The sequence below is a fragment of the Pseudoalteromonas sp. BMB genome, from assembly GCF_001709235.1.
GTDB lineage: Bacteria > Pseudomonadota > Gammaproteobacteria > Enterobacterales > Alteromonadaceae > Pseudoalteromonas > Pseudoalteromonas maricaloris.
The window spans coordinates 1-43,086 of the sequence record NZ_MBQA01000209.1 but is presented as its reverse complement, the minus strand read 5'-3'; the positions used below and the strand labels follow the sequence as shown (position 1 = coordinate 43,086).

Annotated in this window: 35 protein-coding genes; 24 read left to right on the top strand and 11 right to left on the bottom strand. The window is 42.5% G+C overall.

Annotation, left to right across the window (positions count from 1 at the left end; genetic code table 11):
* Positions 1 to 644: 644 nt before the first annotated feature.
* The 3 genes from BB427_RS21925 to BB427_RS21915 all read right to left on the bottom strand — a co-directional run bounded on the left by BB427_RS21925 (position 645) and on the right by BB427_RS21915 (position 2,349).
* Positions 645 to 1,388, bottom strand: coding sequence for an HNH endonuclease (locus BB427_RS21925; RefSeq protein ID WP_069023288.1), 744 nt, complete (start codon positions 1,386 to 1,388; stop codon positions 645 to 647).
* 83 nt (positions 1,389 to 1,471) lie between these two features.
* The gene (locus tag BB427_RS21920) at positions 1,472 to 1,933 is read right to left on the bottom strand and encodes a hypothetical protein (RefSeq protein ID WP_069023287.1); all 462 of its coding nucleotides are present in this window, start codon (positions 1,931 to 1,933) and stop codon (positions 1,472 to 1,474) included.
* 2 nt (positions 1,934 to 1,935) lie between these two features.
* On the bottom strand, positions 1,936 to 2,349 hold the full coding sequence (locus BB427_RS21915; protein WP_069023281.1) for a hypothetical protein: 414 nt from the start codon (positions 2,347 to 2,349) through the stop codon (positions 1,936 to 1,938).
* Between the two features lie 254 nt (positions 2,350 to 2,603).
* On the opposite strand from BB427_RS21915, the gene BB427_RS21910 reads away from it, so the two are divergent.
* Together BB427_RS21910 and BB427_RS21905 are read left to right on the top strand one after the other, a co-directional pair.
* Positions 2,604 to 2,894 carry a phage integrase N-terminal SAM-like domain-containing protein gene (locus BB427_RS21910; protein WP_069023280.1) on the top strand — a complete coding sequence of 97 codons (291 nt, stop codon included), beginning with the start codon at positions 2,604 to 2,606 and terminating at the stop codon, positions 2,892 to 2,894.
* 283 nt (positions 2,895 to 3,177) lie between these two features.
* Positions 3,178 to 3,756: a hypothetical protein gene (locus BB427_RS21905; protein WP_069023279.1), complete on the top strand. Its 579-nt coding sequence runs from the start codon at positions 3,178 to 3,180 to the stop codon at positions 3,754 to 3,756.
* A 5-nt stretch (positions 3,757 to 3,761) separates the two neighbouring features.
* Here BB427_RS21905 and BB427_RS21900 read toward each other — a convergent pair whose 3' ends face one another.
* A complete protein-coding gene (locus BB427_RS21900; protein WP_069023278.1) occupies positions 3,762 to 4,361 on the bottom strand; it encodes a DUF2057 family protein in 600 nt (199 codons plus the stop codon).
* Positions 4,362 to 4,696: 335 nt separating this feature from the next.
* Here BB427_RS21900 and BB427_RS21895 point away from each other — a divergent pair, with 335 nt between their 5' ends.
* From BB427_RS21895 to BB427_RS21875, 5 genes are all read left to right on the top strand, one after another.
* Positions 4,697 to 5,068, top strand: coding sequence for a histidine triad nucleotide-binding protein (locus BB427_RS21895; protein ID WP_010376435.1), 372 nt, complete (start codon positions 4,697 to 4,699; stop codon positions 5,066 to 5,068).
* A 228-nt stretch (positions 5,069 to 5,296) separates the two neighbouring features.
* Entirely contained in the window at positions 5,297 to 5,953 is a 657-nt protein-coding gene (locus tag BB427_RS21890) for a helix-turn-helix transcriptional regulator (RefSeq protein ID WP_069023277.1), read from the top strand.
* A gap of 152 nt (positions 5,954 to 6,105) precedes the next feature.
* The gene (locus BB427_RS21885; protein ID WP_039493436.1) at positions 6,106 to 8,265 is read left to right on the top strand and encodes an ATP-binding protein; all 2,160 of its coding nucleotides are present in this window, start codon (positions 6,106 to 6,108) and stop codon (positions 8,263 to 8,265) included.
* A gap of 132 nt (positions 8,266 to 8,397) precedes the next feature.
* The gene (locus BB427_RS21880; protein WP_069023275.1) at positions 8,398 to 11,736 is read left to right on the top strand and encodes an amidohydrolase family protein; all 3,339 of its coding nucleotides are present in this window, start codon (positions 8,398 to 8,400) and stop codon (positions 11,734 to 11,736) included.
* A gap of 142 nt (positions 11,737 to 11,878) precedes the next feature.
* Positions 11,879 to 15,181: a methyl-accepting chemotaxis protein gene (locus tag BB427_RS21875; protein ID WP_069023273.1), complete on the top strand. Its 3,303-nt coding sequence runs from the start codon at positions 11,879 to 11,881 to the stop codon at positions 15,179 to 15,181.
* A 76-nt stretch (positions 15,182 to 15,257) separates the two neighbouring features.
* Here BB427_RS21875 and BB427_RS21870 read toward each other — a convergent pair whose 3' ends face one another.
* Entirely contained in the window at positions 15,258 to 16,028 is a 771-nt protein-coding gene (locus tag BB427_RS21870; protein ID WP_069023272.1) for an amidohydrolase, read from the bottom strand.
* Positions 16,016 to 17,155, bottom strand: a complete 1,140-nt coding sequence (locus BB427_RS21865; protein WP_083229921.1) for a methionine aminotransferase — start codon at positions 17,153 to 17,155, stop codon at positions 16,016 to 16,018. The genes BB427_RS21870 and BB427_RS21865 overlap by 13 nt, the downstream gene beginning before the upstream one ends.
* A 102-nt stretch (positions 17,156 to 17,257) precedes the next feature.
* Between BB427_RS21865 and BB427_RS21860 the strand changes: the two genes are divergently transcribed.
* From BB427_RS21860 to BB427_RS21850, 3 genes are read left to right on the top strand one after another with little or no spacing between them, the layout of a single operon-like run.
* Positions 17,258 to 17,872, top strand: coding sequence for a methylthioribulose 1-phosphate dehydratase (locus tag BB427_RS21860; protein WP_069023271.1), 615 nt, complete (start codon positions 17,258 to 17,260; stop codon positions 17,870 to 17,872).
* On the top strand, positions 17,869 to 18,555 hold the full coding sequence (gene mtnC / locus BB427_RS21855; protein WP_069023268.1) for an acireductone synthase: 687 nt from the start codon (positions 17,869 to 17,871) through the stop codon (positions 18,553 to 18,555). The genes BB427_RS21860 and mtnC overlap by 4 nt, the downstream gene beginning before the upstream one ends.
* Entirely contained in the window at positions 18,552 to 19,094 is a 543-nt protein-coding gene (locus tag BB427_RS21850; RefSeq protein ID WP_069023266.1) for a 1,2-dihydroxy-3-keto-5-methylthiopentene dioxygenase, read from the top strand. The genes mtnC and BB427_RS21850 overlap by 4 nt, the downstream gene beginning before the upstream one ends.
* Positions 19,095 to 19,117: 23 nt before the next feature.
* Here the strand turns inward: BB427_RS21850 and BB427_RS21845 are convergent, their stop codons facing one another.
* The gene (locus BB427_RS21845; RefSeq protein WP_069023262.1) at positions 19,118 to 19,513 is read right to left on the bottom strand and encodes a hypothetical protein; all 396 of its coding nucleotides are present in this window, start codon (positions 19,511 to 19,513) and stop codon (positions 19,118 to 19,120) included.
* 199 nt (positions 19,514 to 19,712) lie between these two features.
* Here BB427_RS21845 and BB427_RS21840 point away from each other — a divergent pair, with 199 nt between their 5' ends.
* Complete coding sequence (locus BB427_RS21840) at positions 19,713 to 21,854, top strand: winged helix-turn-helix domain-containing protein (RefSeq protein ID WP_069023260.1); 2,142 nt, start codon at positions 19,713 to 19,715, stop codon at positions 21,852 to 21,854.
* A 153-nt stretch (positions 21,855 to 22,007) separates the two neighbouring features.
* Here BB427_RS21840 and BB427_RS21835 read toward each other — a convergent pair whose 3' ends face one another.
* The 3 genes from BB427_RS21835 to mtnA all read right to left on the bottom strand — a co-directional run bounded on the left by BB427_RS21835 (position 22,008) and on the right by mtnA (position 28,344).
* Entirely contained in the window at positions 22,008 to 24,857 is a 2,850-nt protein-coding gene (locus BB427_RS21835; RefSeq protein WP_069023258.1) for a M16 family metallopeptidase, read from the bottom strand.
* Positions 24,858 to 25,284: 427 nt separating this feature from the next.
* On the bottom strand, positions 25,285 to 27,228 hold the full coding sequence (locus BB427_RS21830) for an alpha/beta hydrolase family protein (protein ID WP_069023256.1): 1,944 nt from the start codon (positions 27,226 to 27,228) through the stop codon (positions 25,285 to 25,287).
* A gap of 93 nt (positions 27,229 to 27,321) precedes the next feature.
* On the bottom strand, positions 27,322 to 28,344 hold the full coding sequence (gene mtnA / locus BB427_RS21825; RefSeq protein ID WP_069023255.1) for an S-methyl-5-thioribose-1-phosphate isomerase: 1,023 nt from the start codon (positions 28,342 to 28,344) through the stop codon (positions 27,322 to 27,324).
* 120 nt (positions 28,345 to 28,464) lie between these two features.
* Here mtnA and mtnK point away from each other — a divergent pair, with 120 nt between their 5' ends.
* A complete protein-coding gene (mtnK, locus tag BB427_RS21820; RefSeq protein WP_069023253.1) occupies positions 28,465 to 29,667 on the top strand; it encodes an S-methyl-5-thioribose kinase in 1,203 nt (400 codons plus the stop codon).
* Positions 29,668 to 29,742: 75 nt separating this feature from the next.
* Here mtnK and BB427_RS21815 read toward each other — a convergent pair whose 3' ends face one another.
* Positions 29,743 to 31,524 carry a DUF885 domain-containing protein gene (locus BB427_RS21815; protein ID WP_069023252.1) on the bottom strand — a complete coding sequence of 594 codons (1,782 nt, stop codon included), beginning with the start codon at positions 31,522 to 31,524 and terminating at the stop codon, positions 29,743 to 29,745.
* Between the two features lie 384 nt (positions 31,525 to 31,908).
* On the opposite strand from BB427_RS21815, the gene BB427_RS21810 reads away from it, so the two are divergent.
* From BB427_RS21810 to BB427_RS21755, 12 genes are all read left to right on the top strand, one after another.
* Positions 31,909 to 32,910, top strand: a complete 1,002-nt coding sequence (locus tag BB427_RS21810) for a GGDEF domain-containing protein (RefSeq protein ID WP_069023250.1) — start codon at positions 31,909 to 31,911, stop codon at positions 32,908 to 32,910.
* 118 nt (positions 32,911 to 33,028) lie between these two features.
* Complete coding sequence (ubiE, locus tag BB427_RS21805) at positions 33,029 to 33,784, top strand: bifunctional demethylmenaquinone methyltransferase/2-methoxy-6-polyprenyl-1,4-benzoquinol methylase UbiE (RefSeq protein ID WP_010376465.1); 756 nt, start codon at positions 33,029 to 33,031, stop codon at positions 33,782 to 33,784.
* Between the two features lie 8 nt (positions 33,785 to 33,792).
* Positions 33,793 to 34,407 (top strand): ubiquinone biosynthesis accessory factor UbiJ, encoded by a 615-nt coding sequence (locus tag BB427_RS21800; RefSeq protein WP_069023248.1) that lies wholly within the window; start codon positions 33,793 to 33,795, stop codon positions 34,405 to 34,407.
* Position 34,408: 1 nt separating this feature from the next.
* Positions 34,409 to 36,013 carry a ubiquinone biosynthesis regulatory protein kinase UbiB gene (ubiB, locus tag BB427_RS21795; RefSeq protein ID WP_010376468.1) on the top strand — a complete coding sequence of 535 codons (1,605 nt, stop codon included), beginning with the start codon at positions 34,409 to 34,411 and terminating at the stop codon, positions 36,011 to 36,013.
* A gap of 60 nt (positions 36,014 to 36,073) precedes the next feature.
* On the top strand, positions 36,074 to 36,310 hold the full coding sequence (gene tatA, locus BB427_RS21790; RefSeq protein WP_069023245.1) for a Sec-independent protein translocase subunit TatA: 237 nt from the start codon (positions 36,074 to 36,076) through the stop codon (positions 36,308 to 36,310).
* 6 nt (positions 36,311 to 36,316) lie between these two features.
* A complete protein-coding gene (tatB, locus tag BB427_RS21785) occupies positions 36,317 to 36,628 on the top strand; it encodes a Sec-independent protein translocase protein TatB (RefSeq protein ID WP_010376473.1) in 312 nt (103 codons plus the stop codon).
* A gap of 110 nt (positions 36,629 to 36,738) precedes the next feature.
* Entirely contained in the window at positions 36,739 to 37,482 is a 744-nt protein-coding gene (gene tatC, locus BB427_RS21780; RefSeq protein WP_010376474.1) for a twin-arginine translocase subunit TatC, read from the top strand.
* A complete protein-coding gene (locus BB427_RS21775; protein WP_045987829.1) occupies positions 37,479 to 37,979 on the top strand; it encodes a hypothetical protein in 501 nt (166 codons plus the stop codon). Before tatC ends, BB427_RS21775 begins: the two co-directional genes overlap by 4 nt.
* On the top strand, positions 37,979 to 38,755 hold the full coding sequence (locus tag BB427_RS21770) for a TatD family hydrolase (RefSeq protein WP_069023244.1): 777 nt from the start codon (positions 37,979 to 37,981) through the stop codon (positions 38,753 to 38,755). Before BB427_RS21775 ends, BB427_RS21770 begins: the two co-directional genes overlap by 1 nt.
* A gap of 8 nt (positions 38,756 to 38,763) precedes the next feature.
* On the top strand, positions 38,764 to 40,602 hold the full coding sequence (locus BB427_RS21765) for a sensor domain-containing diguanylate cyclase (RefSeq protein ID WP_069023242.1): 1,839 nt from the start codon (positions 38,764 to 38,766) through the stop codon (positions 40,600 to 40,602).
* A gap of 1 nt (position 40,603) precedes the next feature.
* The gene (gene hemB, locus BB427_RS21760; RefSeq protein WP_026001016.1) at positions 40,604 to 41,614 is read left to right on the top strand and encodes a porphobilinogen synthase; all 1,011 of its coding nucleotides are present in this window, start codon (positions 40,604 to 40,606) and stop codon (positions 41,612 to 41,614) included.
* Positions 41,615 to 41,825: 211 nt separating this feature from the next.
* Positions 41,826 to 42,911, top strand: coding sequence for a hypothetical protein (locus BB427_RS21755; protein ID WP_069023240.1), 1,086 nt, complete (start codon positions 41,826 to 41,828; stop codon positions 42,909 to 42,911).
* Positions 42,912 to 43,086 lie beyond the last annotated feature (175 nt).

The window sequence follows — 43,086 nt, the reverse complement described above, 5'->3', positions numbered from 1 at the left end:
TTTCATTTAAATAGAAATGCGTATCTTCTTCTCGAACTCTAAACTTCATAGGCTTCTAACGCCGCCATAAGGGGCGGCCAATACGTAGTTTGCCTTGTGTTATGGTGGAGCGCAGCGACAACACAAGGCAAACGGAGTGTTGGGCGTCCTAGCCGGTGTGTTTTTACCGGCTATTCCTTCATGGCTTTGTTATGCAGATGCATGTCTCGCGGAAGATTTAGCTCCTAGGACAAAGAGCACTGCGGCCGCAAAACTTAGAATATAGCTTGGACCACTTAAGACCAAATCGTGTAGATCATATACAGAGTCATCAATAACCAAGGCCAATATTGTGATGAGAGAATAATTCAAGATATCTGCAAGGAAATAACATAAGAAAGCAAATGCAAAATATTTTAAGTGTTTAATATTCGAAAGCATGTATGACTTCTTAAGTGAAATATAACAATACAGAAAAGCAAATGTAGAGATTATTCCTATCGAAAATGATACTGCCAAATCTGAGCTAATTAGCCCAGAATAATCAAATTCTTGTTCCAAAGTTCAATTCCTTATTTATGCATAACGCCGCAAATAAACGGCTAAAAATAGTGGGCTATAATTTGTGAGGTACGAACAAAGCCCACTGTTTTTTGTCCGCACTTTTAATTTGCTTTGTTAGGCGCTTGCACGCCAAAGTGAAGCTTTCTATGGCAATTTGGACATAATGCTAATGTGTTTTCCAAGGAATCTTCACCGCCGTCAGCTAATCTGACTTTGTGATGTACTTCCAGATATGGTGTATTATCTTTAGCTCTTAGAAACGGTGCATCCATATTGCATTCTTCACATTTTCCATTAGCCCTTTCTAGGGTTTCAGCAACAACATATGGGTTTCTTGAGAATATAAATGTTTTTACTTCAACTCTAGATGGGAGTTTTTCACTTTGATCTATTAGTTTTTTTCTTTCAGAAGATGACAACTTTAGAGCATTTTTTATTTCTATATTGAATTGCTCGATGTATTCAGGCTCTGTTTTAGGGGGGGAGCAAAACTTCTCAAAATGAGAAGAAACTTTTCTCATTTTATGTGCTTTAACATCGTAATGATTTTCCCAATAATCTATGTGAAGATTTAAAGCATTTACAGCTTGTTTTAGCGCTTGTGCCCCTTCATCCTTATATATATTTTCTATGAAGTATTGCATAGCCGCAGCACTCATAGCCCTGTGAAATACTTTTCCATTTACAAGGTGTTTATAAGCATTGATGAAATCTGTGGCGCTGTTCTTATTTAGAGCATGCTCCTCAGCAAGGAATAAAGAGCCATTTTTTGCTACAAGTTCTCCTAGATAAACTTTCCTTGCGATAATATAAGCTGCTTCTACCTGTTGTTCTGATATTTTCATGATGAACTCAACCTTGCGCCTAACGCCTTGCTCACCGGTAAATTAGGAGCGCAGCGAGTAATTTATCCGAGTGCAGCAATTTGTTATGCCTTGACTGCCCGGTGCAGCCTTTTTAGCTCTGAGATTACGCTAGGCATACTTATCGGGGAAATAAAGTTACCGCCGTGAGCAATTGAATTACGCTCTTTATAATAATTGACAACTAAATTGTAGTCGCTCCCACCTTTTTCTAAGAGCAGAGCTAGGCGCTTCTTGAACGGCATTTCGCCTCTTGCTCCGCTTGGCAGAATATCCCATGCAGCTCTTTGCTTCCATGATGTTATAGAGGTTTGCTTCCTTGTTATTAGTTGAGAACTTTCATCCCTTATTCTATCTTCAAGTCGAGAGAACATGAAAAGAAAATATGCTTGATCGTTAAGCTCTCGCTTCCGTTTATACTTTTGCTCTTTTTTGCTCCAACCTCTACTGGTGGCTTCGAACTCAATTGATGCATATTCATTGTCAATGTCATTGTATTGAGCTTCCAGTTCGTCAAAAACCCCCATGACTAAACCAGCCCTAGAATAAATTCTTTATCGAAAGGTATGCTTTTTTTCCTGTTTTTAGGTGTGTAAACACGCCAATCCGATGGTTTATCTTTACCTTCTAGGTCAACCAATATATACGAACCTTCTTTAGTTAATATATCGATCCGTCCATTAGCACCGATTACCCATAATCCTATCGGCTTAAAAGATGCAACCAGAACACCTTTCCGCTTGACGTCTAGAACAGGCAGAGAAACAGGAGAGACACCAAACTTCTGCATCAACTCCTCATTCATCTGTACTGTTTTGTGTTCAGAAAACTCAATTTCCGAGTTGCCCGACAACGAATTCCTTACAAGAGAAAAGACGGATTCTATACGTTGCCCCCAATCTTCCACTCTATTTTCGATATATTCTTTGTTTATTTCACTCATCTATAGAACTCATGTTTCATTTGAAAGGCATAACAATTTAATATCGACCCAATGGGTCGTTTTTCTAACGAGTCATGGGTCATTATTCTCATTGTACCAGCTTTATCACAATAACTAACTTGTTGCTACAGATATATTTTTAATCATTATAGAAACTATGAAAAGGATAAAAACGACCCAGTGAGTCGTTTTCTTGACTATAGGAGAAACACAACAATACTGTATATAAATACAGCCAAGTTAGGACTAGCTAAATGAGAACTCGTTCACCATTTTTAAACCACATCGCAGAGTTTATGCTGACTAAGCAATATTCGCTCAGAACCGTTGATACATATCTTAAGTGGATTTCTTCCTATATTCGTTTTCATGATAAGCGTCACCCAGCTTCAATGGGCGATAACGAGGTTGTCGAATATCTCAACTACCTTGTACTTAAATATAATGTGTCGCCTAAAACACAAGCGACAGCGTTAAATGCATTATCTTTTCTGTATAAGCAAATAATTAAACAGGATTTGTGTCCTAATCTTGTAAATCGCTGACACCCACTACTAATTTGCAATGGAAGTGCTTTCATGCATTTTTACTTCACCTCCTCAGCTGTGGTGTTAATAATGATAGGTGTCACTTGTTTTTCTTGCTGTTTCTCTTGTTTTCATCACTACAACACAGGTATTCATAAGGGGGCATGAGCGACACCTAACTTTATGAAGCGTGCTTTCGAAAAGTAACGCACTGCCGAGGAGCATATTTTGCTCCTCAGTAATTTTATTTCCTTGCTCCGCAAAGCTATATTTATCTTCTAATTTAAAAAGGAGATTTAATATGCAGATAGGACTAAGAACATTCATATTTTCGTTTGCCTTAATCACGTCAGCCGCTCACGGCAAACCTCAAATGGAAAACCCAGCGCCAATCAAAGAAGAGCGCATATTCAATTCAGGCCACATAACTTCAGTGGATCAGATGACCCCTAATCACGCCAAAATCACATATAAATTAGCAAAGCAACTCATCACCAATCCAAACATTTCTAAAACAGAGGAACTGATTAGGCTCTCTGAAAAAGTCTCATTGACTGAGAAAAAGATAGCAGAAGAATCCATCAAGATATGTAAAGACCTCATCGACTATGACATTTCCGATACGCGCGCTGCTGTTTATGCGTTTTTCTCCAAATTCGAACGCTTAGAAACGTTTAAAAGTCGTATGTACATCGAAGCACTGCGAGATGAGAGCGCAGCCGTTCTTAACATGGTAGAAAGCTCACACCACAAAGAGTTTGTTATATTAACTCCCGAAATAATCTTAGATGATTCACCCACGTCATGGTTGCTTGACCATAAGAACCTTTGCCGCAGTAAAATTATAACGATGAAACAAAACCTAACAACGCATAGATAAAGGGCTTAGTTGCCCTTTATTTTTTCCAAAAACAACTGCTTTTGTTCAGGGGTTGCTTGTTGCCACCAATAGTCCAACATGCCAACCACATCTGGGTGTGCTGATTTAGGCGCTGCTCGCGTAACGGTAGTACTTGGCGTTGAATAACGTGGTGCAGTGGGTGTTGAAGGCTCACTTGCTATCGTTGTCGTTACTCTTGGTCTTTCTTGCGTCACCACCAATGTTGTCGCTAACGATTCATTGGGTGCTTGCAACATAATCAACGGCTGATCTGCAAATGCCTTTGCCGCAACCACATTGTCAGGTCGGTTAAATTCAACCTGATACTCGCCGTCTTGATCGATACTTACTTTTGCCCAAAATGGCTTCGACTCTATGGTTTCGTGGTCGTCATAGCCCACTTCATACAAGTCGGTGTAACGCATTTTGACCGCATACTCACCTTTTGCTAAGTCTAGCTCTCGCACTTTGGAGAAGAATGAGTGTTCAATGGTTTTATCATCAACTTGCAAGGGAATAATTTCTTCAGGAAAACTTAGCAACGCAGCCTGTGAAAGCGGTGATAACAGTAAAACAGCGGTCGCAAGCGTATATTTTAAGCGCATCTATTCACTCCTTCGTGAGTACCAAATCATTTTATACCAATTGTATTAAGTAAATGAGCTATTTTGAAGCGGGGAAATAGCTTTAGTAGCAAGGCAAAAATTTTGCTATTTAGTTGTTCTAAATGAGAAATTTTTAACGAAGCTAATATGCTATTTCACCCTTCAAATTGATTGAAGAATTAATTCAATTGGTATTACTTTCATGAGATTACTGCATACCTGCTTATATCTCTACCCTTTTAATTGATGCGCAGCGGGATAACGCATCAAATCTATTGAGTCTCCTTGAGAGTTAGCTATGCTAGAGCAATTCAATATGCAGATAAGGAAGGACCATGAGTTCAGAAACTATTTTTACCAAAATTATTAATCGAGAGATCCCAGCAGACATCGTTTACGAAGATGAACAAGCACTCGCGTTTAGAGACATTAATCCACAAGCGCCATTTCACGTCTTAGTTATTCCTAAAACAGCAATTGCGACCATCAACGACGTGACGGAAGAAAATGCTCATCTTGTTGGTCATTTGTATGTTGTTGCAGCCAAATTAGCGAAAGAGCACGGCTTTGCAGAAGATGGTTATCGTGTAGTGATGAACTGTAATGATCACGGTGGTCAAACCGTATATCACCTTCATCTACATGTATTAGCTGGAAAAGAAATGGGCTGGCCGCCTTATCAAAATACGAAAAAAGTACCAGTTTAGATTATTCTCTGTTAAGCAATGTAAATAAGTAAGTTATTAACAGAAAATGCTAAAAGCTTACTTATTTCAACAAATTACATTTCAATACATATTCTGTACATAATTTCGATTTATTATTTCACTTTGTTATATAGCGGATTTCTCTATCTTGTACTAAAAATTCTAATACAAAAGGTCTGAATCCCATGTTAGCATTGAGAAATCGGAAAAATTAGAGTGTGTCCTAAAATGAGCAGTAGTGCTTTTTTGTTATTAGATAAAGAACCGGTTAACACCATTGGTATCAATGTGTTACAACCTTTGTTAAAAACCCAAGGGTTGAATGTTACGACTGGAACTGATATCTCAGATGTGCCTGAAGGCACTCGATTACTTTTCATCGAAACCGCAGTGAACGATTCTTGGGGTAAATTAAAAGAACAACTAGTCAACCTCAAAGTCAAATGCGATATCGTACTATTCAACTTAGATGAAAATCCGGAGCTTGCCAATCGAGCGCTGCTAAGCGGGATTCGTGGTGTCTTCTACACGACAGATAATGCCGACGTGCTAATGAAAGGGATCCGTTTGTTGCTTGAAGATCAACTGTGGTATCGCCGTGACGTGATGTGTAATGTGTTAAATCGCATGCTGCAATTTAATAAAGATGCATTACATAAACTAACCGAAGGTGATATCGAACCTGTGAAACTCACTAAGCGAGAAAAAGCAATTATCGCGCTAATGAGTAAAGGTGCGAAAAACAAAGAGATCGCTGAAGAGCTAAATATCAGTCCACATACGGTGAAAACGCATTTGTACAGTGCATTTCGTAAAACCAAATGTCGTAACCGTATCGAACTCCTTTCGTGGGCTCAGCAGAATATTCCTGACGAAATCCGCTAAGCTTCATATGTCTTTAACCTGCTGACGCAAGTTGGCGGGTGAAAGACAGCGCTGACATCGCGATATCGAGGCTTCAGCTTCATACAGGCTTTACTGCCTTGGCGAATACCTCTATGCTAAGTTTTTTCGCAACTGAAAGCAGCCTTAGGTACATGCTCGACCCAAAAACCCTCTACCTAACTAGTCTCGTCATGACAGCAATGATGGCGCTCCTTACCTTTTTAACGTGGCGAGCAAATAAAAGCACACCCGGAACGCTGCTCTATATTTTTTACCCTCTGGTTTTGCTCTGTGCGATTTCTTCCTTTGCACTACACGGCTATTTTGACAACTGGGAAACTATTCCCATTGCTAATACCTTGCTGTTTGCGGCTTCCATTATCCACTGCATGGCGATAAGGCAATTTTTAGGGGTTAAAGGCCCATCTTTTAAAGTGTTTCTCGGCGTTACTGCTGGGCTCTTCATTTTGTTGATGTACAGCAGTATTTTCTCTCCAAACTTGAGAGATAGGATCCTTATCTCGGACTTACAACACTTAGCTGAAGCGACACTCCTGCTCTATTTCTTTAGCCGCTTTGCACGAAATAAATACCCTAACGGCAGCATAGTCTATATCACCATTTTACTTATTATATTGGTGATATTTACCGGCAGAACCCTATTAATGGGAGAAGTAACGCATTTCACGCTTTTTAAAGAGAACTGGTTTACCATCACTATTTTCTTCAATGGCGTTCTTGCACCTATTTTTTATGCAACAGGTATGGCGCTGTTATGTAACGAGCAAAGAGAACAAAACCTTAATAAATTAGCATTGAAGGCTCAACAAGATCTTGAGCTGCGCGGTATGTTTTTATCAACGATCAGTCATGAGATACGGACTCCGCTTAACGGCATCTTAGGCAGCGCCCAACTCGTACTGGGACGCACCAGAGATAGTCGCAACAAGGCCTACTGTGAGGCCATCGTAAACTCTGCTGAATCGCTAAACTTACTGATTGATAAAGTACTAGACTACGCCAGTTTGGAGCAAAGTGATGAAGCCTTGTACGAAGAGGACGTTGAGCTTAGAAGTTGGCTACAAAACCTTTGCTTATTGTTAAGTCCGCTCGCAGAGCAAAAGAAGCTGCACTTTGAACTGGTGTACGAGCTGCCCGATCAGGTGTGCTATTACTTTGACCAACAAAAGCTGAGACAAATTCTTATCAACCTCGTTGGTAATGCCATTAAGTTCACTGATAAAGGGGAAGTAAAACTCAAAGTTGAGATTTTAAAAGACCAGCAAATTGAGCATAAAGTGCGCTTTAGTATCACGGACTCAGGGCCTGGTATTGATAGTGAAGATATTAATAAGCTGACCGAGCCATACGTACAAAGTAGTGCAGGTAAAGTTAAGGGTGGTACGGGCTTGGGACTTGCCATCACCAGTCGCCTACTCAACCGTCTGAATTCACAACTAGATATTCAAAGCGAGCTTAACAAAGGCAGTACATTCAGTTTTGATTTACTGCTAAACATTGGTGAATTGAGCTTAGTGGAGCAGCGCCCGCAGCACGATAATTGTATCACTGGTCTGAAAGTACTGTTGGTCGAAGACCTAGATCTCAACCAAAAAATCGCTATTGAGTTTATGGCAGAAGATGAGCATAAGGTTAAATTGGCAACCAATGGTAAAAGCGCCATCGAGATGCTAATACAGCACCATTTCGATGTGGTGTTGTTAGATATGAACTTACCCGATCTTTCCGGGCAAGAAGTATTAAAGCAGCTACAAAATTGTGAGCATAAAAACAAACGAACCCCTTTCCTAGCCTTTACTGCTAGCCTCAGTCCAGATGAGGTAAAAGAATACTTGGCACTCGGCATTCGCGATATTGTTGGCAAACCGATAAAGCAAGAGAAATTACGCCAAGCGCTTAGTGAGTCGCAGTCTCCAAAAAAGGCCAATGTCAGCGTAGAATTGCCCGATATCCTATACGATGAAACGGCTGTAAACGCCCTAAAATCAGGATTTAGTGAAGATGAAGTCTCTTCGATTTACAACGAGTTTGTGTTGTCGGCTCGTAATAAACTCATCCATATTCAGCAGCTATTAGAGCAAGATGAAGATCAATGTATCAGACAGCTTCATCGTCAAGCCAGCACCGCCTTACAACTCGGATTTAATCGCTATGGCTCAAACTTGAAAAAAGCAGAGCGCCGTTTATTGGATGGTAAATCTTGCCATGATGAGCTCACAGAAGCCATGACGCTATGGCAAGACAGTCTCGCGGCATATCTCCACTTCGTTCGTAAAGAGGCAATGGGTTAAGCGTCATTAAACGCATGTTGTTCGACATCATAATAAAACTTGTTCATGCTTAGTGAGCATTTACATTAACGCTAATTTAACCGAGGCAAACCGCTCGCCTTGGGCAATAACTATAAAATTAAGGGAACATCTATGTCATTTTTTAAATCACCATTAGCCATTGCTATTGGTGCTGCTGTGATCGGTTTGGCTCAGCCAGCCAGCGCTGATGATGCCGTTACAGCCACGCAAACAGAAGAGAAGTCAACCAAAGGCTGGGATGTGCTCAACCCTCCAGGTGAAAAGCAAACCATCACCATCGATACCAACGAAACCACATGGAGTAACTTAGATGTTAGCCCTGATGGTAAAAGCATCGTCTTTGATATGCTTGGCGACCTTTACATCATGCCAATTGGCGGTGGTAAAGCAACAGCCTTAACATCCGACATGGGCTGGAACATTCAACCTAAGTTTTCGCCTGATGGTAAACACATCGCATTTATCTCCGATCGCGCAGGTGGCGATAACCTGTGGGTGATGGACGTAGATGGCCAAAACCTGCGTCAGGTGTCAAAAGAAGTGAATAATATTGTTCACAACCCGGCATGGTCGCCTGATGGTCAATACATTGCAGTTAAGCAAGGTCAAGTAACGGGGCGTACCATCCCAGGTGGCTCTATTCGTATGTATCACATCAGCGGTGGTAAAGGCGTGTTGGTTCGTGAGCGTCTACATGGTGCAAAATCGCAAAAGAACGTTGCAGAACCCGCTTTTTCTCACGATGGCAAGAAAATCTATTACTCAGTTGATGCGACCTCTGGCGTGCGCTGGGAATATAACAAAAACTCGCTCGACGCTGTTTTCGAAATTCGTAGTTGGGATTTAGCAACCGGTGAAGAAGAGACCGTGATCCGTGGTGCTGGCGGTGCTATTCGTCCAACTGTCAGTCCTGATGGTAAATCTATTGCGTTTGTTAAACGCGAAGATAACGGCAACGAAATGGTCGGTGCTTTGTATATTAAAGATCTACACTCTGGCGTCGAAACTCGTGTTTATGCTGGCCTTGATCGCGATTTACAAGAAGCCAATGGCGCACATGGCAACACGCCTTCTTTTGCTTACACGCCGGATGGTAAATCCCTCGTTTTTTGGGCGAAAGGGGTATTCAACCGCGTTAATATTGCATCGCACGAGGTCAACGTCATCCCTACTCGCGTTGTCGCTGAAAAACAAATCACACCGGCACTACGCTTTGCGGTAGATGTCGCGCCTGACACCTTTAAAGTCAAACTTGCACGCTGGTCTCAAATTTCTCCTGATGGTGAAACTGCACTATTCCAAGCGCTTGGCTACCTTTACGTAAAAGACATTGCGTCAGGCAAAGTAAAACGCCTCACTAAGCAAACTGACCACTTTGAGTTCTACCCAAGCTATTCTCGCGATGGCAAGTCTATTGTTTACACAACTTGGAGTGATAAAAACTTAGGCGCAATACGTGTTGTATCTGCAAACGGTGGTAAAGGTAAAGTGCTCACCCAAGAACCCGGTCACTATATCTCACCTAGCTTTTCACCAAATGGCAAAAACGTGCTATTTAAAAAGGTAACCGGCGGCTACTTGCTAAGCGGTGACTGGTCAATGCATCCTGGTATTTATCTAGTTAATGCTAACGGCGGTGAAGCAAAACGCATTATTAAAAGCGGTGACAACCCTCACTTTGGAGCAGACTCTGAGCGCATTTACTTCTCCACCATGAGTGATGAAACACATCGCGAACTAAAAAGTGTTAACCTCAATGGTCAAGAAGAACGTAGCCACTTCAAAGGTGATTATGTCTTTGATTTTAAAGTCTCTCCAAATGGCCAATACGTTGCATTTATCGAGCATTTCAATACATTTGTTGCACCTTTTACCAGTACAGGTAAAACCTTATCCATTAACAAGGGTGAGAAAGCTTTCCCAGTTAAGCAAGTGTCAAAGTACTCTGGTGATTTCCTAAATTGGAAAGCAGACAGCAGCGCGCTAACTTGGGCATTTGGTCCCACACTTTATCAGCGCAAACTGACTGACACTTTCGCTTTCGTCGATGGTGCATCTGACAACACCGATGAGCTAACCGCTGAAGGCATCGACTTGAGTTTTGAGCAAAAAGCAGATAAGCCTGAAGGTATGATTGCGCTAGTTGGCGGTAAAGTAGTGACCATGCGTAACGCTGAGAACGAACAAGAAATCATCGACAATGGTGTGATCCTAATCAAAGAGAATCGCATCGTTGCAGTCGGTAAGCAAGGTGAGCTAGACGTTCCTAGCACAGCTAAAGTAATGGATATTAGCGGTAAAACCGTGATCCCAGGCCTTATCGATGCCCACGCACATGGTAGTTACGGTAGCTATAACCTACAGCCACAGCAAAACTGGAATCAGTATTCTAATCTTAGCTTTGGTGTGACGACTATCCATGATCCATCAAATAACTCTGCCGAGGTATTTTCTATGGCAGAACTACAAAGAACGGGTTTAACAGTCGCACCACGTACCTATTCTGTTGGACGTATTTTATATGCTGGCCACGCGCCGGGTTATAAGACACCAATCAGTAATCTTGAAGACGCAGAGTTCCACGTTAAACGCCTAAAAGACGCTGGCGCTATTTCAGTGAAGAGTTACAACCACCCTCGCCGTGAGACACGTCAGCAAGTATTGGAAGCGGCGAAGAACATGGAAATCATGGTTGTGCCTGAAGGTGGTTCAAAATTCCAACACAACATGAACATGATAGTCGATGGTCATACCGGTGTTGAACATGCCCTACCAATCCCGAATATTTACTCTGATATCGAACAAATGTGGGGACAAACAAATGTTGGCTTTACGCCAACTTTTGTTGTTGCCTATGGCGGTATCTCTGGCGAAGAATACTGGTATCAACACACTAATGTGTGGGAAAACGAGCGCTTAATGAGCTTCGTTCCTGAGTATGTGGTAAAGCCAAGATCAATTCGTCCAAGCAAAGCACCTGAACGTCACTATAACCATATCAATGTCGCCAAAACCGCAAAACAGCTTCGCGATAAGGGTGTGACTGTACACATTGGTGCTCACGGCCAGCGTGAAGGTCTAGCTGCACATTGGGAATTATGGTCTATGGCACAAGGCGGGTTTACACCTTGGCAGGCGCTTCGCAGCGGTACAATCGACGGTGCAAGATATCTAGGTATGGACCGTGACCTTGGTACGATTGAACAAGGAAAACTCGCCGATCTTGCCATCATAGATGGTGATGTGCTGTCTAACATCCGTGATTCAGAGAAAGTTGCCTACACCGTGATCAATGGCCGTGTCTACGATGCGGCAACCATGAATGAAATCGGCAACTATGACAATAAACGTCAGCCTTTCTTCTTCGAAAATGGCGCGCAAACCCAAATGCATCCAGCAACTGCTGAGTATATGGAAGAAAAGGCCCATACCTATCATTGGAAACACTAATACGTAGCACGATTGAAGCGTGAAACGTTAAGTTTACAAGCCCGGCTATCTAGATAGCCGGGTTTTTTATTTTTTGTCTAGATCTTAATCAATACTGTTCTATGCTGTTATAGGTACTTCCATAGCAACAGGGAATTAGGTTATGTCTGGGTTTTCGCAATTTTTTAACTCTCTTAATTTAACTAAAAAGCTGATTTTTGCATTTCTAATCGTCGCGCTCGTGCCATTGATAGTAATTATTTCCATCGCACTTAATACCGCATCGAATGCCATGACAGCGCAAGTATATTCACAACTTGGTGCCGTTAGTGAGATCAAAAAAAGCGCGGTTAATCGTTACTTTAAGGCCGTTGAGGATAAACTCGATGCCTTTACGGCAAACCCATTACTTCCTGTGATTGCACAAGAGTTTATTACCAGCTTTCCTAGCGCTCAGGCCGATATTAACTATGCCAAATTATCTCGATTTTATGATGAAGTGTTCGTACCTAAATTCAATCAAGAAAACCCCGAAGATACGAGCACAGCAAGGCTAATTGGTAACATTTCAGAGTCTGGGCTTGCGCTGCAAGCACGTTACTTAGCAAGCAACCCCTACCCAGTTGGTGAAAAGTACAAATTTATTGAAACCGGTCACTTAGATAGTTATGACCTTGCTCACCGCAGTTACCATCCATATATGCTTAATATCGCCGACATTTATGAGTTTTACGATATCTTTATCATTGACCCAAGTAATGGAAATATTGTCTATTCTGTATTTAAAGAGGTTGATTTTGCTACGTCACTAGAATCAGGTCCTTATGCCAATAGTAATCTAGCTTCTCTTTATCGAGAACTGAAGGACTCAACGGATCCGACAATCAGCGCTTTCGCAGACTACAAACAATACCTCCCCTCCTATAATGCACCTGCTAGTTTTATTGCCAAACCTATCGTGGTGAATGGCCAAACCGTTGCAATTGTAGCTGCGCAGCTATCTATTGATGCCATCAATGCCATTATGACCGAGCGAGAAGGCTTAGGAGAAAGTGGTGAAACCTACCTAGTCGGCCCTGAGGGTCTGATGCGTTCAGACTCATTCTTAGATCCACAAAATCATTCCGTGGTGAATTCATTTCGATACCCTGAACGCGGCAAGGTAGCCACGCTTGCAGTCTCTCAAGCATTAAATAATCAATCTGGACAACAGGTTATTGAAGACTACAACGGCGAAGCCGTGTTGTCTGCCTATACACCAGTGAAAGTATTTAATACCCGTTGGGCACTGCTTGCCGAAATTGACGAAGCGGAAGCGTTTGCTTCTATCACCTCGCTCTCTCAATACCTGATGATTATTTTAGCGGTCACTATAGTGTTAGTACTGATAGTCGCCTATTGGTTCTCAAAAACGCTTACCAAACCTGTTCACGAGTTGGTAGAAACCATGAAATCAGTTGAACAGGAAGGTAACTTTTCATTGCGAGCGCCCATTCGTAGTCATGATGAAATAGGCAACAGTGCTCAGGCATTTAATTCACTACTGGATGCCTTACAGCTTTCTATTACAGAGGCTAATCGCGTCATGAATCAAATGGCCTCGGGTAAGTTTGACGACCGCATCAAAGTACCGTGTCGGGGCGAGCTTGAAACCCTAAAAGAAGCCACTAACCACTGTGCTAATACGTTAAGTCGAGCGATTTCTGAGCTCAACGAAATTTCCATTGATATGGCAAATGGTCGCTTCGATACCAAACTTAATGCCCCCATGTCAGGTGACTTAGAAAAGCTCAAAAATAATATTAACGATTCTTTGGCATCGATTAATTCGACTATGAACGGTATTGTTCATGTCATGACTAATATTGAGCAAGGTAACTTTAAGGAACAAGTCACCGTGCCCGCTAAAGGAAAATTAGCGCAACTTAAAGATTCGGTAAATAATTCCGTACGCAGCCTTAGCAGTGCGATTGACGGTATCAGCACGATTATGTCTGCACTACGCCAAGGCGACTTTTCTGCGCAACTCGATGCTCCACTCGCAGGCCAATTAGATACCTTAAAACAAGATATCAACTCCAGCATGGCAAACCTAGACAGAGTAATGAAAGAAATAGGCACTGTGATGGCTGGCGTCAGCAACGGCGACTTTAAACAACAAGTGGACGTAGCAGCAACGGGTCAGCTCGCGCAACTTAAAGATAATATCAATGCTTCTGTGACCGCCGTTGATGTTGCTATCTCGGAAATCTCTACGGTGATGATGGCTATTAGCCATGGTCGATTTGACCGCACCATTCAATCTGCGATGTCTGGCCAGCTCGATAATCTCAAAGGTGATATCAACCGTTCGGTCGAGAACCTCAATCAAGTCATTGAAGAACTCGGCAGCGTAATGGGCGCAATGTCCGAAGGAGACTTTAGTCAAAAAATAGAGTTGCCACTACAAGGTCAACTGCAACAACTTAAAGAGAATGTAAATGACTCGACTTTACAGGTCTCTGGGGCTATCTCCGAAGTCAGCAGTGTGTTGGCTAACGTTGCTCAAGGTGACTTAAGTAATCAAGTAAAGGGTGAATATTTTGGCGTGTTTAAGTCTCTTCAGAATGACACCAATACCACAATTAAAAAACTCACCAGTGTAATCGAAGGGATCCAAGCCGCAGCAAATTATGTTGCTCAAAGTGCCGGTGAAATAGCGGCAAGTAACACCGAAATCAGCCAACGCACAGAAGAGCAAGCAGCAAACTTAGAAGAAGCCAGTGCCAGCACCGGCAATATGTTAGATGAACTCACTAAAGTTTCAAACCAATCTGGTGATGCCGTAGGACTGGCAACAAACGCAGAAAACATAGCCAAAGAAGGAGGCAGTTTATCTGCCCAAACCGTAGCTGCAATAATTGAAGTGAACAAAGCCAGTAAAGACATTAATGAGATTGTATCTGTGATTGATGGACTTGCGTTTCAAACCAACCTGCTGGCACTAAATGCTGCCGTTGAAGCGGCACGAGCGGGAGAAAATGGCCGTGGCTTTGCTGTCGTTGCAAACGAAGTACGAGAGCTGGCAGGGCGTAGCGCCGCTTCTGCAAAGCAAATCAAAGAAATTATCTCAAACAGTAATCAAAAGGTAGAGCAAGGGACTGAACTTGCCAATAGTTCCGGTGAAAAGCTGCAACAAATCGTTGGTGCCGTGAGCGATGTAAATAACAACATCATTAAAATCAATGAGTCGACTTCAATGCAGCAACAAGCCATTAAAGAAGTGGACTTGGTGGTGCAAAGGCTAACGGATCTTATTCAAGAAAACTCTGCAATTACCGAAGAAACGATGGCAGCGGCCAGACAAATGGCTGAGCAAGCCCATGAAATGCGCACCCAGTTGAGCTATTTCCGTTTATCAAAGAATGATTACAGCGCCACTGGCAGAGAAGGTGAATTGCTTGTGCATCAATATAATGCATCTTAGGATCTGTTGAGTTTCGAGTTAGAGCATGCCCAACTAAGCCTTTTAGTTGGGCATATTATGCATGTACCAATGTGTATTATGCCAGCGTAAATTTATCCGCATCGAGGTGGGCTGGAAATTTAGCTTTGTACTGCTGCAAGTCGCTCAGTTTTAGCTTTACGGTAATAACTTCTGCTTGGTCATCTGCTGCCGAAACAATGCTATTACCATTGAAGTCAATCGCTTTAGTACCACCATTATGCGCAGTGCTATACCCATCTTCACCTACGCGATTTACCGCAAGCACAAAGCACTGATTCTCAATTGCACGAGCAGCCAGTAGAGTATCCCAATGATTTCGGCGTGCCGCTGGCCAGTTTGCAATATTAATCATAACCTCATAATCGTTCTGATTACGCTGAAATACTGGGAAACGTAAGTCATAGCAGATCTGCGGTAAGAATTTAATGCCTTTTAATTCAAACACTTCACGGTGCTCACCAGCAACGACAAAATCACCTTCATTACCCAAACAAAATAAGTGTCTTTTGTCATAATGCAGTATCTTTCCATCCGGCTGGCACCACACCATACGGTTGGCCTTTTTATCTCCTTGCGGAACCAGTACGCTGCCCGCTACAACAGCCTGAAAGCGCTGAGCACATTGCTGTAAAAACTCGATGGCTGCATCAGCATAGCGCTCAGCATCCGGCTCTTTTACGGCGAAGCCGGTAGCAAATGTTTCGGGTAGCAAAATTAAATCGCTTGGCTCGACATTTTCTAGCAAACGTTCAATATGGGTAAAGTTGGCCTCAGGTGAAAGCCACTGGATATCTGTTTGAACAAGGGTAACGGTTAAAGTTGACATAAGCGTTTTGCAGCCTCTTCTAATGTCTGGTTTTCCTTAGCAAAGCACAATCGTATGACCTTGTCTTCAGGTGCTTGTTGGTAAAAAACGCTGAGTGGCACTGCCGCAACCCCAACCTCTTCCACCAGATAGCGACAAAAGGCAACATCATCAAGATCAGAAATTTCACTGTAATCCAAAAGCAAAAAATAAGTCCCTTCACTTGGTAATAGCGTAAATCGGCTTGACGCTAACGCCTTAACCAGAACATCGCGTTTTTGTTGATAAAATCCACTCAGCTCATCAACGTGCTCAGGGTGTTCAGCAAGCATATCAGCCAATGCAAGTTGTGCCGGAGTGAAGCTTGAGAACGTTACATACTGATGGATCTTTCTAAATTCAACAGTCATTTGCTTTGGCGCCACACAGTAACCCATTTTCCAGCCTGTACTATGAAAGGTTTTACCAAAGCTAGAGATCACAAACGCACGCTCAAACAATGCTGGATCAGTTAATGCGCTCAGATGGGGCAAACCATCAAAGGTAATATGTTCGTATACTTCATCACTGATCAATAACAAGTCATGCTGATTTAGCAGCTGTTTTAGTTGCTCTAAATCTGACGGCTTCAGCGTTTTAGCCGACGGGTTATGCGGCGTATTGATGATAATAGCACGGGTATTTGGGTTGATACTCGCTGCGACTTGTTGCCAATCAATTTGGTAATGCGGCGCAGTCAATGCAATATGCACAGCTTTCCCGCCAGCAAGTTCAATTGCAGGCTCATAAGAGTCGTAAGCCGGATCGAATACAATAACTTCATCCCCTTCAGATACTATTGCCTGAATTGCCACGAAGAGTGCTTCAGTTGCACCCGAGGTCACCGTGATCTGTTCTTGTCCTGAAACACTCACCTGATAACGACGCTCAATTAATGCCGCAACTTGTGCTTGCAAGCTCGGTACGCCAGCAGAAGGCGAATACTGGTTTTGACCTTCGCCAGCATAGTGGCTCAGTTGTGATTTGAGGTAATCAGGCGCATCAAACTCCGGAAAGCCTTGCGATAAGTTGATCGCACCATGCTCGTTCGCTAATGCCGTCATTTGGCTAAATATACTAATTCCAACCTGAGGTAACTTACTTTTCACTGCAACACTCTCTTTCTTATGGTGCTAATCGTGAGTGGATGCTATCATTGCTCAAAATAGATGTATAGCCGTCCAAACGCATTTAATTTATAGGTGTTAACTATGCACACACAAGCCGCAAAACTCGCGCTTATCGACGCAGGAGCTTGGGTTGCTCAGCAAGGCTGGGTTCCCGCGACTGGTGGTAATTTCTCTATCAAAACAGACTCTGGCTTTGTTGTCACGGCCAGCGGCTTTGATAAAGGTAAATTAACACCAGAACAATTTCTGGAATTAGACATCACAGGCACCATCATTGCCGGTAATGGCAAGCCTTCAGCCGAAACCGCATTGCACCTAAAATTATATGAATTATGCGTGGGTGCACAGTGTATATTACACACTCATTCCGTTGCTGCGACTGTGTTATCGCGATTTATTCAAGGCGAGCAATTTCAGATCTGTGGTTATGAAATGCAAAAGTCACTGTCTGGCATTCAATCGCATGAAGAAACCTTATCCATTGCTATTTTTGATAACGATCAGGATATAGAGCGGCTAGCACAGCGCGTGGCGCAATCTCATCAAACTACACCGGTTATACACGGTGTATTGATCCGAGGTCACGGGTTATACGCAGTGGGCCGTACAGTGCAAGAAACGCGTCGTCATATTGAGGGCTTAGAGTTTTTATTTGCCTGCGAATTAGAACGCATTAAATTGGAGGGGCGCCAATGATCAAAGCCATTTTAACAGATATTGAAGGGACAATTACCCGTATCTCATTTGTTAAAGAGATACTATTCCCGTATGCCGCTGTGCATTTACCGCAATTTATTCGCGACCATCAGCATGACACCGCCGTTGCCGAGCAAATTAGTGCCGTCAGAGCAGAATTGGATAATGCCAACGCTGATATTGATACCGTGATTGCCGCACTACTTGAGTGGATCGCCGCAGATAAAAAAATCACGCCATTAAAACAGCTACAGGGTCTCGTTTGGCAGTTTGGCTATACAAACGGCGATTTTACCGGACATTTGTACGAAGATGCCTACCAGTTTTTAACACAACAAAAAGCGGATGGTCGTAATCTCTACGTGTATTCCTCGGGTTCAGTGAAAGCGCAGCAGCTACTTTTTGCGCACTCAGACTATGGTGACATTCGCCCGCTATTTAGTGACTACTTTGATACTAAAGTGGGTGCTAAGCAGGAAGTCTCGGCGTATCAGAACATTATTGCAGCCTTACCGTATGAAGCAGAGCAAATCCTCTTTTTAAGCGATATCGTAGCCGAGCTAGACGCAGCAAAGGCCGCTGGTATGCACACATTACAACTGTTTCGAGATGCACAAACAACATCACCTGAACATCCAGTTATATCAAGCTTTGACCATTTTGATGAAGGGGCATTTTCATGAGTCAACTGACTATCTACCAAGTACAGAATCCAAGCCAAGCTTTGCAACAAGAGCAAGACGCAAACATCATCGCATCTTTGCTCGCAGAGCAAGGCGTACGCTTTGAACAATGGCAAGCTAACACCGATATCACAGCTGAAATGTCACAAGACGACATTATTAGTGCCTACCAGCGCGATATTGAAAGATTAAAAGCGCAAGGCGGTTATCAAACTGTCGACGTGATTTCACTCGCAAAGGGCAACCCTAGTGCCTCGGAGTTGCGACAAAAATTTCTTTTTGAACATACTCATAGCGAAGATGAAGTGCGTTTTTTTGTTAAAGGACAAGGGCTATTCTGCTTACATTTAAACGATAGGGTTTACCAAGTTTTATGTCAGCAAGGTGACCTAATCTCAGTACCAGAAAATACGCCTCATTGGTTCGATATGGGTAGCGATCCAGAATTTACCGCCATTCGCCTATTCAATAATCAAGAGGGTTGGGTTGCAAAAAGCACGGACTCTGAAATTGCAAAACAGTTTCCATTACTTGATTAATCCAAGTCTGAATACTCACAGTGTTAACGAAGCGCTGTGAGTGCTTGCTTACTCATGTTAGGCTCACAACCTTCAACAAAATACACACCGATATGGTTATCACGATAAGCGTGATTATATTTACCGAAAAAATCTGCTTGAAACTTAAACCCAGCGTCACCCAACTCAACCAAAAGCTTATCCACCACATCCCACGACATTGTCAGTGGTGAAAAAAGCAAAGTATTTGTGTGCATGCCGGTTGGAATTTCGGCCTCAGAGGGCGATATAACTAAGCTACCTGTCGTATCGATAAACAATTGTTCAAACACCTGAGGGGGACAACTTGCAACTATATGGATGTAGGTTTTTTGCGGGTGAATAGAGTGGCAACTGCATAAGGCCAGTACAACCACACCAATAATGAACCATCCCTTCATTAGCGACTTTCCTTACTTCAAAATCCCCATAGTAGAACAGCTTGTCTCCAAAAATAAAATGAAGATTTTGTGACCATGTAATAACAGAAAACTGTTAATTTCTAAGGATATAAGTAATAACAGCTGAATATTATTTTGAAATCTTTGATAATATCGAAATTTGTATATCCGTCTTTCTGATTACTAATTTGGTATTTTCATGGTTCTTGAAGCAACACACTCAAAGTATATTGATATAGGATGTTGGCAACTTAATACGGCAACACAAACCATCAACAACAAACACGAGCGCAAAGAACTTGAGCCTCTACTGTTTAAAACACTGATGTACCTTATTAATAACCAAGAGCGGATCATAACGCGGCAGGAACTTGCTGAGCATGTTTGGCAACTTGATTTTGTCGACGACAATACAATTAACCGAGTCATTTTCGAGCTAAGGAAACAGTTAGCGTGTGACCTGCAACCTCAGCCTATGATAAAAACCCATTATCGCAAAGGCTACAGCTTTGCGATACCAACTCCTGAACCGACTGAGTTACCTGGTAAAATATCTGACACCACTGCAACCAGTGAAACGAGTAAGTCTTACCGAGTGCGAATATTCTGTGGCACCTTAATTGTACTCACCGCTTTGATCAGCGCACTATATTTTGCAGCAACACAAACTTTTCAGATGGAAAATACGACTCAACCACAGCCTTCCGCTGAAGTTTTTCATAACCAAATACTCTCTTGGTATCGAGGCCATCATGGCAAACTGTATAACTCACCGGATCAACGCTACCTAGCCTATAATTTTAAAGCCGACACCAATGAAGTTGGGGCTTTAGGAGAGGTAAGACTAATGGATCTTACCACCCAACATGAAAGAGCACTCAGCTTACCGAGCGGTAGTAGCATTTTAGGTTGGTCAGCTGACAGTACATGGATTTATTACTTACATCACTCCGAAACTGAGGGGGAAAACCCTATCTGCGAATACCGCCGCCACCAGTTATCTCTAAAAACAGGCGCTCATGATCAGTTACTCTTTGACTGTTCTGGCGGTCTAATTAGCGCACTGTTTGATTTTGGAAAAGACCGCCTAATATATAGCCGTAGGGGCTATTTAGATGTACCAAACCTAGGCGCCATCTATAGTTATGATATTGAAAAGAAAAAAGAAATTAGGATCACAACACCAGGTAATCATGGGTTTGGTGATCATCTACTAGCAATTATCCCTGAATCGCACCAGCTGATTTTTACTCGTAATATCGGTGATAAAGTCGAGCTACTAGTGACCACTTCAACAGGTCAAAAGACCCTAAAATTGGCAGAGTTCCCGCATTTGCTATGGACTGCGAACTGGAATGCCAAGCAAAAAAGTGTGCTGTGGTTTGATCACAACACCAGTGAGATCAAACGCTATTCCATGCAAAGTTTAAAGGAGCTGCCCGCCGTAAAAGTTGCGGTCGAGCCCACCTCGTACATTTTGCCAATGTCAGAAAACCAATTGCTCATGACGACCTACGGCTATGACCATGACAGTTATGTCATCGATCTTAATACGGGTAAATCAACTCTCTTTGCCAAACCAAATATTTACGAAGTGATCATGGCTTACCTTGGAGATAATGAATTCGCCTACAATGATTCTATTTTCAAAAATGTGGAATCTTACGGGGTCATGCATATCGACTCAAGCCATCGATATTCGCCCATAGCAGCATTAAGCTCGGGCTACTCCATCATCGACTCAGATCCAAACAATCGCCAGATTCTTGTCAAACATATCGCCAACAAACAAGCTGAAGTGAGAAAGTTAGAGTCTCTTGAAGTGCTATTAACTCTGCCCGATAATGAACAGAATGGTGGTACTCGGCTTGGTGGCAATAAGATTGCTCAACTGCGTGCCCACGAGATAACAGATGACAAAATCATTGAACTCATTTTTCTGCATGACAAAATTAGCAAGACCATTACGGTTGACGATATAGTGAGTATTGATTGGTATGACGACCGTCATCTAGTTACCTTATCCAGTAACAGGGATATTTCGTTACTGAATACAGAAACTAATCAGGTAACCCCTTTGATTACTGGAGCCGAACTTGCAAAACGCATCGATAATGTAAAAGTAAGACCAATGATCACCGCCGCGAATGGTGCAATCTACCTCTATAATCGGCAATACGTATATAAGCTTGACGCAAACCAACAAATAACGACTATCTTAGATATCAAAGCTAGCGTGAATGCCGAATCTAGCATTTACTACCTCGATGCTCATGGTGACAAGTTACTGATATCTTACCTCACGAGATATCACAATGAGATAAAGCTATATCACCGCTAAACAGGTGAAGCTTACCGAAGGACACACGTTCTTTTTTACTTAAGCCACTATAGATGCTCGATAATTGAGTTTCTTACTGACAGGTAGGTTTGCAACGGAAAGTGGCAAACTCTATAAGCTCGCCACGGTTGGGATCCTTTCTATTACACTAATCTACTGAATAGTTAATTGCTTTACAGTGAAACCTTTAGCCTCAAGCTGCTTGCTTAGCGTGTTGGCGTCACCAACTACCACATAAGTCATCTCGGCTGGAGTAAAGTACTTGTTCGCCAGCTGATTAAGCTCCTTCTTGCCAACTGTTTCAATTATTTTAGCTCGGACATCAACAATATCGGCATCAACATTATGGGCATGCATCATCGCAAAGAAGTTTAATTTTGCCGCTGGTGTTTCGTATTTCAGCGCATCTCTTTGCGCGATTGAATTTCTTGTGAATTGAATTTCTTCATCAGTTAATCCGTACTCATTAATCTTGCTAAACTCTTGTTGGATTTCTGTCAGCGCATCAGCAACGTTCGCTGCATTAATGCCAGAAGCGAGAACAAACTGACCGGCATCACCATATCCAGAGAAGCGTCCGCCGATACCATACGTATATCCTTTGCTTTCACGCAGGTTTTGATTCACGCGACTGTTAAAGCTGCCAGAGAAGGCAAAGTTCATGATTTGACTTTTAAAGTGCTCCGCAGCTAAATCTTCCGCAGCGGCATGGCGTGCAACACGGATCTGGACCTGAGGTGCATTCTCTTTATGTACCAAATACACGATATTACTATCGAGGGCAGCAAATTTAGGAAGCGCCATGTCCAGCTCACCTTTTCCCTGCCACTGTGATAACGCACTAGTCAAGGCCGACATCAGTTTCGACTGTGCAACATCGGATACGATTGATAACTTACTTCCTTGTGGAAGAATCTGCTGCGCATAAAACGATTTAACATCTGCAAGTTCAATAGTCGCAAGCTCAGCTTGAGACGGCAACCAGGGTTTACTATAGTTTCCTTCTTGATACATCACCTGCGATAATGCGATATCTGCCAGAAATTTTGCGCTATCGCGTTCAGATTTACTATATTCTGAAACCGTGCTTTTAACTCGCGCGAAGTCCGACTCCGAAAACTTTGGTTGTAACAACTTTTCTGACAAGATATCTAGTGTCGCGGTTAAGTTCTTACTTAATGTGGATAGCTTAATCTCAATATATTCAGACTTCGCTTCGAATGTGATCTCAGCACCTAATTTTGCCAATTGCTGTGCCAGCTCTGACGGCGTACTCTGTGTTGTAGCTTGACCCAACATTTCCACCGTTAAAAGTGCGACCCCTGCTTTATTTTCAGGGTCATATAAACGACCAGCAGGGATCTGAAGTAGCAATGTTGTGGTTGGCGTTTCAGTATCAAACGCTCCTAATACGTCTATGCCATTATCAGTTTTAACTTGCCATAAGTCTGGCAATGTAATTGCCTTTGCAACACCTGCCTGTGGTTTAATGCTGCGATCAAAACTATCTGTAATTGAGGGAAGTTGTACTTCGTCTCGTACTTCCTCGGTTGTTTTAGGCTCATAGAACTTCGGCGTATAATTGTCTTGTTGGGCGATAAGTTCTGGCTTTCCTTTTGGTACAATACTCAATACAACATTCGCCTTATTAGCGATATATTGCTCAAATACCCGTTTTATATCTCCAACTTTCAATGCTTTAACATTTGCAAGCTGTTGGGTTAGGAAACCAGGATTCTCATGGAAAGTCTCAAATTTAGCCAGCATAGAAACTTTACCCTCCACGCTTTGCAGCGCTCTCACAATCTCTGCTTCTCTTTTAGTGATAAAAAGATCAACATCTTCTTGGGTAATTTTATTTTGAATATAGTCTGCAACTAACTCATCAATGCGCTTATCTAAGCTAGTCAGTGTCTCACCACTCACCGGATGAGGAAGTGCACCAAAAGCCATTTGACAAGATAGTTCAAAGCATTGATGCCATGCAAATGCCGCTACCGCCTTTTGTGTATCAACCAATTCGCGATATAACACTGAGCTTTCACCTTGCCCAGCAAAATAACCAATCGCATCTAATGCAGCTTCGTCTTTATGCCCCATATAAACCGTTGGGTAGACTTTTCTAAGCATCGGCAGTGATACATTATCTTCATACGAGACATAACGAGACGCAGCTAGTGTACCAGGTTGCTTTGCCGCATCCGAAACAGCTTCCCCCTTTGGAATAGAGCCAAAGTATTTCTGCACTAGTGGTAAAACTTCATCTGGAGATACTGCCCCACCAATTGTCAACGTCGCATTATTAGGTCCATACCAACGTTTGAAAAAGGCTTTCAAGTCATTTGAATTCGCACGATTTAAATCAGACATATAGCCAATCGGCATCCATGAATAAGGATGACCATAGTCATATAATGCCTGATGCAGCTTTTCAAAAGCCTGCCCATAAGGGACGTTGTCGTATCGCATCATGCGCTCATTTTTTACCGCGGCGCGTTGTATCTCAAACTTTTCTTGAGTAATACCTTGAGCAAAGAACCCCATACGGTCCGCTTCTAACCAAAGCATCTTCTCCAATTGATTCACTGGCACTGTTTGGAAGTAATTTGTTCTGTCTGTACTGGTTGTTGCATTTAACTTACCACCGGCTTCCGTCACTATTTTAAAGTGCTCTTCGTCGGCTACATGCTTTGATCCTTGGAACATCATATGCTCAAATAAATGTGCAAATCCTGATTTGCCCATTTCTTCACGTGCAGATCCAACATGGTAAGTTACATCTACATGAACTAAAGGGTCTGAATGATCTTCATGAAGAATAACTGTCAAACCGTTATCGAGTTCAAACTTTTGATAAGCGATCCCAATATCACCGCCCTCGATGTTTTTTTGTTCCACTAATGTTGCACCAGCGTACTTTGATGCATCAGAAGATTGAAATTGACTACAACCGTTCAATGTTGCGGCCATTATGACTGCGATTGCAACTTTGTTTAAAAGCATAAAAAATCCTTACATTTATTTTATAATTTGGCGTTTATCTCGTATGGAACAAAGCTAGAAGCGTTCAGCGTTCCCCGTTGTTGGCAACAAGATTACAAGCCAAAAAAATTTAAGTCGCTTATCGAGTCATCATGAATTTATTTATTTTTATTAGCATTAAAATCAATAAATTAGAAATATAATGGAATTATTTTTTAGTCTTTCGAGCTACAAAGAGTGAAATGCTAGGCAGCGATAAGAGCGTTGGCGTAGCGTTTTATACGCTTAGTCACGACAATACGAGTCAATTGCCTGAGCTTTTGATAAAAATTTAACGGCGGCAGAACTCGATAGTCGACTTGCTCCGTTTGAGTCAGGAAGTATTGAAGGTATTTGTAATGAAGTAAAATAGCCAGCATCAATTACTGGCTATTGCTGTATTTAAAAACTATAACTGCAGAGGTTCTTCTAGGAATGCGAGCACTTTCTTAAAGTATTTCAGACGATGTTCAGGTTTATAGAAACCATGCCCTTCATCTTCAAGTAAGTAATACTGATAAGACTTATCAGCCTTTTTCAGTGCATCAATTAAAGATTCCGCTTGTTCAATTGGCGCTCTTTGGTCCTCACCACCATGTACGATAAGGACAGGAACCTTAAGCTTATCGACATTATAGCTTGGAGAAAATGCCTTTAACTGTTTCTCATCGGTACCAAGTACACGTTCTAAATATGCGACCCCTGAGCTACGCTGAGCAACATCACCTTCTTCAAACATCAGTGGTAAATCGTATACACCAACAACACCGACTGCGCATTGGAATAAGTCGGGTTCTAATATTGCGCTTTGCAATGCAGAATAACCGCCAAAACTTGCCCCCATAATACAAATCCGCTTTTTATCGACGATACCTTTGGAGATTAAGTCACGGGTTCCATCGATGATGTCATATTGAATTTCCTTGCCCCACTTTTGGTAGCCAAGTACTTCAAATGCATCTCCATAACCACCAGAGCCTCGGAAGTTAACTTGTAATACGGCCATTCCTCTGCTCGCTAGCATTTGTACCTCAGGGTCAAACTGCCAATAATCTCTTGGCCCATGAGGTCCACCATGAGGCATAACAATCAGAGGAAGGTTTTTCTTTTCTGCGTTTATTGGTGTTGTTAGATATCCATGAATAGTGAGTCCATCACGGCTTGTGAATTTAACAGGCTCGACTGTAGACATTTGATTTGGTTTAATCCAGCCTCTTGCAGACGCAAGATATTTCATCTTGTTGGCTTTACTATCATAAAGGTAGTAATCCCCAGGATTGGTATCGCTGCTTGCGAATACAACCACTTGTCCACCATCTCTCGTGCTACTTACAATACGTATTTGATTTCCAGGGATCGAGGCTATCAGAGACTTTAGGCGTTGACTCCAATCAGCACTTTCATCAATAAATGCATAGGTAGGATATCCGGGGTCTAGTTCAATAGCGAAAGGGGATTTATCAATCGGATCTATCCATACTTTTGTTGGATCAACCACTTTATCTTGAAAAACATGAGTAAGTTTTTTGCTTTCTAAGCCTAGTTTATAGAAGGCCATGGGCTCACCAGACGTAGATGCTGAAAGATAAACTGACGTTCCAGTTTTATCGAATCCATGCATCCAGAAATCATCTAAGTCATTTTCTAGCGTAAGTTCAGTCCACTCTGCATTCGCATTTTTGCGAATATAGACAAATGAATTGCCATCATCATCCTCAGATGCGACGGCGCGAACCTCTCCTTGGTGATCAGTCAAAAAGCGCCCCATTTTTCTTGGGGAGTTTGTCACTTTGCGCCTAACACCAGTGTGAACGTTGACCTCGTAAACTCGTGTAGTAGGCTCTTTCGAGCCAGTCCAAGGATAGGTCACAATCAACATCTTGTCTTCGTCATTGACCAAAGGGTCAAGAATGTAAGATGTGCCATACAGCGGGGTAGCTTTGCGCAAACGAGAACCCGTTTGTCCCTCACCTTGGTAACCCACCAAATACTTACCACGGCTTCCATCTACATTTACGCCGAATAACTCTCCATGAAACTCAGGGTGATCTTTCCAGCCTCTTATATATTCCTTTTCTAATACCACGCGATCATCATTCACCCATTCATAGCGGCCGATTTGAGCATTGTCATTGAATCGCACGGCATGAATCAGTTTGAATTTATCAAGTTGTAAAAAACCTAATGTGTTTTTACCTTCTCTTTTAGTGATAAAACTAAGATATTCTCCGTTAGGTGATATCTTCACATCAGAAAACTCACTACCTTTACTAAACGACTCTAGTGGTATTTCCTGTTTAGCGAATGCCTTAGCAGCTAAGGGCAACAGCATCAAAGCAATAAACTTCTTCATCCTGTTTTACTTTCTCCATTTATATCGAAACACAAAATGGGGACATTTTAACAAGATTTTGGATATACGAGTAGTTCAAGTAATTACAAATGTTTAACTTTGTGAAAATACACCTTGGGCAACCTCATCACCCGTAAACAACCCCGTATCCAACACCCATCCGGTGATCAAACTCGCTGGCGTAACATCGAATGCAGGGTTGTATACCTCAGCATTGTTGGGTGCCCATTGGCAATCACCAAAACTACCACTGACACCTGTTACTTCGCTTTTGGCGCGTTGTTCTATTGGAATGGCTGCGCCATTTGGACAGCTGCTATCTAATGTTGTGATCGGGGCAACCACATAAAAAGGAATATTATGGAAATGGGCTAACACCGCGAGATTATAAGTGCCGACTTTATTCGCAAAATCACCGTTTGCCGCAATCCTATCTGCACCCACAAAGATTTTATCGACTTTACCCGCCGCCATTAAACTCGCAGCCATATTGTCACAGATTAGCGTGTATGGGATTTGCCATGTATCTAGCTCGAACGCAGTAAGCCTACCACCTTGTAACAGTGGCCTGGTCTCATCAACCCAAACATGAATGTCACCATGTTGTTTTGCAGCATGATGAATTACGCCAAGTGCGGTGCCTACACCTGCCGTTGCCAGCGCGCCAGTATTACAGTGGGTAAGAATATTGTCTCCCGCATTCACAAGCTCCGCACCTATGTTTGCCATACGGTCACATAGCGCAGTGTCTTCTTCAAATAACTGTTCAGCGGTTGTGATCACTTGTTGTTGCCAGTCAATCGCTTGCAACGCTTCACGCAATTTCGCCATGCAGTGCATTAAATTCACCGCAGTAGGGCGCGTGGCTTCAAGTTCATCTATCGAACGGGCGATTGTGTCTTTATCTTCTCCCTGTTCGGCGAGATAACCAATTAACAAACTTGCCGCTAAACCGATAAGCGGAGCGCCGCGAACCTTAAGTGTCAGAATGAGCTCGCTCATCGTCGCAACGTCGCGGCATTCATGCCACACCTGTTGATGTGGCAGTAAGTATTGATCCAATACCTGTACCACACCCGATTCGAATTTAAGACTACGTGCAATTAAGGTTTTCATGACATCCCGCTCTTTCAAAGTGTACTAATGATATTTTACATCAAGATCTAAAGAAGTATAGACATCTAAACATTTAAAAATATAGAATGCTAATAGCAAAAATCCACAAGGTGCAGAAACATGTCGAGCTACATTGAATTTGATGCAAAAAAAGTTATTGATTACATTACTAATTTAGGAAGCTTCTTTGATAAAGATGCAAGCTTATCTTGTTATGAGTTTGGTGATGGCAATCTGAATTTGGTTTTCCGCGTGCAAGATACGCAAGAAAATAGCATCATCGTCAAGCAAGCTTTGCCTTACGCTCGATGTGTGGGTGAAAGCTGGCCACTGACGTTAGACAGAGCCAGAATTGAAGCCAGTGTATTACAACGCCATGGTGAGATCTGCCCAGATACCACAGCAAAAGTGTTGCACCATAATACGGAGTTAGCACTAACCGTGCTGGAAGATCTCGGTCATCTACGCATTTTACGCGGTGAATTAAACCAAGCGAATACCTTTACAAGACTCAGCAAAGACGTCGCAAATTATCTAGCAAAAACCAGCTTTTACCACTCAAGTTTTTACTTAACACCGAGTGAAAAAAAAGCCCTAGTCACCGAGTTTACTAATCCTGAGCTGTGCGCTATCACAGAAGATTTATTCTTTGACGACCCATACCGCGATGCTGAAAGAAACAACTTTCCAGAGGCGTTGCAATCATCTGTGGAAATACTGAGAAAAAATAAGACGTTATTAGTTGAAGTGGCAAAACTCAAAGCCCAATTTCTCAATGCACCAGAAACTTTACTTCACGGTGATGTCCATACTGGCAGTATTTTCGTCGACGCCGAGCACACTAAGCTAATCGATCCAGAGTTTGGCTTTTTTGGCCCCATTGGCTTTGATTTAGGCTCATTTATCGGCAATTTACTGCTTAACTACTGTGCCCAACATGCTCGTATTAACGCTCTGCCAAAACGTCGAAATATGCAGGTGTATTTACTCGATAATATCGCCACCACCCTATCTAACTTCTATGCCACTTGGCTTGAACTGGCGAAAACACAAACACGCGATCTCTCATTGCAAGCAGATGGCTATGCGGAATACTTCCTCACCAAGGTACTGCAAGACGCGGTTGGTTATTGTGGGTGTGAATTGATCCGCCGCACCATTGGTCTCGCACATGTTGCAGACATTGATGCGATTGAAGATGAAGACGCGCGCTTAGCGGTACAACAGCGAGCACTACACTTAGGTGAACAGCTCATCATTAATGCCAATAAATGCCGAACGACCGATGATGTGTACCAGCTAATAATTAGTTTTGTAAACTAAACTAGCTTAGGCTAATAAAATGATAAAAGCCCAAGGTTACTACTTTGGGCTTTTTTATTAGAGGGATAATCTCGATTACTTACGCGCTTGATTCATCGTGGTTTCAATATATTTGTCGATTTGCTCTTCAAGCACAAATAATGGCACAGAGCCATGACGTAAGATTTGGTGGTGAAATTCACGGATATCAAATTGATCACCCAGTGCTTTTTCCGCTTTGCGACGTAGCCGCTTAATGGTTAGTTCACCAATTTTGTATGACAGTGCTTGAGCTGGCCACGAGATATAACGATCAGTCTCCGTTTTAACATTATGTAAGGACAAGGCAGTGTTGTCTTTCATAAAGTTCATCGCTCGTTCGCGGCTCCAACCAAACATATGCATGCCGGTGTCTACAACCAAACGAGCCGCTCGCCACATCTCGTAGGTTAGACGACCAAAGTCACTGTAAGGGTCTTGATAAAACCCCGCTTCGATACCCAAAAACTCAGAGTATAAGCCCCACCCTTCACCAAAGGCTGAAATATATTCGTTACGACGATATTCCGGTAGGTAATCAAGCTCGGCATTCAAGGAGATCTGCAAATGGTGACCAGGCACGGCCTCATGTAGAGTCAATGCTTCTAATACGTACAACGGGCGCTTATCCAGCGCGTAGGTATTTACCCAATAATAACCTGCATCAGTATCACTGCGTGCCCCCGAATAACGCCCAGTCGTATATTTAGGCGCAATACTCGCAGGTACTGGGGCGACACCGTATGGCTTTCTTGGTAATGTATGGAATAGCTTAGGTAGCTGAGCATCCATCTTCTTTGCTATATATGCAGCTTCTTTAAGTAACGCTTCGGGGGTTTTAGCATAAAACTGTGGATCGGTTCTTAAGAACTGCACAAAGTCGGCAAAAGATCCCTTAAAGCCTACTTTTTTAATAATTTTTTCCATCTCCGCACGGATCCGAGCCACCTCTTTGAGACCAAGTTCGTGGATCTCCTTAGGCGTCATATTCGTGGTGGTATAGTATTTCGCTCGATTCGCATAAAACGCCTCACCATTTGGTGTCGAAGAAATTCCAATTTCAGTTCTCGCCGCAGGACGATACTCATTGACAAAGAAATTAAGGTAATCTTGATACGCTGCGATCACATCGCCTTTAATAATCTTTTTGGCACGCTGTTGCAGTGCTTTAAATTCGGTATCAGGCAAACCCGCTTGGTTTTGCGTAAACGGGCCATAAAACTCGGATTTTGTCACATCATCAACGATATAAGCTTCGATAGAACTTTCATAACCTTCAAGCACCGCTTTCGGCTGAGTCAGGCCAACCGCCATACCTTCTTTCATCCAGTCGATATTTTGCTTAAAATAGCGTGGAACCTGCTGCAAACGTGCCAAATATAGCTCGTAACCAGCACGTTTCTTAAAGTCATGACTCGAGATCATAAAAGACAGACCGGAATGAAAGCCGTATTCCGAGGTGAGCGGCACATAGTGGCTATGAAAACGATATTCATCGACGCTGTTTTGCACTTGTGCACGCAAAATAGTGAGATTGATTTGATTTTCCTCACTTAGCGCTGAAGTGTCGATATTATCGAGCTGAGCCAAAAACTGTAGACGCTGCTGATTTGTAGTCGCCAACTTTTCTGCACTGAGGTTTGGTAGCAGAAACTCTGCTTTTGTATCACTGCGACCATAGGCATTGTTATCACTTCTAAATTTCATAACGCTGCCCGCTATTTGAGTAAACTCAGCGTTATTGTCAGTTCCGGTAATAGCACAACCAGATAAAGCGACAGTTAAATAAACGGCGACGCTTGAACGTTTAGTCCACAGCTTTAATTTTGGTGATAACACGCTGACTTCCTCAATACTTTGTTGTTACTCAGTTCGCGGTAAAATAGCCAAAAAATAATGATTATCCATCGCTCTGAGCTTTGTTATGGTGAAATGAACTTTCTGCTAGTCAAAGTAGGAGAGTCCCGTAACAGATGCAACTTAATTCGACAGAATCACGAATATCTCAGATCGAATACAATTTACTCAACCTAGTAAAAATTGATGAGAAAATCAGCAATTCAACAAAAAAATGTAAATTTTCTATTTCAAAGACAAATTTTTTACTTTTAAATTCGGACGATACAGATTAATGTAGGTCTAGTGCAATTAGGACAAGAGTTACACCGAAGGAGCTGGTGGTAGTTCATTAACGTTTGATAATTAATTGTTGTGGTAAATGAAATGATGTTCCATGATCCCATGGCTGTTGCCCAAGAAAAAATGACACAGGTGTGCCTGTTTTTAGAGCAACATCATTTGCCGCCTACGCCTTTAAATTATCAGGTTGCTTATACCCATATTAGTGCCACAAATAAAGATCTCGACTGTGCCATCAACAAAGCCATCAAAGCGCACACAAAAATAGACTGCGTATTCATTGAGCAACTCTACTACCAATTTTTAGATCAAGGTCAAAAAACACAATCTGAATTGCTTGAAGGTGTTGATTCTTTGGTGACTGAATTACACGAAAATGCAGAAACCTCACAAAAGCAGGTTATTCGCTTTGCCCAACAAGTCAGTCAATGTGTACATAATTTAGATGAACACAACATTCAAAAGAGTAAGCGCGCACTATCAACACTCACCAAACAAACTGAGCTATTGCTAAAACAGCACAAACAATTTAAACAAGCGTTAATAAAATCGCGTTTAGATTATGAACGTAATCAAAAGTTACTACTCGACTTGCGTAAACAACACTTATTAGACCCACAAACGGGTCTTTATAAGCGTCACTATCTTCATCAAAAAGTGTCCCTATGGCAATCGCAGCAAAAATCCGTCTGTGCGCTTTCTATTCAAGTTGATAACCTTGACGAGTTTTCAACGCGGTTTGGTGATGTTGTGGGTGAAGTTGTGCTTAATCGTATCGCCAATAATATCAAACGTTATGTCATTGAAAGCGGCTTACCTGGTCGCACAGGTAAAAAAGAATTCACGGTTATCCTTGCCGATGTAGATTTAGATACCGCGAGTGTTATCGCGGAAAAAGTGCGTAAAGGTGTTGAGCGATTAAAGTTTGTCAGCGCGAAAGGGAAAATTCCATTACCTAATGTGTCTCTGGCCCTTGGGATAGCCCAACTTGCACCAGAGCAAGACTTTAATATGTTGGCAAAACGCGCAGGTTACGCTGCACAGAAAGCACATTCTCTCGGCCAACACTGTTATATTAGTCACTGATCCGCAATATCCTCTTTTGTTTGCATTTTCAACAATACAACACGGATAAGAAATTGCACCTACGGCTACCAATCAAGTACACTAGCAACCATAGTTGCAGAGTAATGATGGAACCCACATGAAAGAGTCACAAGACAATACTACCCACTTTGGATACAAAACAGTCGAGACCGACAAAAAAGCCTCTATGGTTGCAGACGTATTTCATTCTGTAGCTGCAAAATACGACATCATGAATGATCTGATGTCATTCGGTATCCATCGTTTGTGGAAGCGTCAAACTATTGCCTGCTCAGGTGTACGCGCTGGTCACAAAGTACTTGATCTTGCTGGCGGTACGGGTGATTTAACCGCAAGATTTAGCGAATTAGTTGGTGATAAAGGACAAGTTGTTTTAGGTGATATTAACGACTCAATGCTTAAAGTAGGCCGCGAAAAATTACGCGACTCGGGACTTGTTGGCAATATTGAATACGTTCAAATGAACGCAGAAATGCTGCCATTTGACGATAATACTTTTGATGTCATCACTATTGCCTTTGGTTTACGTAACGTAACTGATAAAGATAAAGCATTGCGCTCAATGTACAGAGTACTAAAGCCAGGTGGACGCTTACTGGTACTTGAATTTTCAAAGACAGATAACGAGGCGCTGGCAAAGCTATATGATATGTATTCATTTACACTATTACCTGCAATGGGCAAATTAGTTGCAAATGACAGTGAGTCTTATCGCTACCTTGCAGAATCTATTCGCATGCACCCAGATCAAGAAACGCTAAAATCCATGATGGATGAAGCCGGTTTTGAACAAACTGACTACCAAAATATGACCGGAGGCATCGTCGCCCTTCATCGCGGCTTTAAATTCTAGGAGTTGCTGTGTTAGCTTCATTACTTGGCGCCGTACTTGAGACGGCTTTAAACAAAGGCCTTAAACTCTCACCTGAGCTAAAGCATGTGCTAAGTAAAGGCCAACACAAAGTGCTCAGTGTTGATATTCGAGATCAAAATACTTGTTTAGCTGTGACTTACACAGGCATTAACATTCACGTTTTATGTCCTTTTGATGGCGAAGCCGATTGCTCAATTAGTGCCGATTTACCAACCTTGCTTGAGCTCAAAGATCCAAGCCAACTCACTGCGCTTATCCGTCAAGATAAGCTCGATCTTGAAGGGGATTTGGCGCTCGCACAACTATATAGTAATGCATTAGCAACACTTGAGATTGATTGGGCGGAACACCTCGCCAAATATGTCGGTGATGGGCCCGCACAAGTTGCCGTAGATACCTTTCATAAGTTAGCGCATCGCGCAAAGCAAGATGGACAGGTAGCCAAGGCAACCCTAACTGGGTTATTTCAAGATGAGTTGAAGGTTGCGCCTCACCCGCTCGAGTTTCAACAGTTTAAGCAGCAAGTGAGAACATTAAACAATCAAGTCGAAAGCTTAAATCAACGCCTCAGCGCATTACTTCAGCAGAACAAAGGAAATTAGGTTGTCTTTACTTCGCTTGCATCAGATCACCAAAACATTTTTAACCTATGGTTTAGACGAAATCGTCCCTGCGCATAAGCAGCCTTGGTACGGTAAACTCGCTCGAGCGAGTTTGTTTTGGCTGCGCAACAAACATAAAGACAAACCAGTAGGCACACGCCTACGTCTGGCACTACAAACTTTGGGGCCGGTGTGGATCAAGTTCGGCCAGATGCTTTCGACCCGTCGAGATTTACTACCACCAGATATTGCTGAAGAACTTGCATTTTTGCAGGATCAAGTTCAACCATTTGACCCCGCGATGGCACAAAAGCTCATTGAGCAAGCGCTAGAAATCGACAATATTCATGAATACTTTGCTGAATTTGAATCAAAACCGCTGGCTTCAGCCTCGATAGCGCAAGTACATGCAGCCAAGCTACAACACAAAGATGAGTTGAAAGATGTCGTGATCAAAGTTATTCGTCCCGATATCGAGAAACAAATCCATGCAGACCTCTCTTTAATGGAGCGTTTCGCTAAAATCGTTGTCAACTTACTCAGCGAAGGAAAACGCCTGCGCCCAGTGGAAGTTGTTAGGGAATACAAAAAAACCTTACTCGACGAGCTAGACTTGATGCGAGAAGGCGCGAACGCAATTCAACTCAGACGCAACTTTGAAGACTCAGATTCACTGTATATCCCTGAGGTATATAGTGATTATTCACGTAAAAACGTGCTGGTGATGGAACGCATCTACGGTATTCCGGTTTCAGACACCGAAGCCTTGTTAGCGCAAGGCACCAATATGAAATTGCTAGCCGAGCGCGGTGTGGAAGTCTTTTTCACACAGGTATTCCGTGACAGTTTTTTCCATGCGGATATGCATCCTGGCAATATTTTTGTCTCTCGTGAAAATCCTCATAACCCTAAGTATATTGGCATAGATTGCGGCATAGTTGGCACCTTAAACCGTGAAGATAAACGCTATTTGGCCGAAAACTTTATCGCCTTTTTTAATCGTGATTATCGTCAGGTTGCACAGCTTCATGTGGATTCTGGGTGGGTTCCGGCAGATACCTGCGTAGAAGAGTTTGAGTTTGCCATTCGCACTGTATGCGAACCCATTTTTAACAAACCGCTTGCAGAAATCTCTTTTGGTCATGTGCTAGTAAATTTGTTTAATACGGCAAGACGGTTCAATATGGAAGTACAACCACAGCTAGTATTATTGCAAAAAACCCTGCTGTATGTAGAAGGCCTAGGGCGCCAGCTTTATCCGCAGTTAGACCTGTGGAAAACGGCCAAACCTTTTTTAGAGCATTGGGTGCAAGAACAAGTTGGCCCACTCGCGGTGGCGAAAAAGCTATATGCAAACTTACCATTTTGGGCTGAAAAAATGCCTGAACTGCCAGACTTAATTTACCAAAATCTCAAGCGCCGCCCACCTCCAACTGTCACACAAAAAGCAGATACTGCGACTAAGCCTCTATTATTGGGCTTAGCAGCGAGCAGTTTTGCAATTATATCGGGATTGAGCTTTATTTTTGACAAGCCTGTCGCAAGTAGCCTACTTGCGATTATTGCCGTGCTAGTATTTATTGGCGCATGGCGTAAAACAGGGTGATTTTTTGCTCGCTAGGCGTATAATCATTATTCATAAGCAGTAAGTATCAATGGAGTTATTATGGGATTCGGTGGGATCAGTATTTGGCAATTACTTATTATTTTAGCCATCATTGTTTTGTTATTTGGAACTAAAAAACTACGTGGTATTGGTAGTGATTTGGGTGGTGCAGTTAAAGGCTTTAAAAAGGCGGTATCGGATGAGCAAACTGCGACCGACGCTGAGCCAGAAAAGTTAAAAAATACAACAACTGAGCAAGCACAATCGGTATCAGAGAAAGAAAAAGATAAGGTGTAATTCAACATGGGTATGTGGGAGTTAGTGGTCGTTCTTATCGTTGGCCTAATTGTACTTGGCCCTGAACGTCTTCCCGTTGCAATCCGCACCGTAGCAAGATGGATAAAAACGGTAAAATCTGTCGCCAATTCAGTCAAGGCTGAAGTGAGTGAAGAATTACGTGTTCACGAGCTACATAATAACTTGAAGAAAGCGGAACAACAGGGAATGCAAGATTTGGCCCCCGAACTCAAGCAATCCGTTCAAGAATTACAAGATGCGGCTGAATCAGTCAGACATTCTTATAAATCAACCGAAAATAATAAAAACAAAGACTAATTAATCTAGCAGTTAGATAGTTCAGTCAAAGGCTAGCTTTGGGTAATTAGACGCCCAGCCGCTCTTTTTGTTATATCTAACTGGAATTATATTCGTACGAGTCAAGTTACATGACAGAATCAGCCCAAAGTGGATTTATAGCTCACCTTGTTGAGTTAAGAAACCGCTTAATGAGAGCGTTATTGAGCGTTTTCGTTATCTTTGTTGCTTTGGTGTACTTCGCCAATGACATCTATGCCTTCGTTGCAGCACCGCTTGTCAATAGCTTGCCTAGCAACACAACCATGATCGCTACAGATGTTACAGCGCCGTTTTTTGCTCCCTTTAAATTAACGCTTTTTGTGTCACTATTTGCCGCTGTGCCTTTTATTTTGCATCAGGTGTGGGGCTTTATCGCACCCGGTTTATATAAACACGAAAAACGTATGCTCATTCCTATATTACTTTCTAGTGTGCTGCTATTTTATGGCGGCATAGCATTTTGCTATTTTGTTGTCATGCCTATCATACTTGGCTTTTTTACCAGTGTGGGGCCAGAAATGATGACATTGTCACCGGATATTAGCAGTTACCTTGGCTTTATTCTTAAGCTATTTTTTGCTTTTGGCATCGCCTTTGAAATTCCAGTCGCCATTATGCTTATATGTTGGAGTGGCATGACAACCCCTGCGAGCTTAAAAGAGAAACGACCTTATGTTGTCGTTGGTGCTTTTGTCATCGCAATGTTTTTAACTCCACCAGATGTTCTATCTCAAACTTTATTAGCGTTACCTATGCTACTCTTGTTTGAGTTGGGGCTCATTCTAGCCAGATTTTACAGCGCTAAACCACAACAACAGGAGTCAGAACAATGAAAAAAACCATGATACTGTTCGCACTAGGATTTTCCTCTTTATGCGCCGCAGAGCCGATAAATACGCAGGCGCTACAAGCTTGTACTCTGATTGAAAATGATTTTAAACGACTCATGTGTTACGACAATGTGATTGCTAATAAACCAATCACTGAAACACATTCAAGCAAAGCGCCCATAAACAAAGATAAAATAAACACAGCGCGCAATGAAAAAAAAGTAGAGTTGAAAGAAGATGGCTTTGGTTTAGAGCATAAAGTTAAAGCGGCAAGCGAAGAAATCGAAGAAATTACAGCTAAACTCGTTAAAACAACCACTCAAGGCCGCGATAAAATGGTATTCACCTTGGACAATGGTCAAGTATGGCGGCAAGTTTCTTCAGAAACTTTTTTCGCCAATGAAGGAGACACATTAATTATTGAACGCGCGTCTTTTGGCTCGTTTTTAATGAAGAAAGCGGGCTCAAACCGTACAACGCGAGTTAAACGAGTTAACTGATGAACACGATGTTCGATGCTGGTGTAAACCTCACCAGCTCGCAATTTTCATCCGATTTGGCCGAGGTAATTGCTAGAGCCAAAAACGCTGGCATAGCATCTATGCTCGCCATTGGCTGCGATTTAACAAGCAGCGAACAAAGTATTTCACTCGCTGAGCAATACCAGCTTTATTGTACAGCAGGTGTCCACCCTCACGACGCAAAAGATGCAACTGACACGCTCTACGATGATCTCCTCACTCTTTTAAAAAGTAGTGACAGAGCTATTGCTGTTGGTGAATGTGGCTTGGACTTTAATCGCGACTTTTCACCAAGGCCGATACAACAAAGCGTGTGCTTGACGCAACTGCAGTTAGCAGAAGCTATTGATTATCCAGTGTATCTACATGAAAGAGACGCGCACGATGCGCTATTTTCGTTGCTGCAAGAAGTTAACGTTCATGGAGTACTACACTGTTTTACTGGTGACCATAACGCACTACGACGTTACTTGGACTATGGGTTAATGATAGGCATAACAGGTTGGGTTTGCGATGAACGTAGAGGCCAAGCACTACAAGATCTAATCCAATACATCCCCCTAGACCGATTACTGTTGGAAACTGATGCGCCCTACCTACTACCAAGAACAATTAGCCCAAAACCCAAGTCTCGCCGCAATGAACCAATGTATTTATCTTATGTGGCTGAGCAAATTGCACACCTAAAACAATGTCCTGTCACGGAAGTGATGAGCACGACTTCGGCTAATTTTAAACAGTTGTTTGTGAGGTAAAGCCAGTAATGCGCATTGTGTTGTCTTTACTTATATTGATATACAGCTCTGCTGTATTTTCTGCCGTCACTATTTCAGAGTCATTTAAGGTAGAACACCAAGTAAAGCTAAGTTACACACTGAGTAAATATGCATCGTTAAACGAACTGCTTGCGGCTCCTGTCGAATGGCATAGCAGCACCCAAATCCCCACAGGCCTTAGACCTGTAGCGAAGTACTTATGGTTAAAAATAGCGCTGCACAATACCAATAACTCGCTCACACCAGTATTGGTAAGTATAAACAATAATCTCATCGATGCGGTAACTGCCTATCATGTCAGGCCGAACCATCCAATATTCAGCTTAGATATGGGCGATGCCTTGCCACTGATTAAGCGACCACTAAAGTACGAATCTCTAGTTGTTCCGCTTGAGCTGCAGCCACAAACGCGAAGCCATTTATACTTACAGATCAGTGATGAGGGGGTTATCACGGCTCCTCTTGCAATTTGGGAGCCGAATGAATACCTCCAATTTAAGAGTAAATTTAATCTTATTTTTGGAATTTTAGCAGGCTTTGTACTAGCACTCGCCCTAACCAATGCCACACTCTATTGTGTTACAAAAAAAGGTTACTTTTTATGTGCCACTTTGTTTATCGCTACAGTATGGCTTTTCAATGCACATATCTATGGCTTTGGTTATCGCTATTTTTACTCTTCATGGCAGTGGTTTCAACAGTATGGTCAAGGCATGATGATGTTATTGCTCAGCGCACTGCTGTTGCCCGCTTTGAGTTATTGCTCAGGAAAGTCATTGCTTGCGCACCCAAAGCTGACGAAAAGAAAGGCCATTCTAGCGACATTGTGCTTGTTTCTGCTCATTGCTTTTTTACCTGTTTCTCAGTCTCTCCTGCTAGCGCTTGGCATCAGCTTTATTGTCTCTGTATTGATTATCTATACGCTCGCTCGTGTTAACCACAAGAGCCGAAATATCTTAATCGCAATCGCGCTCTGCCACTTTATCGTAATTAGCTACCAGTTTACGGTTGAGCTGGGGGTTCAGTCCGGCAGCTTTTTGAACCATTTGGGTTACTTTGGTATTTTTGTCGTTGAAGCCACGTTGCTGAGTTACCTACTCATACGTCTATATATATTTCAAAGAGATGAAAAGCTGGCCAAGCAACAGCAACGGCTAGCTCATACTCAAGCTGAAGATGCCCTATTAAAAGAAAAGCTTAAACTACAAGAACAGGCCCAGTACGACTTAGAGTCCAACATTGAGGAACGCACTTTTGAGCTTCAAGTCACATTAAGGGAACTTGAGGATAAAAACCGAGAGCTGGAGCGCATGAACATGGAAGATCCACTCACAAAAGTGAAGAACCGGCGCTATTTCGACAAGCGTTTACAGATGGAAGTACGTCGTTCAAGACGAGAGCAGACAGTATTGAGCCTTGTTATTTTTGATATCGATCACTTCAAAAAAATTAACGACAAATATGGTCACTTGGCTGGTGATCAAGCAATTTGCGAATTTGCCAACTTAATAAAATCACACTTGCGGCGACCACATGATGAAGTGTTCCGCTATGGTGGTGAAGAGTTTATTTTGCTACTACCAAACACCCCAGAAGAAGGTGCTGTCGGAGTAGCTGAACGCCTGAGAGTGGCTACAGCAGATCTCAATATCAAATTTGGTGAAGATACGCTTAAGTTGACCACCAGTGCAGGCGTTTATAGTGCAGTGGTTAGCGATCCACATAACCCACAGCTTTACACTGACAATGCGGACAAAGCCTTGTATCAAGCAAAACAGCAAGGTCGTAATCGTGTTGTTACTTTCAAACCCAATCAGGAGAACTAACGTGGCTCAATCAGGACTCGATCTTTTCCCCCTAACTCGCATGCGCAGAATGCGTCGCGATGACTTTTCAAGACGTCTAATGAGCGAAAGCACGCTAACGGTTAATGACTTAATCTATCCAGTATTTGTATTGGATGGTGAATCTAAGCGTGAAGCTATCCCATCAATGCCAGGTATTGAGCGTTTATCTATTGATCTATTAGTTGAGGAAGCCAAGCAACTAGTAGAGCTAGGGGTTCCTGCCATCGCCTTATTCCCAGTAACACCGGCGGAACAAAAATCGTTACTAGCTGAGGAAGCATACAACCCTGAAGGGATTGCACAAAGAGCGGTACGTGCTATTAAAGCAGCATGTCCTGAGCTTGGTGTGATCACCGATGTTGCATTAGACCCATTCACAGTCCACGGTCAAGACGGTATCTTAGATGAAGATGGTTATGTCATGAATGAAGAAACCGTGGAAGTACTAGTCAAACAAGCGCTTTCGCATGCAGAGGCAGGTGCCGATATCGTCGCCCCTTCCGACATGATGGATGGCCGAATTGGCGCTGTTCGTGAAGCACTTGAAGAGTGCGGTTTTATCCATACTCGTATCATGGCGTACTCTGCCAAGTATGCATCGAGTTATTATGGCCCTTTCCGCGACGCGATTGGCTCTGCAGGCAACCTAAAAGGTGCAGACAAGAAAACCTATCAAATGGATCCTGCTAATTCTGACGAAGCATTACGTGAAGTGGCTTTGGACTTACAAGAAGGTGCAGATATGGTGATGGTAAAGCCAGGTATGCCATACCTAGATGTTGTCAGACGCGTTAAAGATGAGTTTGGAGTACCAACATTTGCTTACCAAGTCAGCGGTGAATACGCCATGCATAAGGCCGCGATTGATAACGGTTGGTTGGCCGAGAAGCCTGTTGTACTGGAGTCTCTGCTAGCATTTAAGCGTGCTGGTGCAGATGGCATTTTGACTTACTTTGCAAAACAAGCCGCAATTTGGCTGAATGAAAAATAGTCTGCATGTAGGTAGGCGAGTTACCACCTACCTTCCTTTCCTTAAATATACTTTAACTTATGCTTATTAGTTGAATTTACCTGCAACAAGGACTAGCGTTCAAGAATCAAGAATCAAGAATCGAATCAAGAATCAAGAATCAAACAGCATAATATACTTGTTTTATTTTGCGGTAGGTAAACTATCGTTTTATACATTAAGGAAGATGAAAATGAATATTAAAAATATATTAATCACTGCAGGAATACTTTTTGTATCGTATAACAGTACAGCTTTTGATCCAAACACAGCTTTCTATGATGCAAAAATATGTACCAACTGCAACTATTCTGAGGCCAAGGTAATTGCAAGAAGCTTCGAACCCGTTGTCAACTGTAGTAGAGGTCCAACTGGCCCCTGGGAAGACGTATGTAGCGCAAGTACTAGACGTATTGTAGTTAAAAATTTAGCAACAGGAGCAGTATACGGCTTCTCTCATGGATATAATTTTCAAGGTGGAGCTTATGAAGATATGCAGAGATATGTGGAACCAATAAATAACCTTCCCAGTGATGTTAATTTAATGCTACAACACGCTATTAATGCTTCAAAAAATATTCAAGACGCTGTACAGCAGGTAGAATCTACATTATCTCTTGATCTTTTAACCTCCCTCAGTCTAAATAGCAATGAAAGCTTGGCTTTAAACTCTTGCACTAACTCCCCTTCTTACGCAGCTTTCAAAGCCTCCAGAAGTAGCAGCGCTTTTTCAAAAGTACAAAGAACCGCTCAGCAGAAATATGATAGTAGTGCGGTGAACCGCAGTTCATATACTTTATCACGATTCACTTCTGTAGGTTTTACCGCTGGCGCAGGCTCAGTTGGCATGCAAGGCTCTTTTGAGCACCTGGCACAGTCTAACTCAGCAGTGACTAGATATGTCTCTGATAGTGATGTTCCCCATGCCGAAAACCAAGTTGGTTATGTTATCTCCCTAAAATCTGGAGGTGTTATTGAGCTCACTTTGGACACATCGAGAACAAGGTTTGAGGGGTTAACACTTGCAAGTCTAAGTGCGAACTTCACGCACGCGTCAGAAGTAAGTTCCTGTCTTGCCGCTGCACTAGATGAGACTCTTCCAAAGGTGGTTTATTCCCCAGATGGCGCTCCAACTGGATCTGGTCCTAGCTTCAATAATACTCCTCTAGTTTCCCCAAATGGAGGAAGCGGCCGAGGTGGGGATGGCCAACAATGTATACACAGATATTATGACCGTAGCGGAGATGAGTTATTCGCTTTCCTTGGTGCTTGTCCATAAACAGGTAAACCGCTTTTCATTCTATTTGTAGATCGTTTCTATATTTATCTGTTGGTAATGGCTACAAACCAATACTAACAGATAAATTAAGTGGCCTGCTTTGATGCAGGAACATATTGGTGACAATAACCAAGCAAAAAACTAGACTATTTAAATAACCTGAGATCTGTATAAG

Coding starts and splice junctions, on each gene's coding strand:
- BB427_RS21925 (WP_069023288.1), bottom strand. CDS start 1,388: ATGAAAATATCAGAACAACAGGTAGAAGCAGCTTATATTATCGCAAGG.
- BB427_RS21920 (WP_069023287.1), bottom strand. CDS start 1,933: ATGGGGGTTTTTGACGAACTGGAAGCTCAATACAATGACATTGACAAT.
- BB427_RS21915 (WP_069023281.1), bottom strand. CDS start 2,349: ATGAGTGAAATAAACAAAGAATATATCGAAAATAGAGTGGAAGATTGG.
- BB427_RS21910 (WP_069023280.1), top strand. CDS start 2,604: ATGAGAACTCGTTCACCATTTTTAAACCACATCGCAGAGTTTATGCTG.
- BB427_RS21905 (WP_069023279.1), top strand. CDS start 3,178: ATGCAGATAGGACTAAGAACATTCATATTTTCGTTTGCCTTAATCACG.
- BB427_RS21900 (WP_069023278.1), bottom strand. CDS start 4,361: ATGCGCTTAAAATATACGCTTGCGACCGCTGTTTTACTGTTATCACCG.
- BB427_RS21895 (WP_010376435.1), top strand. CDS start 4,697: ATGAGTTCAGAAACTATTTTTACCAAAATTATTAATCGAGAGATCCCA.
- BB427_RS21890 (WP_069023277.1), top strand. CDS start 5,297: ATGAGCAGTAGTGCTTTTTTGTTATTAGATAAAGAACCGGTTAACACC.
- BB427_RS21885 (WP_039493436.1), top strand. CDS start 6,106: ATGCTCGACCCAAAAACCCTCTACCTAACTAGTCTCGTCATGACAGCA.
- BB427_RS21880 (WP_069023275.1), top strand. CDS start 8,398: ATGTCATTTTTTAAATCACCATTAGCCATTGCTATTGGTGCTGCTGTG.
- BB427_RS21875 (WP_069023273.1), top strand. CDS start 11,879: ATGTCTGGGTTTTCGCAATTTTTTAACTCTCTTAATTTAACTAAAAAG.
- BB427_RS21870 (WP_069023272.1), bottom strand. CDS start 16,028: ATGTCAACTTTAACCGTTACCCTTGTTCAAACAGATATCCAGTGGCTT.
- BB427_RS21860 (WP_069023271.1), top strand. CDS start 17,258: ATGCACACACAAGCCGCAAAACTCGCGCTTATCGACGCAGGAGCTTGG.
- mtnC (WP_069023268.1), top strand. CDS start 17,869: ATGATCAAAGCCATTTTAACAGATATTGAAGGGACAATTACCCGTATC.
- BB427_RS21850 (WP_069023266.1), top strand. CDS start 18,552: ATGAGTCAACTGACTATCTACCAAGTACAGAATCCAAGCCAAGCTTTG.
- BB427_RS21845 (WP_069023262.1), bottom strand. CDS start 19,513: ATGAAGGGATGGTTCATTATTGGTGTGGTTGTACTGGCCTTATGCAGT.
- BB427_RS21840 (WP_069023260.1), top strand. CDS start 19,713: ATGGTTCTTGAAGCAACACACTCAAAGTATATTGATATAGGATGTTGG.
- BB427_RS21835 (WP_069023258.1), bottom strand. CDS start 24,857: ATGCTTTTAAACAAAGTTGCAATCGCAGTCATAATGGCCGCAACATTG.
- BB427_RS21830 (WP_069023256.1), bottom strand. CDS start 27,228: ATGAAGAAGTTTATTGCTTTGATGCTGTTGCCCTTAGCTGCTAAGGCA.
- mtnA (WP_069023255.1), bottom strand. CDS start 28,344: ATGAAAACCTTAATTGCACGTAGTCTTAAATTCGAATCGGGTGTGGTA.
- mtnK (WP_069023253.1), top strand. CDS start 28,465: ATGTCGAGCTACATTGAATTTGATGCAAAAAAAGTTATTGATTACATT.
- BB427_RS21810 (WP_069023250.1), top strand. CDS start 31,909: ATGATGTTCCATGATCCCATGGCTGTTGCCCAAGAAAAAATGACACAG.
- ubiE (WP_010376465.1), top strand. CDS start 33,029: ATGAAAGAGTCACAAGACAATACTACCCACTTTGGATACAAAACAGTC.
- tatA (WP_069023245.1), top strand. CDS start 36,074: ATGGGATTCGGTGGGATCAGTATTTGGCAATTACTTATTATTTTAGCC.
- tatB (WP_010376473.1), top strand. CDS start 36,317: ATGGGTATGTGGGAGTTAGTGGTCGTTCTTATCGTTGGCCTAATTGTA.
- tatC (WP_010376474.1), top strand. CDS start 36,739: ATGACAGAATCAGCCCAAAGTGGATTTATAGCTCACCTTGTTGAGTTA.
- BB427_RS21775 (WP_045987829.1), top strand. CDS start 37,479: ATGAAAAAAACCATGATACTGTTCGCACTAGGATTTTCCTCTTTATGC.
- BB427_RS21770 (WP_069023244.1), top strand. CDS start 37,979: ATGAACACGATGTTCGATGCTGGTGTAAACCTCACCAGCTCGCAATTT.
- BB427_RS21765 (WP_069023242.1), top strand. CDS start 38,764: ATGCGCATTGTGTTGTCTTTACTTATATTGATATACAGCTCTGCTGTA.
- BB427_RS21755 (WP_069023240.1), top strand. CDS start 41,826: ATGAATATTAAAAATATATTAATCACTGCAGGAATACTTTTTGTATCG.